The sequence below is a fragment of the Mesorhizobium sp. ESP6-5 genome, assembly GCF_020164695.1.
Classification (GTDB): Bacteria; Pseudomonadota; Alphaproteobacteria; order Rhizobiales; family Rhizobiaceae; genus Mesorhizobium; species Mesorhizobium australicum.
In genome coordinates, this window is record NZ_JAIUGR010000004.1 from 111,112 (window position 1) to 168,782 (window position 57,671).

Below are 57,671 nucleotides of genomic sequence, written 5' to 3' on the forward strand. Positions count from 1 at the left end.
CGGCATCCGTGTCTCGCTCGACGATTTCGGCACCGGCCAGTCCTCGCTCGGCCGCCTGCGCGAATTCCATTTCGACAAGCTCAAGATCGACCGCGCCTTCGTCTCCTCCATTCTCGACGACCGGCCGTCCGAACACATCATCCGCGCCATCCTCGCCATGTGCGAAGGGCTTGGCATGGACGTGGTCGCCGAAGGCATCGAAGAGGAGGCGCAGGCCGACCGGCTGGTCCAGTTCGGTTGCGCCGGCGGGCAGGGCTATCTGTTCGGCAAGCCGGCCGATGCCGACGCGACATTGGGCTACCTCCGTGATTCCTTCCGTGGCGCCTTGCGCGCCAAGGCGATCTGAGCGGCAGGTTTCGGCCCTGCCCGCGATGCGGCGATGCCGCCTGGCGGGGTCGCGCAGGGGCGCGATCGCCTTTTTGTCAGACATAAGCCCCGAAATCGGTCTTTTCGCCCTTGCCCGCCGGACGTGTCTGGCTAGGATGCGCGCCGGTTGACCCGGGAGACGAAAAATCATGATGCCATCGGCGCGTTTTGCCGACCTCGAAGGCGCTTCGGTGCTGATCACCGGCGGCGGCTCCGGCATCGGCGCGGCATTGACCGAAGGGTTCATGCGCCAGGGCGCCAAGGTCGCCTTCATCGACATCGCCGACAAACCCAGCATCGCACTCGCCGACCGTATCGAGGAAGAGCTCGGCCGTCGGCCGCTCTATCTCAGGACCGATCTGCGCGATATCGAAGCACTGCGGGCGTCCGCCGCGAAGGCGGCCGAAGCGCATGGCGACGTCACCGTGCTGGTCAACAACGCCGCCTGGGACGAACGCCACGCCGTCGAAGACGTGACGGTGGAGTTCTGGGACAACAACCAGGCGATCAACCTGCGGCCGCATTTCTTCACCGCGCAGGCGGTGGCGCCGGGCATGAAGCGCGCCGGCGGCGGCTCAATCATCAATTTCACCTCGACCTCCTATCTGATCAATCATCCCGACCTGCCGGCCTACACCGCCGCCAAGGCCGGCATCCTCGGCCTCACCAAGGGGCTGGCCGGCAAGCTCGGGCCCGACCGCATCCGCGTCAACGCCGTCGCGCCCGGCTGGGTGATCACCGAGCGGCAGCAGCAGCGCTGGGTCACCGAACAGGCGCTTGCCGCCCATGTCGCCAAGCAGTGCATCAGGGACGTCATGCGGCCGGACGACATGGTCGGCACGGTGCTGTTCCTGGCCTCGGATGCCTCGCGCATGCTGACCGCGCAGATGCTGATCGTCGATGGAGGCTTCCTGTGAGCCCCGGGTTTGCAAGCAGCGTGCCGGCAGTCGCGGCGCTCGATTGGGGCACGACCCGGCTTCGGGCCTGGCTGATCGACGGCGGCGGCAAGGTGCTTGCGGAGCGGCGCGGCGACGATGGCCTGATCACCGCGCGCGAAAAGGGCTTCGCCAACGTTCTGGAGGGCCATCTGGCAGCGATGGGCGCGCCGGAGGAATTGCCCGTCATCATCTGCGGCATGGCCGGCTCCCGCCAGGGCTGGCTGGAGGCGCCCTATGTCGGCGTGCCGTCGCCGCTCGGCGCCATTCTCGGCGGCGCCGCTAGGGTGCCCGGGCAGAAGCGCGACATCCGCATCATTCCCGGCCTTGCCCAGCGCCCGGCCGACGCGCCCGATGTCATGCGCGGCGAGGAAACGCAGCTTGCCGGCGCCGGCCTGCCCGCCAGGGGCCGCGAACTGGTCTGCATGCCCGGCACGCATTCGAAATGGGTGCTGGTCGAGGACGGCGCCGTCGCCGGCTTCGGCACCTGGCCGACGGGCGAGCTGTTTTCCGTGCTTGCCGCGCACTCGATCCTGCGCCATTCGCTGGGTGAACATCCGAGCCCGGTTGCTCCAGACAATCCGTTCTTCCGCCGCTGGTGCGAAACAGCGCTGGCCGATGGCGGCGATGTCACCTCTCGGCTGTTTGCCATCCGCGCCGCCGGCCTGCTCCAGGACCTCGAGGCCGATGATGCCGCCGCCTGCCTGTCCGGCCTGCTGATCGGCGGCGAGATCGCATCGGCCCGGCGCCGGCATGGCGCCGGCGCGACATCGGTCGTGCTGATTGCCTCGGGCGCGCTGGCCGGGCTCTACCAGGCCGCCCTCGGCCTTGCCGGGCTTGGTGTGCGGACAGTCGACGCGGACGAGGCTGTACGCGCCGGTCTCATCGAGGCCGCGCGGGAGAATGGCATGATTGCCAGAAGTGGAGCCGCCATATGACCGAGACCGCACCCTTTCCAAAACTCAAGCGCGGTCTAGTCGCCATCCTGCGTGGCCTCAAGGCAAGCGAGGCGATCGCCATCGGCCAGGCATTGTTCGATGCCGGCATCGAGGCTATCGAGGTGCCGCTCAATTCGCCCCAGCCGTTTTCGTCGATCGCCAGGCTTGTTCAAGTGCTGCCGAAGACAGCTTTGGTCGGCGCCGGCACGGTGCTGACCGCGGCCGACGTCGATAGTCTTCACGCGGCCGGCGGACGACTGCTGGTCAGCCCCAACATCGATGCCGAGGTGATGGGCCGCGCCGCGCACTACGGCATGGTCACCATGCCCGGCGTGTTCACCCCCACCGAGGCCTTCCAGGCGATCCGGCTCGGCGCCTCGGCGCTGAAATTCTTCCCCGCCAGCGTGCTCGGCGCATCGGGCATTTCCGCGATCCGGGCCGTGCTGCCGGCGCAGACTCTGGTCGGCGCGGTCGGTGGCGTTTCGGAAAAGGACTTTGCCGGCTACAAGGCGGTTGGCGTGACGGTCTTCGGGCTCGGCTCCAGCCTGTTCAAGCCAGGCATGAGCGTCGATGATGTGGCGGCGCGCGCCCACGCAGCCGTCACTGCCTGGGATGCGGTATTCGGAGAAGCATGATGAGTGAACCGATCGTTTCCGTCTTTTCCGATCATGTCTGCCAGCTCGGCGAAGGGCCAAGTTACGATCCCGGCACGGATGCGCTGTTCTGGTTCGACATCGTCAACAGCCAGCTCCTGGAAAAGCCCTTGGCCGGCGGCGCGCTGAAAATCCACGAGCTTGGCCAGATGGCAAGCGCGATCGCCATCATCGATGACAAGCGACAGCTGATCGCCACCGAAACCGGGCTTTTTGTCCGCGACGTCGCCACCGGCGGAATGACGCTGCACACCGCCATCGAGGCCGACAACCCGGTCACCCGTTCCAACGATTCCCGCGTCCATCCCTGCGGTGCCTTGTGGGTCGGTACCATGGGCAAGGGCGAGGAGAAGGGCGCGGGCTCGATCTACTGGTTTTTCAAAGGCGAACTGCGCCGCCTGTTTTCGGATATCACCGTCTCGAACTCGATCTGCTTTTCATCAGACGGCACGCTTGCTTACTACACCGACACCTCGACCGGATTGCTGATGCGCGTTGCCTGCGATCCGGCGACCGGCCTGCCCGTCGGCGAGCCGAAGATCTTCGTCGATCACCGCTCGGCCAAGGGCTATATCGACGGTTCGGTGCTCGACCGCGACGGCATCCTGTGGAACGCCGTCTGGGGTGGCAGCGTCATCGAGGCCTATGGGCCGGACGGCGAGCTCGTCCGCACGGTCGCCATGCCGGTGACGCAGCCATCCTGCCCGGCCTTCGTCGGCAGGAATGCCGATCGGCTGGCCGTGACCTCGGCCTGGTCGGGCAAGAATGAAAAGCAGCGTCTGCTCGACCTGCAGGGCGGCATGACCTTCCTGCTGGACATTCCTGTCAATGGCCGCCTGGAACCCCGAGTCCTGATCGCCTGACATTGCCGGACGCGAGCCCCGAGGCCTTGGTCTCAATCCTGGCGCTGTCACGCAGGCGTCCGGCGCGCGTCGATTTCGCGAAAGCCGATTGTGCGGGCCGTGCGATGGTAGGTCATCGCACCGTCGGGAACCGCCACATCATGCCAACGCACAAGCCGAAACTGGTCCTTGTCCACGAGCCTGAAAAGGCTTGTTTCGACCGCTTGCTCGCCGACGGTCATGCATCGCGGCGTGCCGCCGAAATCTCGTCCTATCTGGCGCAGTCGACCGATCTCGCTCTCGAATTCGATGCGCTGGCCGCCGCCTGCGAGGCGCGCGGCCTGTCCTTTGCGCCGGTGGTGCTCGACGATGCCGCCAAGGTGCTCAACGGTGAGGATCCGCGGACCACACTGGTCTGGACGCTGACCGACGGCGTCGCCTATTTCCGTGGCGGCGCGGCACCCGCTTTGGCAAGACTGAGCGGTTTCAACACCATCGGCGCCGACGATTCGCTGTTCGCGCTCTGCCAGGACAAGTTCCGCTCCGGCGCCGTGCTTGGCGCGCTCGGTCTTCCGGTGCCGCAGGCCGGTCTCGCGCGGGATGGCGAATGGCTGGTCGAGGCGCCGGCCTCCGCCGCCGGCTGGTTCGTCAAGCCCAACCGCCTCGGCGCCAAGATCGGCATCTGGCCGGATTCGCGCGTAACCGATCTCGCTCACGCGCTGGAGCTTAGCCGGCGTGTTTTCGCCTGTTATCGGGACGATGTCGTGGTCCAGCCCTATGTCTCCGGCCGCAACGTCCGCGCCAGCTTCCTTGGGCTGATGCCGGATACCGGGGTCGAAGCGCTCGGCGTCGCCTTTGTCGAGTCGGGAGGTGATTTCCAGACCATGGAAGACAGTTTGGCGCTCTATGGCGAGACCGGCGAGGCGGCGAAGGCTGCCGGGCAATACGCCGAACCCGAACTCGCTGCGGTCGCGGACAGCCAGCCGGTGGCCGATGCGAGGATCAGGGGGATCGCCGAACGGCTCATCACCGGGCTCGGCCTGCGCGACGTGTTTTCCATCGATCTCAGGGTGGAGGCCGACGACACGGCTCACCTCATCGAGTTCGAGGTCTGTCCTGGCCTGCCTTGCTTCGATTTTCGCGACTATTGCGGCCGGCAATGGGGGCTGAGCCTTGCCGACGCCATGGCCGAGACGGCAGCTAATCGGCTTTCCGCGCGGATCTAAATCCCTTCGACCAGCACGATCTCGCCGTCGGCGACCTTCTGGCGGATGGCCACCGCCCGCTGATATTCCGGCGAGTGGTAGCAGTCATGCGCAATCGCAAGCGATTCGAATTCGATGATCACGTTGCGGGCGCGGCCAGCCCCTTCGGCCAGTTCATGGGCTCCGCCGCGCGCCAGGAATTTCGCGCCAAAACGGTCGAAGGCGAGCTTCGAAGCGGCGATATACGCCTTGTAGCCTTCGGCATCGTGCACATCGACGCGGGCGATCCAGTATCCCTTCGGCATTGTTCTCTCCCTTATTTTACGCGGAGCGCATTTCGTCGAGGATCGCCTGCGCTGCCGCGCGGCGGTCGTTTGCCGCGACGATCGGGCGGCCCACCACAAGATGGCTGGCGCCGTTGCGGACCGCTTGCGCCGGCGTCACCACGCGTTTCTGGTCGCCATGGTCGCTTCCCGTCGGTCGGATGCCCGGCGTCACCACTGCCATGTCCGGGCCGACGATGCGGCGCACCGCTTCGGCTTCCGCGGCCGAGCAGACGATGCCGCCCATGCCGGCATGGAGCGCCTGTTCGGACCGCCGCAGCACCAGCGTGTGCGGGTCATATTCATAGCCAACGTCGATCATGTCCTGCTCGTCCATCGAGGTCAGCACGCTGACGGCGAGCAGGCAAAGCTCGCTGCCGCGCGCCGCCTCCACCGCCGCCTGCATCGCCTTGGGATAGGCGTGGATGGTCAGCATGGTCATGCCCATCCTGACGATGTTCTCGACGCCCTTGGCCACCGTGTGGTCGATGTCGAGCAGCTTCATGTCGAGGAAGATTTTCTTCCCACCGCTGGCCAGCTCCCTGGCAAAGTCGAGGCCGCCGGCAAAAGCCAGCTGATAGCCGATCTTGTAGAAGGAGACGATGCCGTCGAGCTCGCGCACCGCCTGCTCGGCCTCCTCCACGGTCGGCACGTCGAGGCCGACGATCAATCGCTCCTGCATGGAATGAGGCTGCAGGGTTGCGGCGGTCACGCCTCGACCCTGGTCGACAGCATGCGCGAGGTTTCGATCAGCGTGCGGCATAGGTGCTCCATCGATTTGTGCAGTCTTTCGTCACGGAAATGGCCATCCCCGTCGAAGGCGTCGCCACCCTCCGGCACCGAGCATTCCGGTGTCACCACTTCCATCTGGCAGCGCACCAGCACGGCACGCAAATGGTTGATGCAGCGGATGCCGGCGAAGTGCCCGTTGGAGGACGAGCAGAGGCCGGCGACCTTGCCGGCAAGCGGCCTGACCGACCGGCCGCCATCCCGTCGCACCCGGCTCACCCAGTCGATCGTGTTCTTGAGCAGCGGCGGGATCGAACCGTTATATTCAGGCGTCGCGATCAGCAGCCCGTCATGGGCTGATATCAGCCGCGCCAGCCTTTGGGCGTTTTCCGGAACGCCGTTTTCCTTCTCCAGGTCCTCGTCGAGGATCGGCAAGGGGTAATCGGCAAGCGAAATACGGGTCACCTCGGCACCTTGCACCGCAAGTTCCTTCTGCGCCACGTCGGCGGTCCTGCCGCTATAGGCGCCGCTGCGCACCGAGCCGGCGAAGACGAGGATTTTCGGGATCACTGCCATTGGCCACCCTTGTTCTGGGACAGGTACAGCCAAGGTTCGATCAAATCAACGGCTGGATGGGGGAAAGGCAGTAGGGCAGTAGGAACGTTTCCCTGGCCGATCTTTTCCCCCTACTCCCTTACTGCCCTACTGCCTTCTCTTCTAATGCGCCTCGCGCCGGTAGATCCACAGCTGCGTCGGCGGGATGTTGCGGAAGATGAAGTCGAAATGCTTCACCGTGTAGTCGCCGCGGCCGGCCGGGATCGGCGACATCGGACCATAGGTCAGCTGCACGATCGGCCGTCCGACCGGAATGCGGTCGAGCAGGCTCTCGATATAGGCGATGCGCTGGGCGACCGGGAAATTGAGCAGCGGCACGCCGGAAACGACGCTGTCGAAGATCATCCCGCTCCTCTCGCCAAGCGTGGCGTTGAGGTTGAAGGCATCGCCCTCGATGACGTTGACGCCGGGGTAGAGCTGGCGCAGGTGGCGCACGAAATCGGTGGAATATTCGACCGCGTAGAGGTTTTCGGGCCGCACGCCCTGGGCGAGGATGGCGCGGGTGATGACACCGGTGCCGGGGCCGACCTCGAGCACCGGCAGGCCGGACTTGGGATTGACGATCGAGGCCATCTTGCGCGCGGTGATCGAACTGGTCGGAACGATCGAGCCGACTGTCTTCGGCTTGTCGATCCAGCCCTTGAAGAATTTGAGTTCGTCGTCGAACTTCTCGGCAAACGCCTTCCGCAGTCCGTGACCACGTGCCATGCAAGCTCTCCTCAGCAGGCCCCTTGAAGCTACTTAACACCTGGATGACGCAAGGCAAGGCGCGGCCTTGCCTATGGCGTGGATAAGATAGTTTTCGTCGCGTCTCAACGCTCGCCGAAAGACTCGAAAAAGTCCTTCATGCGGGCGAAAAAGCCGCTCGATTGGGGCGAATTGTCCTGCGAGGAAAGCTGTTCGAACTCTTCCAGCAATTCGCGCTGGCGGCGCGACAGGTTCTGCGGCGTCTCCACCGCGGTCTGGATGTAGAGGTCGCCGACATTGGGCTGGCGCAGCACCGGCATGCCCTTGCCCTTGAGCCTGAACTGGCGTCCGTTCTGCGTACCTTCGGTCACCTTCACCTTGGTCTGCGTGCCGTCGAGCGTCGTCACCTCGAAGGAGCCGCCAAGTGCGGCGGTGGTCATCGAGATCGGCACCTTGCAATAAAGATCGGCGCCGTCGCGCTGGAAGAATTCGTGCGGCTTGACCGCCAGAAAGATATAGAGGTCGCCCGATGGCCCGCCGCGCAGCCCGGCCTCACCCTCATTGGCCAAGCGGATGCGGGTACCGTCCTCGATGCCGGCCGGGATGTTGACCGACAGCGAACGCTCCTCGGTGACACGGCCCTGGCCGGCGCATTTCGGGCAGGGATCCTTGATTGTCTGGCCACGGCCCTGGCATTGCGGGCAGGTCCGCTCGATCGAGAAAAACCCTTGCGTGGCGCGCACCTTGCCGTGGCCGTTGCACATCGAGCAGGTGACCGGCTGGGTGCCCGGCTTGGCGCCGCTGCCAGAGCATTCGGTGCAGGAGATCGAAGCCGGCACGCGGATTTGCGCGGTCTTTCCCGCGAAGGCTTCCTCCAGCGAGATTTCCATGTTGTAGCGCAGGTCTGCGCCGCGCTCGCGGCCACCGGAAGAGCGGCGCTGGCGGCCGCCCATCATGTCGCCGAAAATGTCCTCGAAGATGTCGGCGAAGCCGCCGGCGCCAAAGCCCTGCGCGCCATTCATCCCACCCTGCTCAAAGGCGGCATGGCCGAAACGGTCATAGGCCGCGCGCTTCTGCGGGTCCTTCAGCGTCTCGTAGGCTTCGTTGATTTCCTTGAACTTGTGCTCGCAGGAATGATCGCCGGGGTTGCGGTCGGGATGGAATTGCATGGCCAGCTTGCGAAAAGCGCTCTTGAGCTCCTTCTCGTCGGCGCCCTTCTGCACGCCCAGCGTTTCGTAGAAATCAGCTTTCATTTTTTCCCGCAGTCCGGATATTCAACGTCTTGATGCAATGTTGCGTCGGTTGCCGGCACGTTGTTTCGATTTAGGAGCGGTGCTGCCCGTATGCTAGGGCCGGCGCGAACTTGTCCGTGGTTTTCAGTGATTTTTTCGGCAGTGCTCGCACTTTTTCAGCGAGGGTTGCAAAAAAGCCCGGCCTTGCGCCGGGCTTTTCGCATTGTCTTGCCGTCAAGCCGCTCAGGCCGACTTCTTCTTGTCGTCGTCTTCGTCGATTTCTTCGAAATCGGCGTCGACCACGTCAGAGTCCTTGGCGGCATCCGCCTTGGCGTCGGCTTCCGCCGCTTCCTTCTGCGAGGCCTCGTACATGGCCTGGCCAAGCTTCATGGAAGCTTCGGCAAGCACCTGGCTCTTGGCCTCGATGTCGGCCGGATCGTCGCCCTCGGCAGCGGCCTTCAGCGCCGCGATCGCGTCCGAAATCGCCGTGCGCTCGGTCTCCGAGACCTTGTCGCCATATTCCTTCAGCGACTTCTCCGACGAATGCACCAGCGCTTCGGCCTGATTGCGGGCCTCGACGACGGCGCGACGCTTCTTGTCGGTATCGGCATTGGCCTCGGCATCCTTGACCATCTTCTCGATGTCGGCGTCGGAAAGTCCACCCGACGCCTGGATGCGGATCTGGTGCTCCTTGCCGGTGCCTTTGTCCTTGGCCGAGACGTTGACGATGCCGTTGGCGTCGATGTCGAACGTGACCTCGATCTGCGGCACGCCGCGCGGCGCCGGCGGAATGCCGACCAGGTCGAACTGGCCAAGCGCCTTGTTGTCGGCGGCCATTTCACGCTCGCCCTGGAAGACGCGGATGGTCACGGCGGACTGGCTGTCTTCGGCCGTCGAGAACACCTGGCTCTTCTTGGTCGGGATCGTCGTGTTGCGCTCGATCAGCCGGGTGAACACGCCGCCCAGCGTCTCGATGCCGAGCGAAAGCGGCGTCACGTCGAGCAACAGCACGTCCTTGACGTCGCCCTGCAGCACGCCGGCCTGGATGGCGGCACCGAGTGCGACGACCTCATCCGGGTTGACGCCCTTGTGCGGCTCCTTGCCGAAGAACTGCTTCACGATCTCCTGGATCTTGGGCATGCGGGTCATGCCGCCGACCAGGACCACTTCGTCGATCTCGCCAGCCTTCAGGCCGGCATCCTTGAGCGCCGCCTTGCAGGGCTCGATGGTGCGCTGGACGAGGTCTTCGACCAGGCTTTCGAACTTGGCGCGCGTCAGCTTCAGCGTCAGGTGCTTCGGTCCGGTCGCGTCGGCGGTGATGAAGGGCAGGTTGATTTCGGTCTGCGTCGTCGACGACAGCTCGATCTTGGCCTTTTCAGCCGCCTCCTTGAGGCGCTGCAGGGCGAGCTTGTCGTTCTTCAGGTCGATGCCCTGTTCCTTCTTGAACTCGGCCGCCAGATACTCGACCAGACGCATGTCGAAATCCTCGCCGCCGAGGAAGGTGTCGCCATTGGTCGACTTCACCTCGAACACGCCGTCGCCGATCTCGAGCACCGAAATGTCGAAGGTGCCGCCGCCAAGGTCATAGACGGCAATGGTCTTGCCTTCCTTCTTGTCGAGGCCATAGGCGAGCGCTGCCGCTGTCGGCTCGTTGATGATGCGCAGCACTTCCAGGCCGGCGATCTTGCCGGCGTCCTTGGTGGCCTGGCGCTGGGCGTCGTTGAAATAGGCCGGAACGGTGATGACCGCCTTCTCGACCTTCTCGCCGAGATAGGCCTCCGCCGTTTCCTTCATCTTCTGCAGGATCATGGCCGAGATCTGCGAGGGCGACTGCTTCTTGCCGCCGGCCTCGACCCAGGCATCGCCATTGTCGCCCTTGACGATCTTGTAGGGGACAAGCTTCTTGTCCTTCTCCGTCACCGGATCGTCATAGCGGCGGCCGATCAGGCGCTTGACCGCGAAGATGGTGTTTTCAGGATTGGTGACCGCCTGGCGCTTGGCCGGCTGGCCAACGAGACGTTCGCCGTCGCCCGAGATGGCGACGATGGAAGGCGTCGTGCGCGCGCCTTCCGCATTCTCGATTACCTTCGGCTCCTTGCCATCCATGATGGCGATGCACGAATTGGTGGTGCCGAGATCGATACCGATTACTTTTGCCATTTTTCTAGTCTCTCCGCTAAGCAGGCTCTCAGGACCCGGTAAGGCGTTCCGACGAAAGCCCCTGTTCACAAGAAATACCGTCCACCCACCGGTTCTCCGGCGCCGCACGGCTTGGCGCGTATATAAGAACAGGCGGCATCGCGCGCAAGCATTCTGCGCAACGCTTCCATGAACCTTTCCGCGCCGGCCCGCGACTGATGTCCAGGCGCCGCATGGTGCGGCCCCGGAAAGGAAGCCCCCCATGACCAGCAACCCAGAGACTCCATGGTCTCCGGGACCAACAGGAGCTCGGCGCGACCACCGCCTTCGGGACGGGGTCGATGCGCTGGGCTTCCCGCTGATTCCGTTGACCCTGCGCGGGAGCAGGCGTATCGTCACTATGAGGAAAGCAGACAATTCGATCAGGGAAGAACGAGCCGGACCACCGCGCCTTGCCCTGATTTGCGCGGCAAGTCCGGACGTCTCTCCCCTGGACTACGGGGGTAGTGTCATGTCTCGCATCCGCGGCGCGTTCGTGCCTTTTCTTGAGTTCGACAACCGCTTGCGCGGTGCATTGCAGGCCGCCGGCCTGCTGGCTCTGGCGCTTGCCGCCAGCCTGTGGCTGGGCGCGGCCGCCCAAGCGCAGGAAACCCAGATCATCTATCCAGGCTCGATGGCGGTCACCGGCTTTCCCGGCACTATCATCCCCAATGTCGACGAGGGGTTGCCGCCCGGCGTCGATCCGGTCGACGAGACCTTCATCGACATCTCGCGCGCCACCTTGCGCGTCTTCGACGTTTCACACCTGGGTGGTCCGGCCTCGGGCCAGCTCGTTTTCACGCCGCCGCCTTTCGAGGTGACAGCAGGCCAGATCGGCGAGGTGTTCGGCCTCACCTATGATGACGGCGTGCGCGACGGTGTGCCCTCTGGCGTTCCCAACCTCTATGCCGCCGCCACCTCGCTGCATGGCATTGAGATCGTCACGCCGGACGCAGACAAGGACGACAGGCCGGAGCGGCAGCGCCGCGGCACGGCGGGCGCCACCTTCATGGAGGGCCAGTTCGGCACCGAAAACGGCGGCGGACCGGGCACCATCTGGAAGATCGACGGCATCACCGGCCAGGTCGCCAAATTCGCCGACATCGACACCAACAGCGGACCTGGCATCGGCAATATCACCTTCGATCCCGCCCACCGCCAGTTCTTTGCCTCCGATCTCGACACCGGCCTGATCCATCGCATCGACGCCGACGGCAGACTGGTCGACACGTTCGACCATGGCGGCGCCGGCCGGCCGGCGCATGGGCTGGCCCCGGTCGCCGACGATGGCGCGGTGATGGACGTACAGGGCGCGGCCTTCGATACCGAGGACCCCGACAGCTGGGGCTACACCCAGGACGAGCGCCGCGTCTGGGCCGTCTCCTATCATGGTGGCCGGCTCTATTATTCGGTTGGCGAAAAGTCGGAAATCTGGTCGGTGGGCATTGCCCGCGACGGCACCTTCGCCGGCGATCCCCGCTGGGAACTGACTGTGAAGGCCGACAAGGACTACGCCGTCACCGACATCGCCTTCGACAACAGCGGCTTCATGTATCTCGCCCAGCGCGGCCCGATCGAAAACCGCTATGATTACAGCCGCTTCGCCGATTCCGGCAAAGGCGAGGTCATCCGCTACTTCAGGGAAAATCCCGACGATCCCTCGACGGAATCGGTCTGGGTGGAAGCGCCGCAGGAATATGCGGTCGGCTTCCCGCAAGGCAACAGGCAGTCGGCCGGCGGCGTCGACCTGCAATATGGCTACGATGCCGACGGCAATCTCGACACCTCGGTCTGCACCCAGACCTTGGTCAGCACAGGCGACAAATTGCGCGACAACCCCGAGTTCGCCGAAAAGCTCGCCGCGGGCGGGCCGCTTGCCGTGCACGGCGTGCAGATCACGCCCAAGGAGCTGGTCAAGCCGGCCAACGTGCCGCCCTTCGGCTCCTGGTTCGTCGATTTCGACGGCTATTTCGAGGATCCCGAAGTGGAAGGCCATGTCGGCGACGTCGCCGTCTGGCATCCCTGCGAGGGCCGGGCCGGCTATTATGAGGACATACCGGGCGGCTATGAGCCCCCCTTTTACCCGCCGGATTTTCCACCGCCGGGCAATCTGCCTCCGTGTCTCGATGTCGAGGACGTGCAGTATTACTGCACGCCGCGCGGTCTCGAGGCCAATCTCTATCTCCATGACCATGCCGGCTTCGGCGGCGATTCGATCAAGGCCCAATCCAGGACGCCAGGCGTCGCGGTGACCTCACCTATGTCGCATGCACCGGGCAAGCCTTACACGATCGACATCACCGGCCACTATCCGGGCGACAGAGTGGATGTTGGGCTTTGCTTCTACAGGAAGTCCGACAAGGACAAGGGTGGCTACTACCCTTGCTGCAAGATGACCTTGCTGCTCCGGACCCCAGCCGTCAGCTGCGAACGTTGAGGAGGCAAAGATGAACAGTCTTGCCCCATCCCCGCTCGCGGCCAAATCCCCAAAAACCGTCATGGAGACGATCATGAAACCCCTGTCACTCGCCAGGCGCGGCGCGCGCTGGCTGATGGCGGCCGGGATCGCGGTCGCCCTTGCGCCCGCACTGCCGGCATCCGCCGCCCAGACCGTCCAGGCTGTCACCAGCCAGGATGTGCAGCCGCTGCAACTCGACAATCCGCGCATCATCAACCCGGAACCCGGACGTGTCGTGCCGTTCTTCACCAAGACCGGTGGCCAGCGCAGTTGCGACTATGTCTTCTATACCTTGACCTTCGGACTGCGCGGCAATCCGCAAGGCTTTGCCAATCCTGCCCTCGAGGCGGCGCTGAAGAAAGCCAAGCTCGACTTCAAGGACCAGCTTCCGCACGGTCTTTCGATCGTCAATGTGACAGTCTCCGGCGACGGCACCGATGCATCGGGTGGGGCCTTGCCGGGTGCTGTCATCAGCAATTCGGCCGGCCCCAACGACACGGCAACGGTTTCCGATTTCCGGATTTCCGCCAGCGATCTCGATGGCTCGGGCGCACTGAACGAACGCGTCATCACCTTCCGCATCACCGCCAAGATCGACCACGCCGCGTTTCCAGCGCCGGTCAACGTCGACAACCAGGGCATGATCAAGGTCACCGGCGGCACCGGCACGGGCACCATCATCCCGTCGCAGGATCCGGGCAAGCCGGACGACGGCAACATCGCGACCGGGGAAAAGACCTCGATCCGGATCGACCTCACCAAATGCGACAAGCAACCTCCGCCTCCAACCGACCATGAGTGTTTCAAGGTCGAACGCGGCACGGTCGACTGCGTGCCCGGCGGTGGCGCCTTCATCTACCACATGCCTGTCGGCCCGGAGATGAGCGGCAAATGGGTGCAGGTGTCGACGACCTCACCCGGCATCAGCATCATCCCCGACACCCAGAAGGTGCCGGCGGGCGGCGGCGTGCTCAACTGGAAGATCGTCGGCGCGTCACCCGGCGACGTCATCCACCTTATCGTCACCGGCATCGAGACCTATGCCGGACCAAAGGAGGGCTGGGGCCTGTGCTGCACGCAAACCATCGACATCGTCATCCCGCGTAACCAGAGGTGCCCACCCAGGGATAAGGAACCGGACCTCAAGGTCGAAAAGCATGCCGACGTCACACGCTGCACGATGGGCGGCGGCTGCGACTTCACCATCCGGGTCACCAATGTCGGCACAGCGCCTTACAACGGTAAGATCGTGCTCGACGAGGTGACGCTGCCGGCCGGCTCGACGCTGAGTTCAGGGCCCAATCCGCCCTGGGTCTGCGCGCCGGGAACCACCCCGATGACGTGCACCTACCCGGTGACCACGCTCGCTCCGGGAGCCTTTGTCGACCTCAAGCTCGGCTTCAAGCCGGCCGGAGGCTGGCAAGGCAGCGTGCTGCGCAACTGCGCCACCTACAATTACGGCGCCAGCGGCAAGCCGCTGTTCGGCAGCCAGGCCAATGACCGGGGCTGCGCGTCGATCCCGATCTGCCGGCGCGGCGACCGCAATCCGGATTGCCAGCCGCCGGTCGAGAAGAAGGTCGACCTGATTCTCAAGAAGCGTGCCCGCACCGAAGTCTGCACCGCCGACGGCGTCTGCACCTTCATCATCGACATCATCAACAACGGCACATCGACCTACAATGGGCCGCTGACGGCGATCGACAACTACCCCGGCGGCGCGCCGGCGTCCTCCACCTTCGGCCCGAGCCCGCCCTGGACATGCGGCCCCAACGGCCCCGGCCAGTTCCGCTGCGACAATGCCGGCATCTCGCTGCCCGCGGGCGCCTCGACACCGATCTTCGTCAAGGCGGTCATGCCGGCCGGCTACCGGTCCGACACGGTCGAGAACTGCGCCGAGGTGAAGGCCATCCCCGGTGAGGTCGATCTCACCAACAACAAGGCCTGCGCCAAGGAACGCATCCGCCGTCCCAACAGCGGCCAGCCGGCCTTGCGCATCACCAAGGTGTGCAACGGTTCGCTGGCCGGCGCGGCGCTGGTTTCCTGCCGCATCACCGTCGCCAATGTCGGCACGGCTGCCCCCACCGGTCCGGTGCGGGTCAACGATGCCGCCACGCTGGTGTCGGGCGGAGCGCCTGTCCAGATCCAGACCGTAACCCCTGACGGCGCGGAATGGGCATGCGGACCGGTTCCGGCCAATGCGTTGTCGTGCCAGATACCAGGCGCCGTCATGACGCCCGGAACCTCCAGGTACTTCGACGTGACGGTTTCGGCCAATGGCGAATTCGAGAACTGCGCGCGCGGCTCCTATGGGCCGGCGCAGGGCGACGACGTCGTCTACCCGATCGGCCAGGCCTGCGCCAAGGGCGGCGGCTCCTCGACCATCCGTGTCGAGAAGACCGGCGACCGCGAATGCAGGCTGGGCCAGCCCTGCTCGTTCGACATTACCATCACCAATGACGGAACGAGCCCCTTCTCGGGCCCGGTCCGCATCGGCGACGCGATCGGCGTCGATGGGCTTGGCCGGCTGGAAGGCGTCGCGATCACTTCGATCGAGCCGCCCTTCGGCTGTTCGCCGGAACCGACGACCTTGCCGGCCTCCTGCATCGCCAACCTGACGCTCGGCGCCGGCGAAAGCCGCTCGCACCGTGTGACCGTGGTCATCCCCGACGATGGGCGTCTTGCCAACCTGCAGGGCAACGTCAACGGCCGGAACTGCGTTGGCGTGCTCTCTCCCGACACACGGGTGCAGGGCGGCGGCGACGTGCTGTCCAACGACGCGACCAACGTGCAGGGCGATCGCGGCAGGGCCTATGCGTGCCATCCCTTCATCATCACGCATGAGGTGAAGAACCAGTGCTCGCCGGGCTTCGTCATGAACGATGCCGGCCGCTGCGTCTGCCCGGAAGGCACCACCTTCCGCAACGGGCAATGCACCAACCTTCTGCCGCTGCCACCTCCGCCGCGCTGCGTGCTGCTCGAAGGCCAGATCCGCACCGAGGACGGACGTTGCGTCTGCCCGCGCGGCACGGAGCTGGAGAACGGAAAATGCGTCGGGACCGACAAGCCCGAGCAGTGCACCATCCGTGGTCAGATCCACAATGCGGACGGGGACTGTGTCTGCCCGCAAGGCACCGAGGTGCGAGACCGGGCCTGCCGCCAGATCCGGCCAAAGCCGCAGCAGTGCCGCATTCCTGGCCAGGTCCGCAATGCCGATGGCGATTGCGTCTGCCCGCAAGGCACCGAGATGCGCAATGGCGCCTGCCGTCCGGTCCGGCCGAAGCCCGAGCAGTGCACCATCCGTGGCCAGGTCCACAATGCGGACGGGGACTGCGTCTGCCCGCAAGGCACAGAGATGCGAGACCGGGCCTGCCGGCCGATCAGGCCGAAGCCTGACCAGTGCACCATCCGTGGCCAGGTCCATGACTCCGACGGCAATTGCGTTTGCCCGAGGGGTACCGAGGTGCAAGGCAATGCCTGTCGGCGCAAGCAGCCGCAGTTGGAGCAGTGCGACATACGCGGCCAGGTCCACAACAAGCGCGGCGAATGCGTCTGCCCGGAAGGCACCACCTTCCGCAACGGGCAATGCACCAACCTTCTGCCGCTGCCACCTCCGCCGCGCTGCGTGCTGCTCGAAGGCCAGATCCGCACCGAGGACGGACGTTGCGTCTGCCCGCGCGGCACGGAGCTGGAGAACGGAAAATGCGTCGGGACCGACAAGCCCGAGCAGTGCACCATCCGTGGTCAGATCCACAATGCGGACGGGGACTGTGTCTGCCCGCAAGGCACCGAGGTGCGAGACCGGGCCTGCCGCCAGATCCGGCCAAAGCCGCAGCAGTGCCGCATTCCTGGCCAGGTCCGCAATGCCGATGGCGATTGCGTCTGCCCGCAAGGCACCGAGATGCGCAATGGCGCCTGCCGTCCGGTCCGGCCGAAGCCCGAGCAGTGCACCATCCGTGGCCAGGTCCACAATGCGGACGGGGACTGCGTCTGCCCGCAAGGCACAGAGATGCGAGACCGGGCCTGCCGGCCGATCAGGCCGAAGCCTGACCAGTGCACCATCCGTGGCCAGGTCCATGACTCCGACGGCAATTGCGTTTGCCCGAGGGGTACCGAGGTGCAAGGCAATGCCTGTCGGCGCAAGCAGCCGCAGTTGGAGCAGTGCGACATACGCGGCCAGGTCCACAACAAGCGCGGCGAATGCGTCTGCCCGCGTGGGACCGAGGTGATCGACGGCGCATGCCGCAAGCCCAGGCAAGAGAGCGAATGCGCGCCGGGCTCGCAGATGGTCAACGGCCAGTGCCAGCCGATCTTCACGCGGCACTGTCCGGAAGGCATGGTCGGGCGGTATCCGAACTGCCGGCCGATGCGCGGGCAGCCATCGCTGGAAATCGATCCGGGCCAGTTGCTGCAATTGCTGCCGCGGCGCAGGCAGCCGATCGACCAGCAGCAGGACCCGGTGCCAAACAGGGTGCTGAAGCTCCAGCAGCAATAGGCACCCGCGCGACGCCAAACGAAAACCCGCTGGAGCAATCCGGCGGGTTTTTCTTCATGATCCAGGCAGCGAAGGTTCGCGGCGACAGGATCGGGAACGCCGCGACGTTACCCCTGCCTGTGGAACCGCTGTACTGGCGCCCTCGACAAGTCTCCGGGAGCGCTTTAGGCAGTCGGTACGCAGCGATCGTATCAAAAGGGCGCCCGGAAAGGCCGCGAGATGAGCAAAAAAACCTTGATCGCACCGTCGGTGCTGGCATCGGATTTCTCGAAGCTCGGTGACGAGGTCGAGGCGGTGGCGGCGGCCGGTGCCGACTGGATCCATCTCGACGTGATGGATGGGCATTTCGTGCCAAACATCACCTTCGGCCCGCCTGTCATCAAGGCGATCCGCAATCGCACCAAGGCCTTTTTCGACTGCCACCTGATGATCGCGCCAGCCGATCCCTACCTCGCCGCCTTTGCCGAAGCCGGCTGCGACGGCATGACGGTGCATGCCGAGGCCGGGCCGCATCTCGACCGCTCGTTGCAGACAATCAGGAACCTCGGCAAGAAGGCGGGCGTGTCGCTCAATCCGGCGACGCCGGAAACGGCGATCGAATATGTGCTCGACCGGCTCGACCTGATCCTGATCATGACCGTCAATCCGGGTTTCGGCGGGCAGGCCTTCATCCCGGCGATGGTCGACAAGGTGAGAAGGATCAAGGCGCTGATCGGTGACCGGCCGATCCGCATCGAGATCGACGGAGGCGTCTCGCCGGAAACCGCCCCCTTGGTCACCGCTGCCGGCGCCGACGTGCTGGTGGCCGGTGCTGCCATCTTCAGGGGTGGCAGTGTCGAGGCTTACCGCGCCAACATCGAAGCGATCAGGGCGGCGGCCGACAAGGCCGCCGGCTGACACAGCGCGGTCATCCGGCGCCAATTGCTACGGATCGGCGTCGTTGGAGGGCATGGTCTGCCGCACATCCGAATCAGGTTGCGCGACGATCTGATTCGGGCAGTCGTCCGCTGTCTTTGCGCGCGACAGAAAAGATGCTCGCATGGGAGCACAAGAAACAGATGATCCTGCGTGCATACAAAACACGTTAAACTTCTGCTGGTTGTAGAAATATTCGAATTCTCGCGATCGGCCCCGCGGATTGGGTATATTCCATTGTCCTAAAGTACAATAGCGCGATCTTCTGCTTGAGTGCCGGAAGCGTCACGCTATATGGTACGCGTACGGAGAGAGAATTTCGGACTCGAATTGCCCAGGACGACAGTAAGGGGACAAGGAGTCGCTTTTGACATACGGAGCTGCCAATCTGAACGACGACGGCACAGGAGCCAAGAGCACGCTTGCCAGCACGGTCTATCACCAATTGCGTGATGATCTTCTCAGCGGCGCTCTTGAAACCGAAAGCAAGCTGCGCGTCGAGTGGGTCGTTTCCAAGTATGGCGCCGGTGCCTCTCCGGTTCGTGAAGCCCTCAATCGCCTTGCCTCCGAAGGTCTCCTTGGCCGCCATGACCAGCGTGGCTTTTTCATCATGCCGGTCAGCGCGACGGAACTCGAGGAACTGACGCGCACGCGCTGCTGGCTCGAGGAGCGGGCGCTGCGCGAATCCATTGCCCACCGCACCGCCGAATGGGAAGAACAATTGGTGCTGGCGCTGCATCGCCTGGGGCGGGCCTCACGGCTTTCGCCGCAAAGTAGCTCGTCGCTCAATCCGGAGTGGGAGAAAGTGCATCGCACTTTCCATCGGGTGCTGATCTCGGCGTGCCGGTCGCACTGGCTGGTTGGTTTCTGCGACCAGCTTTCCGATCACGCCTACCGCTACAGGCAAATGGCCAATGACGGGGAGAGCATCCAGCGCGACGATTTCGCCGAACACCGGCTGATTGCTGAAAATGCGCTGGACGGCAATGCGGATGGTGCCGTCCAGGCCCTGATCGATCACTACCAGCTGACCGCCGCCATGTGCATGGAACGCTTCAGGCAAGGCGAGGCACCCGCCGGTCCGGGTAAGCGCGCCCAGCGTTGACGGCTGTTTGGTCGGCGCCCTCTGCCGTCCCATCCCTCGGACCTTTTCGGTGGACGCCGGGCAGCCGGCTGCGGCCTTGACGGCAGGGCTGGGAAACGCGAACTCTTCGTCGCGTGCCGCCCAAGATCGCGGCCGGCGTCACCTGGGAAGATTTCATGAGCAATCATCTGTTCGATGCGTTCCGGTCCCGGATGCCGGCGCTTGGGCGTCTGTTGATGGAAACCGATGATGGACGCTCGCTCACCTATGGCGACATGCTGGCACGGTCGGCGCAGCTTGCGCATGCGCTCCTGCAAATGGATGTCGCGCCCGGCGACCGGGTTGCCGTGCAGGTCGAGAAGAGCCCGGAGATGGTTTTGCTTTATCTCGCCTGCTTGCGCGCCGGCGCCGTCTTCCTGCCGCTCAACACCGCCTATACGCTGGCCGAGCTCGGCTATTTCTTTGGGGATGCCGCACCTCGGGTGATCGTCTGCGATCCGGCACGGTCGGCGGACATCCGTGGGATGGTCGAGCCGTCCGGTGCCGTCGTGGTCACACTGGACCGCGGTGGCCAGGGATCCCTCGCGGACCAGGCATCGCGTCAGTCTTCCGAGTTCCACGATGTGGAGCGCGGCGCCGACGACCTTGCGGCGATCCTCTACACGTCGGGAACGACCGGCCGTTCGAAAGGCGCCATGCTCAGCCATGAGAATCTCGCCTCGAACGCGCGGGTGCTGGTCGAGCAATGGCGTTTCAGCAGGGATGACGTGCTGATCCACGCACTGCCGATTTTCCACACGCACGGCCTGTTCGTCGCCACCAACGTCACCCTGATGGCCGGCGCCTCGATGCTGTTCGAGCAGAAATTCGACGCGAGCCGCATCGTCTCGCTGCTGCCGCGCGCCACCGCGCTGATGGGCGTGCCGACCTTCTATACCAGGCTGCTGCAGCAGGACGGGCTGGATCGCGAGGCGGCGAAAAACATCCGGCTGTTCGTGTCTGGTTCGGCGCCGCTGCTGGCCGAAACGCACAACGCCTGGCGCGAGCGCACCGGCCACGCCATCCTCGAGCGCTATGGCATGACCGAGACCAACATGAACACCTCCAACCCCTATGAGGGCGAGCGGCGCGCCGGCACGGTTGGCTTCCCCTTGCCCGGCGTGTCGCTGCGCATCGCCGATCCCGATTCCGGCAAGCCGCTCGCCCAGGGCGAGGTCGGCATGATCGAGGTCAAGGGTCCGAACGTGTTCGGCGGCTACTGGCGCATGCCGGAAAAGACCAAGGCGGAATTCCGCGCCGACGGCTTCTTCATCACCGGCGACCTCGGCATGATCGACGCCGACGGCTATGTCCACATTGTCGGTCGCGGCAAGGACCTGATCATCTCAGGCGGCTACAACGTCTATCCGAAGGAACTCGAAAGCGAGATCGATGCGCTCGACGGCGTCCTGGAAAGCGCCGTCATCGGCCTTGCCCATCCGGACTTCGGCGAAGGCGTCACCGCGGTCGTCGTGCGCTCGCCCGCGTCGCGGATCAGCGCGGCCGAGATTCTCGACGCCGTCACCGGCCGCATGGCGAAGTACAAGCATCCCAAACGGGTGATCTTCGTCGACGACCTGCCGCGCAACACGATGGGCAAGGTACAGAAGAACCTTTTGCGCGACAGCTACAAGGATCTCTACGTCTCAAATAAAGCCGGCTAAGCAGATGTCGCGCTCCGGCGCGCGCGAACGCTGGCTCAGGTCGGGTACAACAGTTCGGCGACATGGTCGGCGATGGCCAGGCTCGCCGTCAGGCCGGGGCTCTCGATGCCGAACAGATTGACGATCCGGCCCACGCCGTGATCGGCCGGTCCCTGAATCACGAAGTCCGCCGCTGGCTGTCCGGGGCCCGAGAGCTTCGGCCGGATGCCGGCATAGGCCGGCTGCAGGGCGCCATTCGCGAGATCGGGCCAATAGCGGCGGATCGCCTCGTAGAAGACGGCGCTTCGGCCGGGGTCGACCGTGAAATCCACGCTGTCGATCCATTCGACATCGGGGCCAAAGCGCGCATTGCCGGCGAGGTCGAGCGTCAGGTGGACGCCGAGGCCCCCTTCGACCGGAACCGGATAGATCAGCCGCGAAAACGGCGACCGCCCGGGAAGCGCGAAATAATTGCCACGCGCCAGCCACTGCCGGGGGATGAGATCCCTTGGGAAACCCTCGATCCGACTGGCCACGGCCTGCGCATCCAGGCCGGCTGCATTGACGAAAGCGCCGGCCTCCACGGCAAAGGTCTCGCCATTGGCGTCGAGCGTGTCGATCCGGATCCCATCGGCTTCGATCGCCGCCCCGGCAACGCAGGTGAGGAAAGCGAAGGACGCGCCTGCGGCTTCAGCGTCACCGCGCAGCGACAGCATCAGCGCGTGGCTGTCGACAATGCCCGTCGATGGCGACAGCAGCGCGCCGGCGCATCTCAGCGCCGGCTCCAGGCTTTCGGCCTCGGCGCGTGTCAAAAGCTGGAGATTGTCGACCCCGCAGCGTTTCGCATTGACCTCGATCGCCCGCAGCCCGTCCGTCTGGGCGGGTTCGCTGGCGACGATCAGCTTGCCGGCGCGGCGATGGCCGACAGTGTGTTCGGCGCAGTATGCATAGAGCTGCCGGCGCCCTTCGACGCACAGCCGGGCCTTCAGGCTGCCGGGCGCATAATAGAGCCCGGCATGGATGACTTCGGAATTGCGCGAGCTGGTGACGGTGCCGATCGCGTCGGCCTTTTCGATCACCACCACCTCGCGGCCCGACAAGGCAAGCGCCCTGGCGACGGCAAGCCCGACGACGCCTGCTCCGGCGACGACACAATCGATTGTCTGCATGGCCTCGCTCTCAGCGCGGAGCGACAGCCTCGAACACCTTGTCGCCGTCGATCCAGACGCTTCCTATGTCAAGATCGTCCGACAGCGCAACGATGTCCGCCGCCGTGCCATTGGCGAAGCGGCCAAGCCGGTGCGACTGGCCGATCGCCTGGGCCGGGTAGAGCGAGGCCATGCGCAAGACTTCGGACAGCTCGAGCCCGACAGTGCGGTGCATGAACCGGATGGCCGAGATCATGTCGAGGTCGGCACCGGCCAGCGTCCCGTCGGCAAGCCTGAGGCTGCCATCCCTGCGGTAGATGGTGCGGCCGTTGAGCGTGAACGAACTCATCTCGGTGCCGATCGTCGCCATCGCGTCGGTGACCAGCACGATCCTGCCCGGTCCCTGTTTGGCGTCGAGCGCGATCCTGATCGTGGCGGGGTGGACATGGATGCCGTCGGCGATCAGCCCCGCCGACAAGGCGCCGATGTCGATGGCGGCGCCCGCCAGCCCGGGCTCGCGGTTGCCGATCTGGCTCATCGCGTTGAACAGGTGCGTGACGACGCTGGCGCCGGCCTCGGCAAAGGCTTTAGCCGTGGCATGGCCAGTGTCGGAATGGCCGAGGCTGACGATGACCCCGGCCTTGGCCAAGGCCTTGACGCGGGCAGGATCGACGGATTCCGGCGCGATCGTGGTGAGCAGCACCGGCAGCTTCTGGCGCGCCGCGATCAGCATGGCCTGGTCGGCGTCCGTCATCGGCCGGATCAGCGCCGGATCATGCGCACCCTTGCGGGCAATCGACAGATGCGGACCTTCCAGGTGCAGGCCGAGGAAACCCGGCACTTTTTGCAGCGCTGCCGCTTCGCCGGCGGCGATCGCGGCGGCGGTGATTGCGGGCGTGTCGGTGATCAGCGTCGGCAGCAGCGCCGTCGTGCCGAATGGCGCGTGCGCGCGGCAGATGGTTTCGATCGAGGCGACATCGGGATGATCGTTCAGCATCACGCCGCCGCCGCCATTGACCTGGATGTCGACGAAGCCCGGCACCAGCATGCCGCCGCCGGTGTCGACGGCACGGATATCCCCGGGCAGCGCGCCTTGCGGCAGCATGGCTTCGACGAGGCCGTCGCGCACGACGAGGGCCGCGCCTTCGTGCCAGTCGTCGCCGTCGAAGATGCGGGCGCCGGTCAGGGCAAAACGGTCGCTCATACGGTCTCCGTCACCTTGCGAAGGTTGCGCGGCGCATCCGGATCGAGGCCGCGATGGCGGGCAAAGGCCTCGACGAACATGTAGAAGGAGACGATCAGCGTCAGCGGATCGGTCAGCGGGTGACCGGTAGCGACATGCGGCAGGCGCGTGGCGCGATTGGCGAGCGCCGAGGTGACGAAAACCGGCGCGCCCTTGGCCGCCAGACTGTCGGCGGCGTCGGCGACCGAGGGCTCGGACGCGTCGCGAGCGGCCAGCGCCAGCACCGGAAAGTCGGGGCCGATCAGCGCCAGCGGGCCATGCATGACTTCGGCCGCGCTATAGGCCTCGGCATGCATGCCGCAGGTCTCCTTGAACTTCAGCGCCGCCTCGTTTGCCATCGCCGCCGACGGACCGCGGCCGAGAATGAAAAGGGACTTCTGCTTCTCGATCGTCTCGGCCAGCACGCTCATCCAGTCGCAGGCGATCGCCTTGCCGAAATGCTCGGGCAGGCGGGCCAGGGCCGCGAGAAGCGCGTCGTCGCCGGTCGAATGCGCCATCAGGGCAAGACCGGCAACGGCGGAATTGATGAAGGTCTTGGTTGCCGCGACGCTGCGCTCCGGCCCGGCGAGTATGTCTATCGCATAGTCCGAGGCGCGCGCGAGCGGCGAATCGGCGGTGTTGGTGACGGCAATGGTCAGCGCGCCGCCGGCCCGTGCGGTTTCGGCCATCGCGACGATGTCGGGGCTCTTGCCCGACTGCGAGATCGCCAGGCAGGCCGAGCCGTCAAGCCGGAGCTTGCGACCATAGATCGAGGCGATCGACGGTCCGACCGAGGCGACGGCAAGGCCCGCGGTCAATTCGACGGCATATTTCATGAAGGTGGCGGCATGATCGGACGAGCCTCGCGCCACGGTGACGACGAAATGCGGGTCGCGCTCCTTGATGCCGCGCCCTGCTTCGGCCAGCACGGCACCGGAGCCGTCGAGCAGGCGGGCGACGGCTTGCGGGATCTCCTCGATCTCGCGCTGCATATGCGTGGTGTTGGCAATCATGATCGGCCCTCTTCACTCGGCCCTGTCAGCCGCAGTTCGGCGACGAAATCATAGGCGTCGCCCCGGTAGATGGAGCGGGTGAACTCGATCACCTTGCCGCTCGCCAGGTAGGAAATACGCTCGATATGCAGGCCGGCAATGCCCGGCGGCACTTCGAGCAGGCGCGCATCGCCCTCGCCGAGATTGGCGGCGGAGATGCGCTGCACCGCGCGCACCGGCCTGTTGCCGGTCAATTCCAGCGCCGCGTAGAGCGAGGAGCCAATTCCAGCCGGGTCCGGCAGCACGCTGGCCGACAGCGAAGCGCGTTCGATCGCCAGCGGCGTGTCGTTGGCGATGCGCAGGCGCGCCACGCGCGCCACCAGTTCGCTCGACGACAGGCCAAGCACCATCATCTCGTCGGGCGAGGGCGCGTAGAGGCCGCGGTCGAGCCAGGCCGAGCGCACCGCCATGCCGCGCCGCGCAATGTCTTCGGTGAAGGAGGTCAGCCGCGACAGCGACTGCTCGACGCGCTCCATGCGCGGCGCCACGAAGGTGCCCGAGCCATGGCGCTGCACCAATATGCCGCCCTTGACCAGGTCTTGCACCGCCTTGCGCACGGTGACGCGCGAAATGTCGGCCTTGGTGGCGATGTCGCGCTCGGAAGGCAGCGCGTCGCCCGGGCCGATCAGGCCGCGATTGACGGCGTCCTCGATGCTTTTCCTGAGCTGCAGGTAAAGCGGCGCGCCGCTTTGCGAGGATTGTTTGAGCGTGGCGAAGATCTGGTCGGCGGCATCGCTCATCGCGCAGCCTCCGCGCGCCCAGCGAAAAGGCGTGCCGCCATCTGCACGGCACCGCCTAGCGCATCGTCGAGCGGTTCCTTCAGCAGGGCGCGGTAGCGCGCCGACAGGCGCGGCGCATAGAGCGGCGCCAGCCCGCCGAGCAGGCAGAGCGGTGCTCCGGCGGCGAGGTCGAGCGCGCCAAGCGAGGCCTCGACATCGGCGACCGCCTTGTCGAGGATCCAGTTGGCGACAATGTCGCCTTTTTGCGCGTGCTCGAACACTTTCGGCGCGAAGCCGCCAAAATCGCCGGGCTTGGCGTTGGTGGTGAACTCGACGACGTCCTCGGGATTGTTGCGGAAAACGGCCATCATGCTGTCGGTCAGCGGCGAGGCCTGGCGCACGCCATCATGCGCGAGCAGGGTCTGCTCCAGCAGGTCGCGGCCGATGCGGGCGCCGCTGCCCTGGTCGCCGACCTGGAATCCCCAGCCGCCGATGGCGCGCGATTTGCCATCCCTGCGCGCCATATAGGCGGTGCCGGTGCCCAGGATCGCCATCGCGCCGTCACCGGAACCGACCGCGCCTTCGAGCGCGATCTCCGCATCGGTCTCCACGCGGCTGGTGCTGAACGGCAGGATCGCCTCGAGCTGCTGCCGGTAAGTGCCGACATTGGCGCCGGCAAGGCCGAGGATGGCGGGTGTTTGCGGGATCAGGTCCGGATCTTGCCCGGCGGCGATGAAAGCCTGCCGCGCCGCATCGACGATGTTCGAGCGGGCGCCGGTGAGATCGGTGCGGATGTTGGCGGCGCCGCTTTTGGCGCGGCCGACAACAGCGCCGTCCGCCGTTGCCAGTGCGGCCCTGCAGCTGGTGCCGCCGCCATCGATACCGAGCACGAATTTCACGCGATTTCTCCTCCGGCAGGATAATACCAATAAAATACCAATAGCCAAGAGTTAATTTCCGTTTCAAAAAGATTAAGCCGTATTTTATTGAAAAGCTTCCGCAATTCGTCGGCTTAGCGATTTCCTGACCGCGAATTCGTTAATGCATGTGGACAAGTGGTATTTTTTTGGTATTGTTTTGTGGATAGGAGGAACTGGGATGGCCGAAACGCGCACCGAAGCGCTGCATGGGAATGCCGAGGGGCTGGATATCCAGGCTCCCGAAGTCATCCTTGCTTCGCTGGCCGATGCGCAGGTCGAGGCCGCCAAAGCGGTCCGCAATGCCATTCCCTCCATCGCCAGGGCAGCCGAGATCATTGCCGGCCGCCTGAGCGGCGGCGGCAGGCTTGCCTATGCCGCGGCCGGCAGCTCCGGCCTGATGGCGCTGGCCGATGCGCTGGAATTGCCGGGCACGTTCGGCATCCAGCGCGACCGCATCGCCATCCTGATCGCCGGCGGCGACGACGCCTTGAGGACACTGGCCGGCGGACCCGAGGACGACACCGAGGAGGCCACGACGGCGGTTGCCAATGCGGGTGTCGGCGTGGGCGATTGCCTGATCGCCCTCTCCGCCAGCGGCACGACGCCCTATGCGGTGGGCGCCATCGAGGAGGCGCGGCGCCGGGGAGCCGCCACCATCGGCATCGCCAACAACAGGGGTTCGGCTCTGCTCCAGCAGGCCGACACCGCCATCCTGCTCGAGACACCCCCGGAAGTCATCGCCGGCTCGACCCGCATGGGCGCCGGAACGGCGCAGAAGATCGCGCTCAACATGCTGTCGACGCTGACCGCCGTTCATCTTGGCCATGTCCATGACGGCTACATGGTCAACCTCATGGCCGATAACATGAAGCTGCGCGACCGGGCGGCGCGCATCGTCGCCGCCGTCAGCGGCCGCGGCCAGGAAGAGGCCGCCAGCCTGCTCGAAAAGAGCGGCGGCGCGGTCAAGACAGCCATTCTGCTCGCCGCCGGCGCCGACAGCGCCGATGCGGCGCGCAAGATACTGGAACGGACAGGCCAGAAGCTGCGGCCAGCCCTTTCCGTGCTGGGGCATGATCCCGAGAAGTGAAAACCGCTTTTCGGAAAAGATCATGCTCGAACAAAGAAATAGGCCAGTTTCATTCCCGATTCCCATCGGGGTGAAACGGGCTTGCGAGGGGAACAAGGGCTCCAAAGCCCAGGTTCTCATCAAAACCGAACCTGAAAAAGGTCAACAGGGAGACTGAGCATGACAACGAAACTACTGACGGCACTGCTTCTGGGCACCAGCATTCTCGGCTCGGCCGGATTGGCTCACGCCGAGGACGTAACGCTCAACATCGAAAGCTGGCGCGGCGACGACCTTGCCATCTGGAAGGACAAGCTGATCCCGGCCTTCGAAGCCAAGAACCCCGGCATCAAGGTGGTGTTCGCCCCCTCGGCCCCGACCGAATATGACGCCGCCCTTGGCGCCAAGCTCGCCGCCGGTTCGGCGGGCGACCTGATCACCTGCCGCCCGTTCGACAAGTCGCTCGAACTGTTCAAGAAGGGCAACCTTGCCGACCTGTCGGCGCTGCCCGGCATGGAAAACTTCTCGCCGGTCGCAAAGTCCGCCTGGCAGACCGATGACGGCAAGGCGAGCTTCTGCGTGCCGATGGCATCCGTCATCCATGGCTTCATCTACAACAAGGACGCCTTCGACAAGCTTGGCATCAAGGTGCCTCAGACCCGAGACGAATTCTTCGCCGCGCTCGACAAGATCAAGGCCGACGGCACCTATATCCCGATGGCGATGGGCACCAAGGACCTCTGGGAAGCCGCGACCATGGGCTACCAGAACATCGGCCCCAACTACTGGAAGGGCGAGGACGGCCGCAAGGCGCTGATCAAGGGCGATCAGAAGCTGACCGACAAGGACTGGGTCGCGCCGTATGAGGAACTGGCCAAGTGGAAGCCTTACCTGGGCGACGGCTTCGAGGCCCAGACCTATCCGGACAGCCAGAACCTGTTCACGCTCGGCCGCGCCGCCATTTACCCGGCCGGCTCGTGGGAAATCGGCCTGTTCAACACCCAGGCACAGTTCAAGATGGGCGCCTTCCCGCCGCCGGTCGAGAAGGCCGGCGACACCTGCTACATCTCCGACCATACCGATATCGGCATGGGCCTGAACGCAGCCTCCCAGCACGCGGACGCGGCCAAGACCTTCCTGTCCTGGGTGGCCTCGCCTGATTTCGCCACCATCTACGCCAACGCGCTGCCGGGCTTCTTCAGCCTGAACTCCTCGCCGGTGAAGATGGAAGACCCGCTGGCGCAGGAATTCGTCTCCTGGCGCGGCAAGTGCAAGTCGACGATCCGCTCGACCTACCAGATCCTGTCGCGCGGCACGCCGAACCTCGAAAACGAGACCTGGGTTGAATCGGCCAACGTCATCAACGGCACCGATACGCCCGAAGCCGCGGCCAAGAAGCTGCAGACCGGTCTCGACAGCTGGTATAAGCCGGCCAAGTAAGAGCTCAGGCAACGGAGCCGGCTGGGCGCATGCCCGGCCGGTTCCGGATTACCCTGTCTTCATATTGCGATTGTCGGCTCTGCCTCACGGCCTTACCCTTGCTGTTGTTGGGGAAGGCTGGCTGATCAGTCGCAGGCCTTTGTCTTGCCGCACCGGGCATGGTTGGGCCATGCATCGAGGCATCATCTAGCATCACATCGTCTGGAACCGAGAGACGGCGGGGACCGAACTCATGGCCGCACAAACACGACCCAAAAGACCATTCCGCTGGCATATCGCCGTCTTCCTGGCGCCGGCGGTGCTCGTCTATACGGCGATCATGATCCTGCCGCTCGCCGGCACGCTGCAGCTCTCGCTGTTCCGCAATGTCGACCAGTCCCAGATCTTCGTCGGCCTGGACAATTTCCGCACCCTGTTCGGCGATCCCAACTGGTCGGTCAATTTCTGGAATGCGTTGCGCAACAATGTCTGGTTCTTCATCATCCACATGCTGGTGCAGAACCCGGTCGGCGTGCTGTTGGCGGCAATTCTCTCCAGCCCCAGGCTGCGGTTCGCCGCCTTCTACCGCACCGCGATCTTCGTGCCGACCATCCTGTCCTTCGTCATCGTCGGCTTTGCCTGGAAGCTGATCCTGTCGCCGCTATGGGGCGTGGCGCCGCATCTGCTCGACTTCGTCGGCCTGAAAAGCCTGTTCACGCCCTGGCTCGGCAAGGAGCAGTACGCGCTGACCGCGCTCAGCCTGATCTCGGTGTGGCAATTCATCGGCATTCCGATGATGCTGATCTATGCCGCGCTGCTGTCGATCCCCGAAGAGGTGATCGAGGCGGCCGAATGCGATGGCATCACCGGCCTGTCGCAGTTCTGGAAGATCAAGCTGCCGCTGATCCTGCCGTCGATCGGCATCATCTCGATCCTCACCTTCGTCGGCAATTTCAACGCCTTCGACCTGATCTACACCGCGCAAGGCGCGCTCGCCGGGCCGAACTATTCGACCGATATTCTCGGCACCTTCCTCTATCGCGCCTTCTTCGGCTTCCAGCTGCAGGTCGGCGATCCCAACATGGGCGCGACCATCGCCACGATCATGTTCCTGATCATCCTGGGCGGTGTCTGCGTCTACCTCTTCCTCATCCAGACGCGCCTGCGTCGCTACCAGTTCTGAGAGGCGAGAGATGTCGAGCTTGAGCACCCCCCTCTGGCCTGCCGGCCATCTCCCCCGCAAGGGGGGAGATCAGATGTCGCTACTGCTTTCGCCAGTCGCCATCGTTGCAAGGTGGACGGCAAGGCCGACGCTGCCAATCTCCCCCCTTGCGGGGGAGATGTCCGGTAGGACAGAGGGGGGTGTCTTGGCGCCAACCTCTCTGCGCAGGAAGGGTTTCCAATGAGCATCGCCACCCGTTCAATGCCCCGCACCATCGGCGCCCACGCGATCCTGTTGACCTACACGGCGATCGCACTGTTTCCGGTGATCCTGGTCATCATGAATTCGTTCAAGTCCCGCGCTGGCATCTTCGGCGCGCCGCTGACGCCGCCGACGCCAAAGACCTTCGACCTGATCGGCTACACCACGGTGATCGGCCAGGGCGACTTCATCCACTATTTCCAGAACAGTCTCGTCGTCACCGTCGGCTCGCTGTTCTTCGTGCTTCTGTTCGGCGCCATGGCCGCGTTCGCGCTGTCGGAATATCGCTTCCGCGGCAACACGATGATGGGGCTTTATTTGGCGCTCGGCATCATGATCCCGATCCGCCTCGCCACCGTCGCCATCCTGCAATTGATGGTGGCGAGCGGGCTGGTCAACACGCTGACGGCGCTGATCCTGGTCTACACCGCGCAAGGCCTGCCGCTCGCCGTCTTCATCCTGTCCGAATTCATGAAGCAGGTGTCCGACGATCTGAAGAACGCCGGCCGCATCGACGGGCTGTCGGAATACACCATCTTCTTCCGGCTGGTCGTGCCGCTGGTGCGGCCGTCGATGGCAACCGTCGCCGTCTTCACCATGATCCCGATCTGGAACGATCTGTGGTTCCCGCTGATCCTGGCGCCGTCGGAAGAGACCAAGACGGTGACGCTCGGCGCCCAGCTTTTCCTCGGCCAGTTCGTCACCAACTGGAACGCCATCCTGGCGGCACTGTCGCTGGCGATCCTGCCGGTGCTGGTCCTCTATGTCATCTTCTCGCGGCAGCTGATCCGCGGCATCACGTCGGGAGCCGTCAAGTGAGTTCGCAAAAACCCCTTCGCGTTGTCGTCGCCGGCCTAGGCAATATGGGCCGCAGCCATGCGCTGGCCTATCACACCAATCCAGGTTTTCAGATCGCCGCGCTGGTCAACCGCTCCGACGTGCCTTTGCCTGGGGGGCTGTCCGGCTATGGCATCAGGCGTTCGTTCGATGACGCCCTGCGCGACGAAAAGCCCGACGTCGCCTGCGTCGCCACCTATTCCGACAGCCATGCCGACTATGCGGTGAAAGCGTTCGAGGCCGGCTGCCATGTCTTCGTCGAAAAGCCGCTGGCAACGACGGTGGCCGATGCCAGGCGCGTCGTCGCGGCAGCCAAGGCCAACGGCCGAAAGCTGGTGATCGGCTATATCCTGCGCCACCACCCGTCCTGGATCCGGTTGATCGCCGAAGCGCGCGAGCTCGGCGGTCCCTACGTGTTCCGCATGAACCTCAACCAGCAATCCTCGGGCCATACCTGGGAGACGCACAAGCAGCTGATGCAGACGACATCGCCGATCGTCGATTGCGGCGTGCATTATCTCGACGTCATGCTGCAGATCACCGATGCCAGGCCGGTCGAGGTGCGCGGGATGGGCGTGCGACTGACCGAGGAGGTCGCACCGTCCATGTACAATTACGGCCATCTGCAGGTGCTGTTCGATGACGGTTCGGTCGGCTGGTACGAGGCCGGCTGGGGCCCGATGATTTCGGAAACCGCCTTCTTCGTGAAGGACGTGATTTCGCCCAAGGGCTGTGTGTCGATCGTTATGAAGGAGGGCGTTAAGTCCGACGACATCGACACCCACACCAAGACCTCGACCATCCGCCTGCACAGCGCCGCGACCGGCACGGACGGCAAGTTCCTAAAGGCGGACGAGATGCTGTCGATGGAAGGCGAACCCGGCCATCAGGATCTCTGCGATCTCGAACAGGCTTTTGTCCTCAAGGCGATCCGCGAGGATATCGATCTCACCAGACATATGGACGACGCGGTGCGGTCGCTTGCCGTCTGCCTTGCCGCCGACGAGAGCGTGCGCGGCGGAAAGGCGGTGCGACTGTGATCAGGCTGTCGTCGTCCGCGCCGTACAGGGGCCTGGCGCCCACTCATCAATTTGGAGGACTGCCGTGGGCTCGCTGAAAATCGAGAACGTGAAAAAGGCCTTTGGGCCGGTCGAGGTGCTGAAGGGCATCGACCTCGAAGTGACGGATGGCGAGTTCGTCGTCTTTGTCGGCCCTTCGGGTTGCGGCAAGTCGACATTGCTCCGGGTCATCGCCGGTCTGGAGGATTCGACCTCGGGCCGGGTGCTGATCGATGGCGAGGATGTCTCGGTCACCCCGCCGGCGAAACGCGGCATTGCCATGGTGTTCCAGACCTATGCGCTCTATCCGCATCTGACGGTGAAGAACAATATGGGGCTCGGGCTCAAGCAGGCGAACACGCCGGCAGCGGAAATCGACCGCCGCATCGGCATCGCCTCGTCTATGCTGTCGCTCGAGCCCTATCTCGAAAGACGACCTGCGGAACTTTCCGGCGGCCAGCGCCAGCGCGTCGCCATCGGCCGCGCCGTGGTGCGCGAGCCGAAACTGTTCCTGTTCGACGAACCGCTGTCGAACCTCGACGCGGCGCTGCGTGTCAACACGCGGCTGGAGATCGCGCAGCTACATCGCCGGCTGAAGGCGACGATGATCTACGTCACCCACGACCAGGTCGAGGCGATGACGCTGGCCGACAAGATCGTGGTGCTCAATGCCGGAAAAATCGAGCAGATCGGCGGCCCGATGGAACTCTACAATTCGCCGGCAAACGAGTTCGTCGCCGGCTTCATCGGCTCGCCCAAGATGAATTTCGTCGACGGCGCCCGGCTCGGCGAGACAGCCAGGACCATCGGCGTGCGGCCGGAGCACCTGACCGTCGATCCGAAATCCGGCGCCTGGAAGGGCACGGTCGTCCACGCCGAACATCTCGGTGCCGACACCAATCTCTATCTGGATTGCGAGAAGGCCGGCCTGATCACCGTGCGGATTTTCGGGGTTTACGACGCGGAGCCGGGCGCCACGCTCTATGCGACGCCCGATGCGGCGAAGACCTATAGGTTTGGCGCTGATGGGAAGACGATAAAGTAATAGCTGAAGAGGGGCCGGCGCTGCCCCTCATTCGCCTGCCGGCACCTTCTCCCCGTATGGTGACGGGGAGAAGGAATGGCCGCAACGCTGGCGCTCCCTCTCCCCGTTCTGCACGGGGAGAGGGTAGGGGTGAGGGGCGGCGCTAACCTATCGATCTACACGTCCGCCCTGAACGTCTGCTTCTGCTGGCCGAGCCCTTCGATCCCCAGCTCCACGACATCGCCGGCCTTCAAGAACACCGGCGGCTTCATGCCGAGGCCGACGCCGGGCGGGGTGCCGGTCGAAATAATGTCGCCGGGGTGCAGCGACATGAACTGGCTGAGGTAGGAAACGAGATAGGCAACGCCATAGACCATGGTCTTGGTCGAGCCGTTCTGCATCGTCTTGCCGTTGACCGTCAGCCACATCTTCAGGTTTTGCGGGTCCGATACTTCGTCCTTGGTCACCAGCCACGGTCCGGTCGGGCCGAACGTGTCGCAGCTCTTGCCCTTGGTCCACTGGCCCTGGCGCTCGGCCTGGAAGGCGCGTTCGGACACGTCATGGGAGACGCAATAGCCGGCGACATGGTCGAGCGCGTCGGCTTCGCTGACATATTTGGCGGTTTTTCCGATAACCACGCCGAGCTCGACTTCCCAGTCGGTCTTCTCGGAGCCGCGCGGGATCAGCACGTCGTCGTCCGGGCCGACGATGGCCGAGCTTGCCTTCATGAAGATGATCGGCTCCGGCGGCACGGTGGCCCCGGTCTCGGCGGCATGGTCGGAATAGTTGAGGCCGATGCAAATGAACTTGCCGGTGCCGGCGACGCAGGCGCCGAGGCGCGGCTTGCCGGAAACCGCCGGCAGCGACTTCGCATCGAGCTTCGAAAGCATGTCCAGCGAGGCCGGATGAAGTGTCGTGCCGGCAATATCGGCAACATGGGCGGAGAGATCGCGGATCGTTCCATCCGCATCGAGCAGGCCGGGCCGTTCGCTTCCCACCTCGCCATAGCGCAGCAGTTTCATGCATCTTCTCCTGATTGCGGCCTCGTGGCCGTTCTACAAACTCTCCGCCGGGGCGGCCGTCTCTGGAACCGGGCGGACCCTAGCCATCAGCCCGCTTCACGACAAGCGCGAACAGCCTGTATTGGCGGCCGGCGACCCGATGTCCGGTTGTCTCAAGGCAGCGCTCAGATCGACCAGCCGCCGTCGATATTATAGGCCTGCCCGGACGTGTAGGTGGCGCCGGCAAGGTAGACGGCGAGATCTGCGATCTCCTCCGGCGTGCCGAGCCGGCCCATCGGCTGGCGGGCGATGAAGGCGGCGCGGGCGGCGTCATAATCGCCCTGGGCGTGCATGCGGTCCTGCAGCGACGGGCTCTCGACCGTGCCGGGGCAGATGGCGTTGCAGCGTATGCCCTTGCCGACATAGTCGGCCGCGACCGCCTTGGTCAGCCCGATGACGGCGGCCTTGGTTACGCTATAGGCGAAGCGGTTCGGCACGCCCTTGGTCGAACTGGCCAGCGAAGCCATGTTGATGATCGACCCGTCGCCACGCTCCAGCATGCCGGGCAGCACCGCCCGGATGGTTCGGATCATGGCGCGCACGTTGAGATTGAAAGCGAAATCGAGATCACTGTCCTTCATCTCCAGGATCGAGCCCGAATGGACGAAACCGGCGCAATTGAACAGCACGTCGACGGCGCCGATCTCTGCAAAGGCGGCATTGACCGCCTCGTCGTTGAGAACGTCGACCTTGCGGGTCTTGATCCCTGATGTCTTGGCGAGTTCCGCCAGCAGCGTCTCGTTGATGTCGGTGGCATGGACGATAGCGCCTGCCTTGGCGAAGGCCAGCGCGCTCGCCTTGCCGATGCCTTGCGCCGCTGCCGTTATGACAACGACCTTGCCCGCCAGTTCCGCCATGCTTTGTTCCTCGCCTGCTTGGGTCAAAAAGCTTTTATCGGCGGCTGGCGAAAGCGTCATGTGCCAGTCAGGCGCGATTGTGCGGCCTGTGCCAGTTCACAGATAAAGATGTTTTTTCTGGTTAAAGAACATATGGCCAGGCGTCAAGCCCGATCGCGATCCCTGTGGTGACATGCCCTAGAGCCGGACGATTTCAGGTCAAGTCGACCTGAAATCTGAATCCGTCTCTAAATCAAAGAGATAGAGCATGATGTCGTCCGAAAACCGCTTCACACTTTTCGGAATCATGCTCTAGTCGCCGTAAGGCACCCAGACATTCTTCACCTCGATGGCACGGCGCAGAAAAACGTCGCCGGCGGCTTCTTCCGAGGCCCAGTCGAGGCTGCGGCCGTTGCCGCTCCAGACGCGTTTGAGGTTGCCGATGGACTCGGCTTCCGCCTTGGCGCAGGTATCCGCGTCGGCGAACAGCCAGAGCCCGTCGACGTCGTCGTGCTTGGCCAGCACGCCGGCAAGCTCCGCGGTGCGTCCGGTGACGATGTTGATGGCGCCGGCCGGCACATCGGAATATTCGATGACCTGATAGAGATCGGTGGCCAGCAACGGATACCGTTCCGACGGCACGGCGACCACCGTGTTGCCCATGGCCAGCGCCGGCGCGACCAGCGAGATGAAGCCGAGCAGGGGCTGATTGTCCGGCGCGACGATGCCGACGACGCCGACCGGCTCATGCAGCGCCAGCGTCACGGCACGCGCCGGCGGCTGGTGCACGCGTCCCTCGAACTTGTCGGCGAGGCCGGCATAGAAAAACAGCCGTTCGACCGAGAGCTCCACCTCGTCCCGCGCGGCCTTGGTGTTGGCTCCGGTCAGTTCGGTGAGCCGGGCGGCAAATTCTTCCGCGCGCCCGGAAAGGTTCTCGGCCAGGTAATAAAGCACCTGCGACCTATTATAAGCGGTCGCCTCCGGCCAGCTTTTGCAGGCGCGGGCAGCCGAAACCGCATCGCGGATATCCTTGCGGCTGCCGAGCCCGACTTCGCCGGCGAGCTTGCCCTTGGCGGTGGCGACGGCAAGCGAGTAATTGCCGTCCGGCCGCACCTGCTTGCCGCCGATGAACAGCTTCGCGGTGCGGTCGATAGCGACGCCGTCCGCCTGTTCCACGGGCTGCACCGACGATGTCGCCTGCTTGATGACCGGGCCGAGCGGCAGTTTCGCCGCCAGATATTCGAACATGCCCTCGCGCCCGCCCTCGCGCCCGAAACCGCTCTCGCGATAGCCGCCGAAGCCGCAGGCGGCGTCGAACATGTTGGTGCCGTTGACCCAGACCACGCCAGCCTTCAGTTGCGGCGCGACATGGAGCGCCAGGTTGACGTTCTCGCTCCACACCGAGGCTGCGAGGCCATAGCGCGTGTTGTTGGCGAGTTCGATCGCTTCCTCGGTGTTGCGGAAGGTCATGGTGGCGAGCACTGGCCCGAACACCTCTTCCTGCGCCAGAATATTAGCCGGCGAAACACCGGTGGCGAGCGTCGGCAGGTGATAGTAGCCGGAAGACGGCAGCGTTGCATCCGGCTGCCAGCAGACGGCGCCCTGCCGGGCACCTTCGGCGATCAGTCCCTTGACCCGGTCGAGCTGGGTCAGGTCGACCAGCGGGCCGATATCGGTGTTCTTGTCGAGCGGGCTGCCGACACGCAGCCGGCTCATCCGTGTCTTGACCTTGGCGATCAAGGCATCGGCGATGCCTTCCTGCACCAGCAGGCGCGAACCGGCGCAGCAGACCTGGCCCTGGTTGAACCAGATGCCGTCGACCAGGCCCTCGACAGCGCTGTCGAGATCGGCGTCCTCGAAGACGATGAAGGCCGACTTGCCGCCAAGTTCCAGCGACAGCTTTTTCCCTGAGCCCGCCGTGGCCTTGCGGATGATCTTGCCGACTTCCGAGGAGCCGGTGAAGGCGATTTTCTGGATGCCGGGGTGGTTGACGATCGCCGCGCCCGCTTCCGGACCGCCCTGCACGATGTTGACGACGCCTTTCGGCACGCCGGCGCGCTCGCAGATCTCGGCGAACAGAATGGCGGTGAGCGGCGTGAACTCGGCCGGCTTCAGCACCACGGTACAGCCCGCCGCAAGCGCCGGCGCGATTTTCCAGGCCAGCATCAACAAGGGAAAATTCCACGGGATGATCTGGCCGACGACGCCGACACCCTTTTGGCCGGGAAAATCCCTGTCCAGCGCCTGCGCCCAGCCGGCATGGTGAATGAAATGGCGGATCGCCAGCGGCACGTCGATGTCGCGGCTTTCGCGGATCGGCTTGCCGTTGTCGATCGTCTCAAGCACCGCGAACAGCCGCTGGTGGCGCTGCATGGCGCGGCCGATGGCGTAGAGCACTTTCGCGCGCTGGTATCCGGAACTGGCGCTCCATTTCGGCAGCGCCTTTGCGGCGGCCGCAACCGCCGCGTCGATGTCGGCGGCATTGGCATCGGACACCTTGGCCAGCAGCTTGCCGGAAGACGGCTCGCTGGTGTCGAAGGTCTTGCCGCCGCCGGCCGCTTTCCAGTCGCCACCGATGAACAGCGCTTTGGAGAAATCGCGCCCGGCCAGCCATGCATCGGCCTGGTTGCGAGCCTCCGGCGCCGGGCCGTATTCCATGGCGTGATAGCGTTCAAGGACGTTCATCAGGTTCCTCCTTCACCCTCCCCCTTGTGGGGAGGGTCGATCGGCAAAGCCGATCGGGGTGGGGGTGCTCAAGCCATCGCGTGGCGGTGATTGGCCGAATAATGCCCGGTCAGATGATGCTCGAGCTGACGTTCGATATCGGTCAGCAGGCTCGATGCGCCAAAGCGGAACAGCTCCGGCTCCAGCCATGGACGGCCGAGCTCTTCCTTCATCAGCACCAGCCAGTCGAGCGAGACTTTCGCGGTCGAAATGCCGCCGGCCGGCTTGAAGCCGATGAGATAGCCTGTCTCCTCGAAATAGGCCCTGATGGCGCGCACCATGGCGAGGCCGACAGGCAGTGTGGCATTGACGCTTTCCTTGCCGGTCGACGTCTTGATGAAATCGGCGCCCGCCATCATCGCCACCATCGAGGCCAGCATGACGTTGCGCAGCGTGGCGAGGTCGCCGGTGCCCAAGATGACCTTGAGATGCGCGTCGCCGCAGGCGGCCCGCATCGAGACGATTTCATTATAAAGCTCGCGCCACTTGGCGCCGAACACCAGGCCGCGCGGGATGACGACATCGATCTCGTCGGCGCCGTCCTTCACCGAGGCCTCGATCTCCTGCAACCGGGTCGACAGCGGCGCCAGCCCATGCGGAAAGGCGGTGGAGACCGCGGCGACATGGATGCCGGTGCCGCGCACCGCGTCCACGGCCGTGGCGACGAAGGGATGGTAGACGCAGACGGCGGCGGGCCGGATGGTCTCGCCCGCAATGCCGAGGCCTTCCATGATGTCGCGGCGCAGCGGGTTGATCGCCTTGGCGCAGAGCCGGCGCACGCGCTCCTCGGTGTCGTTGGAGTTGAGCGTCGTCAGGTCCATGCAGGCGATCGCCCGCAGCAGCCAGGCGGCCTGGTTGTCGGCCTTGATCGAGCGCCGCTTGGTCAGACTGGCGACGCGGCGTTCCAGCGCGGAGCGGTTGACGCTGCGTACCGATTCGAGAAAACCGAGGTCGAGTTTCAGGCCGGGATTGCGCGCGAAATGATGGTCCAGCGGCACCGGCGTGTTGGCGGCGGCGCGCGCCGGCAGCGGCGTCACCTTGGTGCCAAGATCGGCTTCGCGGATTGTGCTGCTCATCTCCTGCCCTTTCATTCAGCGGCGTGCGCTTGATATCTCACGCGCGCATCCTTCTCCCAAAGCCGTCGACAGTTTTGGGCGACACGCACGAAGATAGCCCGCGAAGTCGCGCTTCACGAGTCCTCAAGCGAGGGATAGCTGAAAAAGGCCGCGAAAGCAGCTGTCAAAAATCAGCTTCCTGGGAGACGCGCTGGCCTCAGCCGACGAAGGCGCGTTCGACGACGAAGCTCGAGGGGTGGCTGAGCGAACCTTCCTGGAAGCCGAGGCTTTCGGCCAGCTCCTTGACGTCCTTCAGCATGTGCATCGAGCCGCAGATCATGATGCGGTCGGTTTCGGGATTGAGCTTTTCGATGCCGAGGTCGCTGTAGAACTTGCCGGAGCCGATCAGCGCGGTGATGCGGCCCATTCGCGCCGACTCTTCGCGGGTCGTCGAATTGTACAGCGTAACGCGCCCAGTGGTCAGCTCGCCGATCAGCGGGTCGCTTTCGAGCGCCGCCACCAGTTCCTGGCCGTAGATCAGCTCGGCATTGTCGCGGCAGGTGTGGGTCAGGATCAGCTGGTCGAACTTCTCGTAAGTGTCGGGATCGCGCAGCAGGCTGGCAAAGGGCGCGATGCCGGTCCCGGTCGAGATCATGAACAGGCGCTTGGCGGGGGTCAGCGCGTCGACGACCAGCGTGCCGGTCGATTTCTGGCGCATGATGACGGTGTCGCCGACCTGGATCTTCTGCAGTTCCGAGGTCAGTGGGCCATCCGGCACCTTGATCGAGAAGAATTCCAGCTCTTCGTCCCAGGCCGGGCTGGCGACGGAGTAGGCGCGATACACCGGCTTCTCGGCATTGGGCAGGCCGATCATGACGAATTCGCCCGAGCGGAAGCGCAGCGACTGCGGCCGGGTGATGCGGAACGAGAACAGCCGGTCGGTATAGTGTTTCACCGAGACGACGGTCTCGGCATAGACGTTGGCCGGAATCGGAAACTGCAGCGGACGGGCTTCAGCGGTGTTGAACGCGGGCGTGGTGTTCATCGATTCCAACCTTCTCGCCCAATGAGAGACGCGGGCGCCAAACCTTCCCGTGCGCGCCCGAACCATTCAGGTTCCGGCATGCCATGCACGCTACCGAAGCGGTAAGCTCTTGTGTCCGGAATTTATTAGTATACAAACGATATTTGCGTCAAGATGCCGCCGTAAAACACCTTTCCAAACTGCGGCATATCCGTAGTCTCAGCATTTCGGGTTTCGACAATGAAAGAGAATTTTTCGGTGCAGCCGCCGGATTCCCTGGGCAGCGTCGTCGCCGGCATCGATGTCGGCGGAACCTTCACCGACCTGCTCCTGATCGACGGCAAGGACGGTGGCAAGGTGTATCTGGCCAAGACCCCGACCACTGTCGACAACCAGGCCTTTGGCGTGGTTTCGGCGCTTGGCGTCACCGGCTTTCCGATCGAGGGAATCGACCTCATCGTGCATGGCACGACCACCACCACCAATGCGGTGCTGGAGCGCCGGCTGGCCAAGACCGGCATGATCACCACGCGCGGTTTTCGCGACGTGATCGAACTCGGCCGGCGGACGCGGCCGCAACCCTATGGCATGACCGGAACCTTCGTCCCAATCATTCCGCGCAACCTGCGCCTCGAAGTGTCGGAGCGCGTCGAGGCGTCGGGTGCGGTGCGCACGCCGCTCGATGAAGCCGAGATGCGCGAGGCGGTACAGACGCTCATCGCGGCCGGCTGCGAATCCCTCGTCATCCATTTCCTCCACTCCTATGCCAACCCTGCGCATGAGCGGCGCGCCGCCGAGATCGCCGCCGAATCCTGGCCGAACGGCTACATCACGTCAGGCCATGCGCTGCTGTCGGAGGCGCGCGAATTCGAGCGCGGGGTGACGGCCTCGGTCAACGCCTCGGTGCAGCCGATCCTGGAGCGCTACGTCGAGCGGCTGCGCAAGGAATTGGCCGACAAGGGCTATGCCCGCGACTTCCTGATCATGAACGGCAATGGCGGCATGATCTCGGCCCGCTTCGTCACACGTGAATCGGCCAAGACGGTCATGTCGGGCCCCGCCTCCGGCGTTATCGCCGCCGCCTATACGGGCAAGCGCGCAGGCTTCGAAAACCTCGTCACCTACGACATGGGCGGCACCTCGACCGATGTGGCGCTGATCCGCAACGCCGAACCGGCGGTCTCGAACGAGATCGAGATCGAATATGCCATGCCCATCCATGTGCCGATGGTGGCGGTGCATACGGTGGGCGCCGGCGGCGGTTCGATCGCCCGCGTCGATGCGGCCGGCCTGATCCAGATCGGCCCGGAAAGTGCCGGCGCCAATCCCGGCCCGATATGCTATGGGCGCGGCGGGACTGAGCCGACGATCACCGACGCCAACCTGGTGCTCGGCCGGCTGGCGCCGAAGAAGTTGCTGGCCGTCGAAAACCCGGTCACATCGGAGCGCGTCACCGGCATTTTCGAGGACAGGATCGGCAAGGCAACCGGCCTGTCGGGTGTCGAGGCGGCGGGCGCGGTGCTCAGGCTCGGCAACATGAAGATGGCCGGCGCCATCCGCATGGTGTCGGTGTCGCGCGGCCATGATCCGCGCGATTTCGCGCTGTTCGCCTTCGGCGGCGCCGGGCCGCTGCATGCGACGGCGCTCGCGCGCGAACTCGGCTTGCCCAAAGTGCTGGTGCCGGCGCGGCCCGGCATCACCAACGCGCTCGGCTGCGTCGTCGCCGATCTGCGCCATGACTTCGTCAACACCATCAACCAGCCCGTGGCCGTGCTGGACGAAAGCCAGCTCCACCAAGTACTGGAACGGCACCGGAACGAAGGCGAGGAGCTGATCGCCAAGGAAGCGGTGAAGCCGGAAACGATCCGCGTCACCCACTCCGCCGACATGCAGTTCGTCGGCCAGACCCACATCATCAACGTGCCGCTGCCGTCCGCGTCGGTGACCCGGAGCCAATTGCAGGCGTTGTTCGAGAAAGCCTATTTCGCCCGCTTCAAGGTGGAGCTGCCGGAAATCCGCGCCAACCTCGTCAACCTCAACACCTCGGTCACCGGCGTGCGACCGGCGATCGACCTGTCGCGGCTGATCGACCCGGCCGGGCGGGCAAGGACGCTCGACGGGGCGCGGCGCGAGATCCGACCGGTCTGGTACGCCGGGCGTTGGCACGACACGCCGGTTTACAGCAGGGAAAAGCTGCCGCTCGATGCAGTCATCGAAGGGCCGGCGATCCTCGAACAGATGGATGCGACCACCGTGCTCGAACCCGGCGACCGCGCGCGCTCGGATGCAGACGGCAACATCATCATCGACATTGGCGAGGCCTGACATGTCAGTGGATAACGCAAAGCTCGACGCCATCACGCTTTCGGTGCTCCAGGCCGCTTTGCAGCAGGTCTGCGACGAGATGGACCTGACCTTTTCCCGCGCCGCCTTCTCGCCCGTGATCGCCGAGGCCAATGACCGCTCGGACGGCATCTATTCCGCCGTCGACGGCTCGCTGATCGCGCAGGGCAGTCAGGGCCTGCCGGTGTTTGTCGGCGTCATGCAATATTCGACCAGGACGGTGATCGAGATGATCGCCGACGGCCGCTGCCTGGCCCCGGAGCCGGGCGACATCTACATCGTCAACGATCCCTATCTCGGCGGCACGCATCTGATGGATGTGCGCTTCGCCATGCCGGTCTATCGCGGCGGAAAGATCTTCTGCTGGTTGTCGAACACCGGCCATTGGCCCGATATTGGCGGCTCCGTGCCCGGCGGCTTCTCCGCATCCGCGACCGCTGTCGAGCAGGAGGGTCTGCGGCTGCCGCCGGTAAAACTGTTCAAGAAGGGCGTGCTCGACCCTGAAATCTACGCCATCATCTGCTCCAACATCAGGGTCGCCGACCAGCGCATCGGCGACATCCGGGCGCAGGCCGCCGCGCTGCTGATCGGCCAGGACAGGCTCAATGGAATCCTGGATCGTTACGGAGACGAAACCGTCGTCGAGGCGATCGCCGAGCTACGCCGCCGCGCCGCCGAGCAGTTGCGCGCCAATATAGCGGCCATTCCCGATGGCACCTACCGCTCCAAGGCTTTTGTCGATTCCGACGGGGTGGTCAACGAACCGCTGACCATAGCGCTCGCAGTCGACAAGAAGGGCGACACGCTGACGTTCGATTTTTCAGGTTCGTCAAAGCCTTGTGCGGGACCAATGAACAGCGTGCTGGCGACGACCCTGTCCTCGGTCTATCTCGCCATGCGCCACATCTTTCCGGACGTGCCGATCAGCGCCGGCGCCTTCGAGCCGCTAGAGATCAAGCGGCCAGAGGGCACGTTCCTCGACGCAAAGTATCCGCGCCCCGTGTCTGGCTGTGCGGCGGAAGTGTCGCAGCGCATCGCCGAGGCGGTGTTCGCGGCGATGGTGCAGGCGCTGCCCGACAAGGTGACGGCGGCCCCAGCCGGCTCTAGCGGCAATTTCGCGCTCGGCGGCAATGATCCGGCGCGCGGCCGCGACTACGTCATGTACCAGATATCCGGTGGCGGCTATGGCGGCAATTCGGGGCATGACGGGCTGACCAATGGCTGCTCGACCATCGGCATTTCGAAGTCGCCCCCGGTCGAGATCATGGAGCAGGCCTTTCCGGTGCTCTATCGCCACTATGCCTTGCGCGAAGGCTCGGGCGGCGCCGGCAAGCATCGTGGTGGTTTTGGCCTCGCCTATGAGGTCGAGATCCTGCGCGGCGAGGCGCGCGCCTCCTTTGTCATGGACCATGGCCGTTTCGGTCCGCAGGGCGCCCTTGGCGGTCGGGATGGCGAGCCCAACAGCGTGACCGTGTTCCGCAACGGCGAGGAGCATGTGCCGCCGCACCTCTCCAAGGAGCAGGACATCCCGCTGAAGGCCGGCGACCGCGTGCGCGTCGGCACGCCGGGTGGCGGCGGCTATGGCGATCCGCGTGAGCGCGATCCGGAACTGGTCACACGGGACGTCCAGCTTGGTTACTATACGATGGAGCAAGCCAGGGATCTGTTCGGGGCCGAGGCACCAGGAACCTGACCGGACGCGAAGCAACTGCCTCGCGCCGTGATCGCCGCGGCACATGTCGTTTCCGTCTCCGCCGGGAGCATGAAAGCCCGTAGACTTCGCCGGTCAACGGAGATCTGGACCATGCGTCTTTTCGGTCGTTTCGTGCTTGCCGCTTCCGTAGCTTTTGCGCTCGCAACCGGTGCTGCTTCCGCCCAGGAGAAAAAGCTGAGGCTCGGTACCGAGGGTGCCTACCCGCCCTTCAACCACGCCAATGCCGACGGCACGCTGGGCGGTTTCGACATCGATCTCGGCCAGGCGCTGTGCGCGCAGATGAAGGTCGAATGCGAGTTCACCGTACAGGATTTCGACGGCTCTATTCCGGCGCTGCAGGCCGGCAAGTTCGATGCCATCATCAACATCACCATCACGCCCGAGCGGGCTGAAAAGGTCGAGTTCACCCACAAATACTACCAGACGCCGCCGGCCATCGCGGTGCCGAAGGACTCGACCATCGCGGGCACCTCGCCGGACGATCTGAAAGGCAAGGTGCTGGGCGTGCAGAGCGCCACCATCCACCAGAATTTCGCCGAGCAGAAATATTCGGGCTCGACCGTCAAGGTCTACCCGACCGGCGACGACGCCCGCACCGACATGGCCAATGGCCGCCTCGACGCGATGATGGACGGCTCGATCATCCTGACCGAATGGCTGAAGAAGCCCGACGGCGCCTGCTGCAAGCTGCTCGGCACGCTGACCGCCGATCCGGCCATTCACGGCCCCGGGGTCGGCATTGCGCTGCAGAAGGGCAACAAGGAACTGGCCGACAAGTTCAACGCGGCAATCGACGCGCTGCGCGCCAACGGAAAGTACAAGGAAATCAACGACAAGTATTTTTCGTTCGACGTCTACGGGAGTTGATCCCGGTACCAATCGAGCTCGGCGGCGCCACCCGGCGCTGCCGATATTTTATGAATGATGGAGATTTTCTTGGCTGAGCGGCGCTCCCCTTTCTACAGCAGCATCGTTGGGCTGGGTGCGGCCATGGGTCGGGTCGGCGGCGATTTCATCTCGGCCAAATATTACTCCGGCATCGCCGACGAACATTTGAATACGCGTAAAAATGTCGGCGTGCAGGATCTCAGCACCATGGGCAAGATGGACATCAAGGGTGCCGACGCCGAGGCGCTGGTCAACCATGTCATTGTCAATGACGCCGCGGCGATGAAGCCGGGCCAAGTACGCTATTCCACCGTCTGTCGTGAGGACGGCGGCATCATGGACGACCTCACCGTGTTCCGGCTGGGCGCGGAGCATTTCATGCTGGTCACCGGTTCGGTCAACCGCCTCAAGATGCTGCCCTGGCTCCAGCATCATGCGCAAGGGCGCAGGGCCTATGTCACCGACATCACGGCCGCCGTCGCCTTCGCCACCATCCAGGGCCCACGCTCGCGCGATCTCTTGAAGGCGATGATTTCGGACGCTGATCTCGACGGATTGAAGCGCTGGGCCTTCACATCAGGCCATATCAACGGAACGCGGGTCTTGATCTCCCGTACAGGCGTGACCGGCGAACTCGGCTTCGAGCTGTTCGTGCCGGCCGACGAGGCGACCTCGGTTTGGGACGCGCTGATGCGCACTGGCCAAGCTTTCGGCTTGAAACCCTATGGCGTGCTGGCCATGTTCACGCTCGGCCTGGAAAAGGCCTATCCCGCGCACGGCATCGACATGGACGAGACGCGCACGCCGTTCCATGTCGGCCTCGACCGCTGGATCAAGTTCGATAAGAGCGATTTCATCGGCCGGGACGCGCTGCTCAAGGTGCGCGACAAGGGCCTCGACGAGCGCTGGACCGGGCTGGTCCTCGACGGCGACAAGCCGGCCGCGACGGATACACGGGTGATGGCCGACGGTGAGGACGCCGGCGTGGTCACCTACAGCGACCACGGCTATTCCTTGGGCAAGGTGCTGGCGACAGCGCATTTGCGGTTGCCGTTCACGGGCGTTGGAACAAAGCTCAGCATCGCTATCGACGGCAAACCGACCCGCGCGGTGGTGGTGCCGATGCCGTTCTTCGACCCGGAAGGGGCGAGGCTGAGGGGCTAGCGCGGCTTGGCTGGAAATCGTTGTGGTTCTCAAATTACTTATGGTGACCATCGCCGACGCTCCATGAGAAGCTCATGGTCGGCCCTGAATACCAGCCGGCTCACTATCCCCGCCGATCCAGCCTCGCCACCAGCCGGTCACCCACCCACTGGATGCCGCAGACCAGGATGATCAGCACGATCACCACGGCGACCATCACCGACGTCTCGAAGCGCTGGTAGCCGTAACGGATGGCAAGGTCGCCGAGGCCGCCGGCACCGATGGCGCCTGCCATCGCCGAGGCGCCGACCAGCGTCACCAGTGTCACGGTGAAGCCGGCAACGATGCCGGGGAGCGCCTCGGGCACCAGCACTTCGCGGATGATCGTCCAGCGATTGCCGCCCATGGCGCGCGCCGCCTCGATCAGTCCGTGGTCGACCTCGCGCAATGACACTTCGGCGATCCGCGCATAGTAGGGCGTGGCGGCGATCGACAGCGGCACGATGGCCGCCCATGTGCCGATCGACGTGCCGACGATCAGCCGCGTCAGGGGGATCAGCGCCACCAGAAGGATGATGAACGGCACCGAGCGGAAGCCGTTGATCACGGCGCCGAGCACGCGGTTCACCCCCGGGCTTTCGGCGATGCCGCCGCGTTCGGTGGCAATCAAGGCCAGCCCGAGCGGCAGGCCGAACACCAGCGAGATCAGGCCGGAGGCGGCCGTCATCAGCACCGTCTCCCAGATCGATCGCAACAGAAGCTCAAACAGGATCGGCGACATGGCCAAGCACCTCCACCCGCGCTTGGCGGGATTTCAGGAATGTGATGATTTCTGCGAGATGGCTCGCATCGCTGCCGGGGACGGAAAGGAACAGCGTTCCGACCGGCTGCCGCTGGATGTGGTCGATGCCGCCATGGACGAGGCGGAAGGGACCGGGCACGGCGGCCGCAAGGTCGGACAGCAGCGGCTCGCGCGCCGCCTCGCCCGCCACGTCGACGCGCAGGACCGTTTCGGTGCCAGCTCCCGGCAGCAGCCGCGCCGCCAGCTCCGGCGGAAGTTGCGGCCGGATGGTCCCGAGCAGGCGTCTTGTGATGTCCGATTGCGGATCGGCAAACACCGACCAGACCGGCCCTTCCTCGACGATGCGCCCGGCGTCGATCACCGCCACGCGGTCGGCGATCGAGCGGATCACCTCCATCTCGTGGGTGATCAAAAGGATGGTCAGGCCAAGCTGGCGGTTGATATCCTTCAGCAGGGCGAGAATGGAGCGCGTCGTCTCCGGGTCGAGTGCCGAGGTCGCCTCGTCCGACAGAAGCAGCGCTGGCCGCGCGGCAAGCGCTCGGGCGATGCCAACGCGCTGTTTCTGGCCGCCGGACAGCGAAGCCGGATAGGCTTTTGCCTTCTCCGACAGGCCGACGAGATCGAGCAGCCCCGCCGCCCGCTTCAGCCGCTCCGCCTTCGGCCGGCCCTCGATCTTGAGCGGCAGCGCCACATTGTCCTCGACGGTCTTGGCCGACAGCAGGTTGAAATGCTGGAAGATCATGCCGATGCGCCGTCGCAGCGGCTGCAACTCGCGCTCGCCAAGTCGGCTGATCTCGCGACCTTCGATGAACACCTCGCCGGTGTCAGGCCGCTCCAATCCGTTCAGGCAGCGGATCAGGGTGGACTTGCCGGCACCGCTGCGGCCGATGATGCCGAGAACCTCGCCCTTGCGCACCGTCAAGGAAATGCCGTCGAGCGCCGCCGTCTGGCCGAAGCGGCGCTTCAGGTCGACAAGGCGCACCACGTCCTGCGTGGCGGCCTGATCCGCGGCCTCGGTGGTTGCGATAAAATGCTGGTTCATCGGCAGGTCCCGAAATGCGATCGCGGCCCGCGCATCGCGCGGGCCGCTTAAGCTGTCAAAGGCACGTCAGTGCCCGCATAACTCAATAGGCACTGAGGCCGGTGCCCTTATAGACCTTGTCGAACTCGGCCTTCACAGCCTCGTTCTGGTAGGACGCGACCAGCGTCTTCACCCAGGCCTCGTTTTCATTGCCGACCTTGACCGCGATGAAGTTGCGGTACGGATTGTCCGCGATCGGCTCCTGAGCGATGCGGTTCTCCGGCGTCAGGCCGCTCTTCAGCGCCCAGTCGGTGTTGACCACGGCGGCGTCGAGATCCTCGACCGAGCGGCCGACGATGCCGGCATCCAACTCCTTGATCTCGACCTTTTTCGCATTTTCGGCGATGTCGGCGGTGGTGGCGAGAATGCCGGTGCCATCCCTGAGCTTGATCACGCCCTCATTCTGCAGCACGCGCAGCGCCCGGCCTTCGTTGGACGGGTCGTTCGGCACGCCGATCACCGCGCCCTCCGGCAGATCGGCAACCTTGGTGTACTTCTTGGAGTAGAGGCCGATCGGCCACACGCCGGTATAGCCGACACGCACGATGTGGTAGCCCTGCGTCTTGATCTGGTTGTCGAGATAGGGCTGGTGCTGAAAGGCGTTGGCGTCGATCTCGCCGCGCTCCAGCGCCTCGTTGGGCTGGGTGTAGTCGTTGAACACCACGGTCTCGATGCTGAGGCCCTTTTCGGCTGCTTGCGCGACGACGACACGCCAGACATCCTCGTCCTCGCCGCTGATGATGCCGACCTTGATCGCCTTCTTGTCCTCAGCCAAGGACGCATGCGGCGCCATCAGGCTGCCGATCGCGACGGCCGACGCGAACAGCAGAGCAAGGCCGCTGCGGCGGGTGAGGGGTGACCATGGGGAAGAGGGCAAAGTGTTGTTGGGATCGGACATGATTGATCTCTGCGGTTGTGAAGTCATGGCAGCAAGGCGGATTGCCGAGGCTTGTTCACATCGTCAGAAATTCTACTGATTTTATCAAAGAACGTGTTTCGCCGTTCTCGGCAAAGCCGGGAATATTCTCTCAAAAAACTCAGGGATGTGAGCACAGGACGCCGCCGGGTCGACCATGACGGCGCCGCGCCATCCGGGGATGTCGGGAAGGCAGTCAAGTTTTCAACGAGCCCGCCTCTGCCGGCCGGCTGCGCAAATATCTCATGCGGTTCGATTTGAGCTTCGAGGATATCGCCCGGAAATGATGGACGGCCCTCGTTGGCTGCCGGCGGGTTCATCCATGGAAGTCAAAAAGCTTTACGGCTTGCACAGCCACTTTTTCGTGAAGCTGTGCGGGTTGATCCGACCGCCGGCTTGCCTAGGTAGAGAGGGCGGCCGGGCGCCACGCGATCTCAATAATCGGTATGACATTTTCCTGCATTCGAAAGCTTGCCCTTTCCGGCCTCATCGTCGTCATCCAGTCCTCCTGCGTCGTTCCCGACGACACGTCGCGCATCGCCAAGGTCGATCCAACGGCGGCCGCGGCACGCAAGGAGATGGTCGGCCTCAGCGAAGCCGATGTTCGAATGTGCGCGGGATTTCCGACCGCCACCGCGGATGTCGGCCAGTCCGGGCAGATCTGGACCTATAAGCGCGTCGTCCAGCGCGGCAATCTCAGCGTCGTCGTTCCTGCCTTGGCCGTGGGGGCGATCCCGACGGTCGGCGGTTCCGTCAATGTCGCTCCCGGCGGTTACTGCGACACGCAGGTCCGCATGGTCGGCGGCCGTGTCGCCGAAGTTGCCTACGCCGGCGACAACAACCTGCCGAACCAGCGCGACGCGCTTTGTGTCAGCACCGTGGATGCCTGCGTGGCCTATGCCCGCCAACACAGGCCGGCGGCCAAATAGAGGCAGCGGATTTCGCGGGAACCAGCGATGGCCGGACACTCGGTGTTTGACGCGATGGCGTTGAGGGCTTGACTGACCCGCCGGACCGAATACGCTAGGGCAAAATACCGGCTCTGATCGCCGGGCGGCAAATATGCCTCGTATGCCTCGCCCTTGCGGCGCTGGCTGCGGGGCATTGTCATTTTGGGGATCGGTTTGAAACGGCGCATCGAGATCGGCATCCTCTATTCCCGCTCGGGAAGCTATCAGCTCGTCTCCGACGCGTGCCGGATGGGCGCCATGCGCGCGATCGCCGACATCAACGCCGACAGGAGCTCAGGCATCGAACTGGTGCCGGTCGAGCGCGACCCGCAAAGCAATGCCGACGGTTACGCGACGCTGTGCGAAGACATCTTCAGGACCAGCGGTGCACGCCATGTCGTCGGCTGCGTCACTTCCTGGAGCCGCAAGGAGACCATCCCTGTGCTGGAGAAGGCGGGCGGCATGCTCTGGTATGCCTGCCCCTATGAGGGCTTCGAGGCCAATGAGCATGTCGTCTACATGCATGCTTGCCCCAACCAGCATCTGGTGCCGCTTATGGCCCATGTCGTGCCGCGCTTCGGCGCCAACGGTTTCCTGCTCGGGTCGAACTACATCTGGGGCTGGGAGATGAACCGCGTTGCGCGCGACCTGATCGCCGATGCCGGCGGCAAGGTGCTGGGCGAGCGCTATCTGCGCATCGGCGAGACCGACGTGTCGCGGCTGATCGCCGAGATCCGCGCGACGCGGCCGAACTTCATCCTCAACAACCTGATCGGCACCTCGTCCTATGCCTTCCTGGCGGCCTATCGCGATCTGGCGGGCGAGGATGCGGCTTTCAGTCCTGAATCTTGCCCAGTGATCTCCTGCAACCTGACCGAGGGCGAACTGCCGGCGATCGGCGAAACGGGCAAGGGTCATCTGTCGGTCGGACCGTATTTCGCGCCGCGGCCGGCCGCCTTCGCGTCGTCCTTCGAAGCCTCCGCTTATGCCTCGGTGCAGGTAATGGCCGACGTGCTGTCGCGCGATCCCGACGCCGGCCCGGCGGAATTTTCCAAGGCCTTCGCCGAGCGGCGCTTCTCCACGCGGCTCGGCCCGATCGCCATCGACGCCCATTCCCAGCACGCCACGCTGCCTGTCATCATCGGCCGGATCGCGGACGGCTATTTCGAAGTCGTCAGCCGGCAGCACGAGGTCGCGCCGGACCCATACCTGTCGCGCTACGACCCCGCAAAGACATTCGGCCGGCCACGCTTGCGGGTGGTGTCGTGACCAGAACCCCGCGCATCCCCAATCTCGGCGGCGCCAGGGCCTTTGTCCTGCATCGCCCGCACCCGACGATGCAGGCGATCACCAGGCAGTTGTCGGCCATCGGCCTTGTCACCGTGGATTGCTGGCCGGAACTGGCACCGGAGGCGCTGGCCGCCGACTTCGTCTTCTTCGACGCCGATCTCGGCTTCGACGAGCAATTCCCCTGGAAGCCGGGCGAGGCGCCAATGCCGCTGGTGGCGCTGATCGGCTCCGAGGCGCCGGGCCGCATCGAATGGGCGCTGTCGCACAAGGCCGACGCCCAGCTCCTGAAGCCGGTCGGCAATGCCGGCGTCTACAGCGCGCTGCTGATCGCGCGCCAGAGTTTCGAGGCGAGAAAACATTTAGCCGGCGAAATTGCCGCATTGCGCCAGCGGGTCGCCGAACGCCAGACCGTCGTGCGGGCTGTCTCGGCTTTGTCGAAAGGCGGCGACGACGACCGCGCCTATGCACAGCTGCGCTCGCTGGCGATGAGCTGGCAGATCAGCGTCGAGGACGCCGCGCGCCGGATCGTGGCGATGATGGAGGAAGCCAAGACCGGGGAAGCCAGGACCGGGGAAGCCCACATCGGAGATAAGAGCGGCGATGACCAGCCCCATCGCGCCTGATCTCATGGCAGGGCGCATGCCGGCCAGACCGCGCGCCGGTGTCTGGCGCCGGCTGGTCAAGCGCCGCCTGGCGCTGCTCGGCCTGGTTATCGTCGCCATTGTCGTTGCCGGTGCGATCCTGGCGCCATGGCTGACCGGCTACGATCCCAACGAACAGATGTTCGACGGTCTCACCATCGAGGGCTCGCCTCTGCCGCCGAGCGCGAAATTCTGGCTGGGCACCGACCTGCTCGGGCGTGACCTGTTGACCCGCATCCTCTACGGCGCGCGCACCTCGCTGATCATCGGCATCGTCGCCAACGGCGTCGCGCTTTTGATCGGCACGCTGGTCGGCGTCACCGCCGGCTATTTCCGCGGCTGGATCGGCGGCGCGCTGATGCGCTTCACCGATTTGATGATGGCGTTTCCGGCGCTGCTGCTCGCCATCTGCCTGGCGGCGGTGTTCCAGCCGAGCCTGTGGATCGTCGCCATGGTCATCGCGCTGGTCAACTGGGTGCAGACCGCCCGCGTCGTCTACACCGAGACCTCGTCACTCGCCGAACGCGAGTTCATCGATGCCGAACGCACCATCGGGGCCGGCGCGCCGCGCATCCTGTTTCGCCACATCCTGCCGCATCTCCTGCCGACCATCATCGTCTGGGGCACGCTCGGCATCTCGACCACGGTGCTGCTCGAGGCCACGCTCTCCTTCCTCGGCATCGGCGTGCAGCCGCCGACGGCGTCATGGGGCAATATCATCTTCGAGAACCAGACCTATTTCCAGGCGGCACCCTGGCTGGTGTTCTTCCCCGGCGCCGCGATCCTGGCCCTGGCGCTGGCCTTCAACCTGATCGGCGACGCGCTGCGCGACATTCTCGATCCGACGCAAAGGGGCCGGGCATGATCGCCTATCTCGGACGCCGGCTGATCCAGTCGCTGCTCATCCTGCTCGGCGTCTCGCTGATCACCTTCGCGCTGCTCTATCTCCTGCCCGCCGATCCGGTGCGCCAGATCGCCGGCCGCAGCGCCACGCCGCAGACGGTCGAGAACATCCGCCAGCAGCTCGGCCTCGACCAGCCCTTCGTCGTCCAGTACTGGCACTATCTGACGAAGCTCGTCAGCGGCGATCTTGGCCGCTCCTACATCCAGCGCTCGGAAGTCACCGAACTCATCGTCTCGCGGCTGCCGGCGAGCCTGCTTCTGATGGTCGGCGCCATCCTGTGCGAGCTGCTGATCGGCCTCTCCATGGGCCTGATCGCCGCCGTCAAGCGCGGCACCGCCACCGACCAGGCCCTGATGGTCGCCTCCTTCATCGGCGTCTCGGCGCCGCAATTCGTCGTCGGCCTGCTGCTGCTCTATGTCTTCGCGGTCAGGCTGAGCTGGTTCCCGATCGGCGGCTATGGCACATGGCGCCATCTCGTGCTGCCGTCGCTCACCATGGGCATCCTCGGCGCCGGCTGGTATGCGCGCATGATGCGCTCGTCGATGATCGACGTGCTGCGCCAGGACTACGTCCGCACCGCGCGTGCCAAGGGCCTGGCTCGGGGCGCCATCATTTTCCGCCATGCGCTGCCCAACGCCATCCTGCCGGTCGTCGCCATGATCGGCATCGACATCGGCATCTTCATGGGCGGCATCGTCGTGGTCGAAAGCGTGTTTGGCTGGCCCGGCATCGGCCAGCTCGCCTGGCAAGCCATCCAGCGTGTCGACATCCCGATCATCATGGGCGTCACGCTGGTCTCGGCCTTCGCCATCGTGCTCGGCAATCTCCTGGCCGACATCATCGCGCCCTTCATCGACCCCCGTATCAAACTGAGATGAACCAGAAAACAAACAGAGAAAGGGAACAGGACAATGAAGAAGTTTCTCGCATCGACCGTCGCGGCATCGGCGCTGGCGCTGATGCTCGGCATGACAAGCGCCCGCGCCGAGGACACCGTCGACCCGAACGCCAAGCAGGGCGGCGCCATCACCATCACCTACAAGGACGACGTCGCGACCCTCGACCCGGCCATCGGCTATGACTGGCAGAACTGGTCGATGATCAAGAGCCTGTTCGACGGCTTGATGGACTACGAGCCCGGCACCACCAACCTCAAGCCCGACCTCGCCGAAAGCTACGAGATTTCGCCCGACGGCAAGACCTTCACCTTCAAGCTGCGCCATGGCGTGAAGTTCCACAATGGCCGCGAGATGACCGCCGAAGACGTGAAATATTCGCTCGACCGCGTCACCAATCCGAAGACGCAGAGCCCCGGCGCCGGCTTCTTCGGCTCGATCAAGGGCTATGACGATGTCGCCGCCGGCAAGGCCGAGACGCTTTCCGGCGTCACCGTCGTCGACCCCTACACTGTCAAGTTCGAGCTGACCCGCCCGGACGCCACCTTCCTGCATGTCATGGCAATCAACTTTTCCCATGTCGTGCCGAAGGAAGAGGTCGAGAAATACGGCGCCGATTTCGGCAAGCATCCGGTCGGCACCGGCGCCTTCAAGCTGGCGGAATGGACCCTTGGCCAGCGCATCGTCTTCGAACGCAACGCGGACTATTGGCACAAGGGCCTGCCGCATCTCGACAAGATCACCTTCGAGATCGGCCAGGAGCCGATCGTGGCGCTGCTGCGCCTGCAGAAGGGCGAGATCGACGTGCCCGGCGACGGCATTCCGCCGGCCAAATTCCAGGAGGTGATGGCCGATCCCGAGCAGAAGGCGCGTGTCGTCGAAGGAGGCCAGCTGCACACCGGCTATGTCACCATGAACACCACCATGGCGCCGTTCGACAATGTGAAGGTGCGACAGGCTGTCAACATGGCGCTCAACAAGGCGCGCATCATTCAGATCATCAACGGCCGCGCCGTGCCGGCCAACCAGCCGCTGCCGCCGTCGATGCCCGGCTACGACAAGGCGTACAAGGGCTACCCCTATGACGTTGCCAAGGCCAAGGCGCTGCTGGCCGAGGCCGGTCATCCCGACGGCTTCGACACGCAATTGTTCGCCATGAACACCGACCCCAACCCGCGCATCGCCCAGGCGATCCAGCAGGACCTGGCGGCGATCGGCATCAAGGCCAGCATCCAGTCGCTGGCCCAGGCCAACGTCATCGCCGCCGGCGGCGACAAGGCCGGCGCGCCGATGATCTGGTCGGGCGGCATGGCCTGGATCGCCGACTTCCCGGATCCGTCCAACTTCTACGGCCCGATCCTCGGCTGCGCCGGTGCCGTACCGGGCGGCTGGAACTGGTCGTGGTATTGCAACAAGGATCTCGACGCCAAGGCGGCCGAGGCCGATTCGGTGGTCGACCCGGCCAAGGCCCCCGAGCGCGACAAGATGTGGAGCGCTATCTACGACAAGGTGATGGAGGACGCCCCTTGGGCGCCGGTCTTCAACGAACAGCGCTTCACCATGAAATCGGCGCGCATGGGCGGCGCCGACAACCTCTATGTCGACCCGGTCCATATCCCGATCAACTATGACAATGTGTACGTAAAAGATGTGCAATAACTGCGACTACACCATCCACGGGCGCCATCACCATTTCGGCTGGGACAATTCGTTTGTCCCGGCCGAGCGGGTGGCGCCCGGCTCGACCATCGAGTTCCAGTGCCTGGATTCCTCGGGCGGCCAGTTGCAGCCCGGCAGCACCGTCGCCGACATCGCCAAGCTCGATTTCGACCGGATCAATCCGGTCACCGGACCGATCTTCGTCGAGGGCGCCGAGCCGGGTGACGCGCTGAAGGTGACGATCGAGATGTTCAAACCGTCCGGCTTCGGCTGGACGGCGAACATTCCCGGTTTCGGCCTGCTCGCCGACGAATTCCAGGAGCCGGCGCTCAACATCTGGAAATACGATGCCGCCTCGCTGGAGCCGGCATTGTTCGGCAAAAACGCTCGCGTGCCGCTAAAACCGTTCGCCGGCACCATCGGCAACGCGCCGGCCGAAATGGGTCACCACTCGGTGGTGCCGCCGCGCCGCGTCGGCGGCAATCTCGACATCCGCGATCTCGCCGCCGGCACCACGCTCTATCTGCCGGTGGAGGTGGCGGGCGCGCTGTTCTCGGTCGGCGACACGCATGCCGCGCAAGGCGACGGCGAGGTCTGCGGCACGGCGATCGAAAGCCCGATGAACGTCGTGCTGAAACTCGACCTGGTGAAAGATGCGCGGCTGAAAACGCCGCGCTTCACCACGCCGGGTCCGGTGACACGGCATCTCGACGCCAAGGGCTATGAGGTGACGACGGGGATCGGGCCGGATTTGATGAGTGGTGCAAAAGAGGCCGTGGCGCAGATGGTCGACCTGCTCGCCGGCCGCTACCAGATCGACCCGGTCGAAGCCTACATGCTGGCCTCGGTCTGCGGCGACCTGCGCATCAGCGAGATCGTCGACATGCCCAACTGGGTGGTGTCGTTCTACTTCCCGCGCTGCGTGTTTGAATGACAGGTCAGCGTCTAGGCACCCCCCTCTGGCCTGCCGGCCATCTCCCCCGCAAGGGGGGAGATCGGATCGCGCTTGGGCTTTCGCCAATCGTCACCGCTGGAAGAGAGGCGGGGCGTGGGAACTGCCAATCTCCCCCCTTGCGGGGGAGATGCCCGGCAGGGCAGAGGGGGGTGTGCCGGAGTAAATCCCTTTCCGGGCTGCCTTCCCAATGACCTCAACTCCCGAAACCATCCTCACCATCGCCAACCTCTGCGTCTCGGTACGCGGCGAGGAGGGCTCCCGCGAGGTCGTCTCCAACCTGTCCCTGACGCTCAAGCGTGGCGAGACGCTCTGCATCGCCGGCGAATCCGGCTCCGGCAAATCGATGACCGCGCTGGCCATCATGCAGCTTCTGCCGCAGCCCGCCGCGCGCATCTCCGCCGGCACGATCCACCTTGGCGCCACCGAGCTGACCGCCCTCGACGAACGCCGCATGCGCCATATCCGCGGCAACCGCATCGCCATGATCTTCCAGGAACCGATGACCTCGCTCAACCCGGTGCTGTCGATCGGCCGGCAATTGACCGAATCCATCGAGGCGCACACCAGCCTGTCGCGGGACGAGGCCCGCCAGCGCGCCATCGAGGCGTTGAAGGCGGTGCGTATTTCGGAGGCCGAAAGCCGGCTAAGGCAATTTCCGCACGAGCTCTCCGGCGGCATGCGCCAGCGGGTGATGATCGCCATGGCGCTGGCGCTGGAACCGGACGTGCTGATCGCCGACGAGCCGACCACCGCGCTCGACGTCACCGTGCAGGGCGAGGTGCTGGAGCTGCTGCGCGACCTGCAGCAGAAGCACGGCACCAGCGTCATCCTGATCACCCACGACATGGGCGTTGTCGCCGAAATGGCCGATCGCGTCATCATCATGCGGCATGGGCGAATGGTCGAGGAAGGCAAGACGTCGGACATTTTCGCCCACCCGCAAGCCGAATACACGCGCGAGCTGCTGGCCGCCGTGCCGCGCATCGGCAGCGGCGCCGGCCGTCAGAAATCTAGGGAAACCGAAGCCGCAACGCCGGCGAAGGTCGCCGAGGTCACCGATCTCCACGTCCGCTTCGACTTGCGCGGCGGCGTCTTCGGCCGGGTCACCCGCCGCGTTCACGCCGTCGAGGGCGTCAGCTTTTCGATCGCGCCCAACGAAACGCTGGCGCTGGTCGGTGAATCCGGCTGCGGCAAGTCGACCACCGCCAAGGCGCTGGCCGGGCTGGTGCCGTATAGCGGCGACATCGTCGTCGGCGGTCGCAATTTGTCCAGCCTCGGCCGCGACGAGCGCAAGGCGGTGCGCCGCGACGTGCAGATGATCTTCCAGGACCCCTACGCCTCGCTCGACCCGCGCATGCGCGTCGGCGACCTTGTCGCCGAGCCGCTGCTGATCCACGGCATCGCCTCGAAGGAAGAGCGCCGCGAGCGGGTCGCCGCGCTGTTCGACCGCGTCGGCCTGTCATCGGACCAGATGGAGCTCTATCCGCACGAATTCTCCGGCGGCCAGCGCCAGCGCGTCTGCATCGCGCGTGCGCTGGCGCTGAGGCCGAAGCTGATCATCGCCGAC

At 64.8% G+C, this 57,671-nt stretch carries 48 protein-coding genes (2 of these 48 only partly in view); 29 read left to right on the forward strand and 19 right to left on the reverse strand.

The window, feature by feature from the left end:
* The 6 genes from LB524_RS07480 to LB524_RS07505 all read left to right on the forward strand — a co-directional run.
* Positions 1–346 carry the 3' portion of a putative bifunctional diguanylate cyclase/phosphodiesterase gene (locus LB524_RS07480; protein ID WP_140619804.1) on the forward strand. Its footprint begins 1,004 nt before the window's first position, so 346 of the gene's 1,350 nt are visible here — the last part of the coding sequence; the start codon falls outside the window, past its left edge; it ends in the stop codon at positions 344–346.
* A 169-nt stretch (positions 347–515) separates the two neighbouring features.
* Positions 516–1,283 carry an SDR family NAD(P)-dependent oxidoreductase gene (locus LB524_RS07485; RefSeq protein WP_224524853.1) on the forward strand — a complete coding sequence of 256 codons (768 nt, stop codon included), beginning with the start codon at positions 516–518 and terminating at the stop codon, positions 1,281–1,283.
* A complete protein-coding gene (locus LB524_RS07490) occupies positions 1,280–2,239 on the forward strand; it encodes a 2-dehydro-3-deoxygalactonokinase (protein WP_224524856.1) in 960 nt (319 codons plus the stop codon). Before LB524_RS07485 ends, LB524_RS07490 begins: the two co-directional genes overlap by 4 nt.
* Positions 2,236–2,874, forward strand: a complete 639-nt coding sequence (locus LB524_RS07495) for a 2-dehydro-3-deoxy-6-phosphogalactonate aldolase (protein WP_140711951.1) — start codon at positions 2,236–2,238, stop codon at positions 2,872–2,874. The genes LB524_RS07490 and LB524_RS07495 overlap by 4 nt, the downstream gene beginning before the upstream one ends.
* Positions 2,874–3,755: an SMP-30/gluconolactonase/LRE family protein gene (locus tag LB524_RS07500; protein WP_140619798.1), complete on the forward strand. Its 882-nt coding sequence runs from the start codon at positions 2,874–2,876 to the stop codon at positions 3,753–3,755. The genes LB524_RS07495 and LB524_RS07500 overlap by 1 nt, the downstream gene beginning before the upstream one ends.
* A 140-nt stretch (positions 3,756–3,895) precedes the next feature.
* Positions 3,896–4,960 (forward strand): D-alanine:D-lactate ligase-like protein, encoded by a 1,065-nt coding sequence (locus LB524_RS07505; protein ID WP_224524859.1) that lies wholly within the window; start codon positions 3,896–3,898, stop codon positions 4,958–4,960.
* On the opposite strand, the gene LB524_RS07510 is transcribed toward LB524_RS07505, so the two are convergent.
* From LB524_RS07510 to dnaK, 6 genes are all read right to left on the reverse strand, one after another.
* The gene (locus LB524_RS07510) at positions 4,957–5,244 is read right to left on the reverse strand and encodes a DUF1330 domain-containing protein (protein ID WP_140711947.1); all 288 of its coding nucleotides are present in this window, start codon (positions 5,242–5,244) and stop codon (positions 4,957–4,959) included. The two genes, LB524_RS07505 and LB524_RS07510, sit on opposite strands and share 4 nt — an antisense overlap.
* Before the next feature lie 16 nt (positions 5,245–5,260).
* Entirely contained in the window at positions 5,261–5,944 is a 684-nt protein-coding gene (pyrF, locus tag LB524_RS07515; protein ID WP_263486541.1) for an orotidine-5'-phosphate decarboxylase, read from the reverse strand.
* A gap of 26 nt (positions 5,945–5,970) precedes the next feature.
* Positions 5,971–6,567, reverse strand: coding sequence for an NADPH-dependent FMN reductase (locus tag LB524_RS07520; protein WP_140711945.1), 597 nt, complete (start codon positions 6,565–6,567; stop codon positions 5,971–5,973).
* A gap of 141 nt (positions 6,568–6,708) precedes the next feature.
* On the reverse strand, positions 6,709–7,314 hold the full coding sequence (pmtA, locus tag LB524_RS07525; RefSeq protein WP_224524865.1) for a phospholipid N-methyltransferase PmtA: 606 nt from the start codon (positions 7,312–7,314) through the stop codon (positions 6,709–6,711).
* Positions 7,315–7,418: 104 nt separating this feature from the next.
* Complete coding sequence (gene dnaJ, locus LB524_RS07530) at positions 7,419–8,546, reverse strand: molecular chaperone DnaJ (RefSeq protein ID WP_015314665.1); 1,128 nt, start codon at positions 8,544–8,546, stop codon at positions 7,419–7,421.
* Positions 8,547–8,768: 222 nt separating this feature from the next.
* Positions 8,769–10,685 (reverse strand): molecular chaperone DnaK, encoded by a 1,917-nt coding sequence (gene dnaK / locus LB524_RS07535; RefSeq protein WP_140619792.1) that lies wholly within the window; start codon positions 10,683–10,685, stop codon positions 8,769–8,771.
* A 241-nt stretch (positions 10,686–10,926) separates the two neighbouring features.
* On the opposite strand from dnaK, the gene LB524_RS07540 reads away from it, so the two are divergent.
* From LB524_RS07540 to LB524_RS07560, 5 genes are all read left to right on the forward strand, one after another.
* Positions 10,927–13,140, forward strand: a complete 2,214-nt coding sequence (locus LB524_RS07540; protein WP_224524868.1) for a hypothetical protein — start codon at positions 10,927–10,929, stop codon at positions 13,138–13,140.
* Between the two features lie 10 nt (positions 13,141–13,150).
* A complete protein-coding gene (locus LB524_RS07545; protein WP_411909900.1) occupies positions 13,151–17,653 on the forward strand; it encodes a hypothetical protein in 4,503 nt (1,500 codons plus the stop codon).
* Positions 17,654–17,872: 219 nt separating this feature from the next.
* Positions 17,873–18,550: a ribulose-phosphate 3-epimerase gene (rpe, locus tag LB524_RS07550; RefSeq protein WP_015314661.1), complete on the forward strand. Its 678-nt coding sequence runs from the start codon at positions 17,873–17,875 to the stop codon at positions 18,548–18,550.
* 385 nt (positions 18,551–18,935) lie between these two features.
* Entirely contained in the window at positions 18,936–19,673 is a 738-nt protein-coding gene (locus LB524_RS07555; protein WP_015314660.1) for a GntR family transcriptional regulator, read from the forward strand.
* A 155-nt stretch (positions 19,674–19,828) separates the two neighbouring features.
* On the forward strand, positions 19,829–21,355 hold the full coding sequence (locus tag LB524_RS07560) for a malonate--CoA ligase (protein ID WP_224524870.1): 1,527 nt from the start codon (positions 19,829–19,831) through the stop codon (positions 21,353–21,355).
* A 35-nt stretch (positions 21,356–21,390) separates the two neighbouring features.
* Here the strand turns inward: LB524_RS07560 and LB524_RS07565 are convergent, their stop codons facing one another.
* From LB524_RS07565 to LB524_RS07585, 5 genes are read right to left on the reverse strand one after another with little or no spacing between them, the layout of a single operon-like run.
* A complete protein-coding gene (locus LB524_RS07565; RefSeq protein WP_224524872.1) occupies positions 21,391–22,503 on the reverse strand; it encodes an NAD(P)/FAD-dependent oxidoreductase in 1,113 nt (370 codons plus the stop codon).
* Positions 22,504–22,513: 10 nt separating this feature from the next.
* Complete coding sequence (nagA, locus tag LB524_RS07570; protein WP_224524882.1) at positions 22,514–23,686, reverse strand: N-acetylglucosamine-6-phosphate deacetylase; 1,173 nt, start codon at positions 23,684–23,686, stop codon at positions 22,514–22,516.
* On the reverse strand, positions 23,683–24,717 hold the full coding sequence (locus tag LB524_RS07575; RefSeq protein WP_140660278.1) for an SIS domain-containing protein: 1,035 nt from the start codon (positions 24,715–24,717) through the stop codon (positions 23,683–23,685). The genes nagA and LB524_RS07575 overlap by 4 nt, the downstream gene beginning before the upstream one ends.
* Entirely contained in the window at positions 24,714–25,496 is a 783-nt protein-coding gene (locus tag LB524_RS07580; protein WP_224524885.1) for a GntR family transcriptional regulator, read from the reverse strand. Before LB524_RS07580 ends, LB524_RS07575 begins: the two co-directional genes overlap by 4 nt.
* Positions 25,493–26,374 (reverse strand): N-acetylglucosamine kinase, encoded by an 882-nt coding sequence (locus LB524_RS07585; RefSeq protein WP_140711933.1) that lies wholly within the window; start codon positions 26,372–26,374, stop codon positions 25,493–25,495. The genes LB524_RS07580 and LB524_RS07585 overlap by 4 nt, the downstream gene beginning before the upstream one ends.
* Before the next feature lie 199 nt (positions 26,375–26,573).
* Between LB524_RS07585 and LB524_RS07590 the strand changes: the two genes are divergently transcribed.
* The 6 genes from LB524_RS07590 to LB524_RS07615 all read left to right on the forward strand — a co-directional run bounded on the left by LB524_RS07590 (position 26,574) and on the right by LB524_RS07615 (position 33,243).
* Positions 26,574–27,482, forward strand: coding sequence for an N-acetylmuramic acid 6-phosphate etherase (locus tag LB524_RS07590; RefSeq protein WP_140711931.1), 909 nt, complete (start codon positions 26,574–26,576; stop codon positions 27,480–27,482).
* Between the two features lie 159 nt (positions 27,483–27,641).
* Positions 27,642–28,901, forward strand: coding sequence for an ABC transporter substrate-binding protein (locus LB524_RS07595; RefSeq protein ID WP_140711929.1), 1,260 nt, complete (start codon positions 27,642–27,644; stop codon positions 28,899–28,901).
* 232 nt (positions 28,902–29,133) lie between these two features.
* The gene (locus LB524_RS07600; RefSeq protein WP_015314651.1) at positions 29,134–30,063 is read left to right on the forward strand and encodes a carbohydrate ABC transporter permease; all 930 of its coding nucleotides are present in this window, start codon (positions 29,134–29,136) and stop codon (positions 30,061–30,063) included.
* 219 nt (positions 30,064–30,282) lie between these two features.
* Positions 30,283–31,122: a carbohydrate ABC transporter permease gene (locus LB524_RS07605; RefSeq protein WP_015314650.1), complete on the forward strand. Its 840-nt coding sequence runs from the start codon at positions 30,283–30,285 to the stop codon at positions 31,120–31,122.
* Positions 31,119–32,180 (forward strand): Gfo/Idh/MocA family protein, encoded by a 1,062-nt coding sequence (locus tag LB524_RS07610; protein ID WP_224524888.1) that lies wholly within the window; start codon positions 31,119–31,121, stop codon positions 32,178–32,180. The genes LB524_RS07605 and LB524_RS07610 overlap by 4 nt, the downstream gene beginning before the upstream one ends.
* Before the next feature lie 64 nt (positions 32,181–32,244).
* On the forward strand, positions 32,245–33,243 hold the full coding sequence (locus LB524_RS07615) for an ABC transporter ATP-binding protein (protein ID WP_015314648.1): 999 nt from the start codon (positions 32,245–32,247) through the stop codon (positions 33,241–33,243).
* 155 nt (positions 33,244–33,398) lie between these two features.
* Here LB524_RS07615 and LB524_RS07620 read toward each other — a convergent pair whose 3' ends face one another.
* The 5 genes from LB524_RS07620 to LB524_RS07640 form a co-directional block, all read right to left on the reverse strand.
* Complete coding sequence (locus LB524_RS07620) at positions 33,399–34,244, reverse strand: fumarylacetoacetate hydrolase family protein (RefSeq protein ID WP_015314647.1); 846 nt, start codon at positions 34,242–34,244, stop codon at positions 33,399–33,401.
* Positions 34,245–34,408: 164 nt separating this feature from the next.
* Complete coding sequence (locus LB524_RS07625; protein WP_224524892.1) at positions 34,409–35,140, reverse strand: SDR family oxidoreductase; 732 nt, start codon at positions 35,138–35,140, stop codon at positions 34,409–34,411.
* 291 nt (positions 35,141–35,431) lie between these two features.
* Positions 35,432–37,804: an aldehyde dehydrogenase family protein gene (locus tag LB524_RS07630; protein ID WP_224524895.1), complete on the reverse strand. Its 2,373-nt coding sequence runs from the start codon at positions 37,802–37,804 to the stop codon at positions 35,432–35,434.
* A 68-nt stretch (positions 37,805–37,872) separates the two neighbouring features.
* On the reverse strand, positions 37,873–38,919 hold the full coding sequence (gene deoC, locus LB524_RS07635) for a deoxyribose-phosphate aldolase (protein ID WP_224524898.1): 1,047 nt from the start codon (positions 38,917–38,919) through the stop codon (positions 37,873–37,875).
* Between the two features lie 196 nt (positions 38,920–39,115).
* Positions 39,116–39,943, reverse strand: coding sequence for a ferredoxin--NADP reductase (locus LB524_RS07640; RefSeq protein ID WP_140660268.1), 828 nt, complete (start codon positions 39,941–39,943; stop codon positions 39,116–39,118).
* Between the two features lie 219 nt (positions 39,944–40,162).
* On the opposite strand from LB524_RS07640, the gene LB524_RS07645 reads away from it, so the two are divergent.
* The 4 genes from LB524_RS07645 to LB524_RS07660 all read left to right on the forward strand — a co-directional run bounded on the left by LB524_RS07645 (position 40,163) and on the right by LB524_RS07660 (position 46,031).
* The gene (locus LB524_RS07645) at positions 40,163–42,247 is read left to right on the forward strand and encodes a hydantoinase/oxoprolinase family protein (RefSeq protein ID WP_224524901.1); all 2,085 of its coding nucleotides are present in this window, start codon (positions 40,163–40,165) and stop codon (positions 42,245–42,247) included.
* Position 42,248: 1 nt separating this feature from the next.
* Positions 42,249–43,958, forward strand: a complete 1,710-nt coding sequence (locus tag LB524_RS07650) for a hydantoinase B/oxoprolinase family protein (protein WP_224524903.1) — start codon at positions 42,249–42,251, stop codon at positions 43,956–43,958.
* Between the two features lie 111 nt (positions 43,959–44,069).
* Positions 44,070–44,846 carry an ABC transporter substrate-binding protein gene (locus LB524_RS07655; protein WP_224524907.1) on the forward strand — a complete coding sequence of 259 codons (777 nt, stop codon included), beginning with the start codon at positions 44,070–44,072 and terminating at the stop codon, positions 44,844–44,846.
* 54 nt (positions 44,847–44,900) lie between these two features.
* A complete protein-coding gene (locus LB524_RS07660; protein WP_318012218.1) occupies positions 44,901–46,031 on the forward strand; it encodes an aminomethyltransferase family protein in 1,131 nt (376 codons plus the stop codon).
* Between the two features lie 103 nt (positions 46,032–46,134).
* On the opposite strand, the gene LB524_RS07665 is transcribed toward LB524_RS07660, so the two are convergent.
* From LB524_RS07665 to LB524_RS07675, 3 genes are all read right to left on the reverse strand, one after another.
* Positions 46,135–46,791: a methionine ABC transporter permease gene (locus LB524_RS07665; RefSeq protein ID WP_015314635.1), complete on the reverse strand. Its 657-nt coding sequence runs from the start codon at positions 46,789–46,791 to the stop codon at positions 46,135–46,137.
* A complete protein-coding gene (locus tag LB524_RS07670; protein WP_224524913.1) occupies positions 46,772–47,854 on the reverse strand; it encodes a methionine ABC transporter ATP-binding protein in 1,083 nt (360 codons plus the stop codon). The genes LB524_RS07665 and LB524_RS07670 overlap by 20 nt, the downstream gene beginning before the upstream one ends.
* An 82-nt stretch (positions 47,855–47,936) precedes the next feature.
* Positions 47,937–48,791 (reverse strand): MetQ/NlpA family lipoprotein, encoded by an 855-nt coding sequence (locus tag LB524_RS07675; RefSeq protein ID WP_140792325.1) that lies wholly within the window; start codon positions 48,789–48,791, stop codon positions 47,937–47,939.
* 464 nt (positions 48,792–49,255) lie between these two features.
* Here LB524_RS07675 and LB524_RS07680 point away from each other — a divergent pair, with 464 nt between their 5' ends.
* The 8 genes from LB524_RS07680 to LB524_RS07715 all read left to right on the forward strand — a co-directional run.
* Entirely contained in the window at positions 49,256–49,738 is a 483-nt protein-coding gene (locus LB524_RS07680) for a hypothetical protein (protein ID WP_224524917.1), read from the forward strand.
* A gap of 195 nt (positions 49,739–49,933) precedes the next feature.
* A complete protein-coding gene (locus LB524_RS07685; RefSeq protein WP_224524919.1) occupies positions 49,934–51,028 on the forward strand; it encodes a transporter substrate-binding protein in 1,095 nt (364 codons plus the stop codon).
* Positions 51,025–51,672 (forward strand): ANTAR domain-containing response regulator, encoded by a 648-nt coding sequence (locus LB524_RS07690; RefSeq protein WP_224524931.1) that lies wholly within the window; start codon positions 51,025–51,027, stop codon positions 51,670–51,672. The genes LB524_RS07685 and LB524_RS07690 overlap by 4 nt, the downstream gene beginning before the upstream one ends.
* Positions 51,650–52,555 (forward strand): ABC transporter permease, encoded by a 906-nt coding sequence (locus tag LB524_RS07695; protein WP_140619737.1) that lies wholly within the window; start codon positions 51,650–51,652, stop codon positions 52,553–52,555. The genes LB524_RS07690 and LB524_RS07695 overlap by 23 nt, the downstream gene beginning before the upstream one ends.
* Positions 52,552–53,472 (forward strand): ABC transporter permease, encoded by a 921-nt coding sequence (locus tag LB524_RS07700; RefSeq protein ID WP_224524934.1) that lies wholly within the window; start codon positions 52,552–52,554, stop codon positions 53,470–53,472. The genes LB524_RS07695 and LB524_RS07700 overlap by 4 nt, the downstream gene beginning before the upstream one ends.
* 33 nt (positions 53,473–53,505) lie before the next feature.
* The gene (locus tag LB524_RS07705) at positions 53,506–55,149 is read left to right on the forward strand and encodes an ABC transporter substrate-binding protein (protein WP_140824644.1); all 1,644 of its coding nucleotides are present in this window, start codon (positions 53,506–53,508) and stop codon (positions 55,147–55,149) included.
* Positions 55,139–56,083 carry an acetamidase/formamidase family protein gene (locus LB524_RS07710; RefSeq protein WP_140660255.1) on the forward strand — a complete coding sequence of 315 codons (945 nt, stop codon included), beginning with the start codon at positions 55,139–55,141 and terminating at the stop codon, positions 56,081–56,083. The genes LB524_RS07705 and LB524_RS07710 overlap by 11 nt, the downstream gene beginning before the upstream one ends.
* A gap of 208 nt (positions 56,084–56,291) precedes the next feature.
* On the forward strand, positions 56,292–57,671 hold the 5' portion of the coding sequence (locus LB524_RS07715) for an ABC transporter ATP-binding protein (RefSeq protein WP_224524935.1). Its footprint extends 384 nt past the window's final position; only the first 1,380 of its 1,764 coding nucleotides appear in the window; its start codon is at positions 56,292–56,294; its stop codon lies off the right edge, out of view.

What these genes read in the sequence shown, in the direction of transcription:
- LB524_RS07505 (WP_224524859.1), top strand. Translation starts at nt 3,896, where the DNA reads ATGCCAACGCACAAGCCGAAACTGGTCCTTGTCCACGAGCCTGAAAAG.
- LB524_RS07665 (WP_015314635.1), bottom strand. Translation starts at nt 46,791, where the DNA reads ATGTCGCCGATCCTGTTTGAGCTTCTGTTGCGATCGATCTGGGAGACG.
- dnaK (WP_140619792.1), bottom strand. Translation starts at nt 10,685, where the DNA reads ATGGCAAAAGTAATCGGTATCGATCTCGGCACCACCAATTCGTGCATC.
- LB524_RS07510 (WP_140711947.1), bottom strand. Translation starts at nt 5,244, where the DNA reads ATGCCGAAGGGATACTGGATCGCCCGCGTCGATGTGCACGATGCCGAA.
- LB524_RS07670 (WP_224524913.1), bottom strand. Translation starts at nt 47,854, where the DNA reads ATGAACCAGCATTTTATCGCAACCACCGAGGCCGCGGATCAGGCCGCC.
- LB524_RS07595 (WP_140711929.1), top strand. Translation starts at nt 27,642, where the DNA reads ATGACAACGAAACTACTGACGGCACTGCTTCTGGGCACCAGCATTCTC.
- LB524_RS07560 (WP_224524870.1), top strand. Translation starts at nt 19,829, where the DNA reads ATGAGCAATCATCTGTTCGATGCGTTCCGGTCCCGGATGCCGGCGCTT.
- LB524_RS07700 (WP_224524934.1), top strand. Translation starts at nt 52,552, where the DNA reads ATGATCGCCTATCTCGGACGCCGGCTGATCCAGTCGCTGCTCATCCTG.
- LB524_RS07620 (WP_015314647.1), bottom strand. Translation starts at nt 34,244, where the DNA reads ATGAAACTGCTGCGCTATGGCGAGGTGGGAAGCGAACGGCCCGGCCTG.
- LB524_RS07645 (WP_224524901.1), top strand. Translation starts at nt 40,163, where the DNA reads ATGAAAGAGAATTTTTCGGTGCAGCCGCCGGATTCCCTGGGCAGCGTC.
- deoC (WP_224524898.1), bottom strand. Translation starts at nt 38,919, where the DNA reads ATGAGCAGCACAATCCGCGAAGCCGATCTTGGCACCAAGGTGACGCCG.
- nagA (WP_224524882.1), bottom strand. Translation starts at nt 23,686, where the DNA reads ATGAGCGACCGTTTTGCCCTGACCGGCGCCCGCATCTTCGACGGCGAC.
- LB524_RS07520 (WP_140711945.1), bottom strand. Translation starts at nt 6,567, where the DNA reads ATGGCAGTGATCCCGAAAATCCTCGTCTTCGCCGGCTCGGTGCGCAGC.
- LB524_RS07660 (WP_318012218.1), top strand. Translation starts at nt 44,901, where the DNA reads ATGATGGAGATTTTCTTGGCTGAGCGGCGCTCCCCTTTCTACAGCAGC.
- pyrF (WP_263486541.1), bottom strand. Translation starts at nt 5,944, where the DNA reads ATGCAGGAGCGATTGATCGTCGGCCTCGACGTGCCGACCGTGGAGGAG.
- LB524_RS07590 (WP_140711931.1), top strand. Translation starts at nt 26,574, where the DNA reads ATGGCCGAAACGCGCACCGAAGCGCTGCATGGGAATGCCGAGGGGCTG.
- LB524_RS07710 (WP_140660255.1), top strand. Translation starts at nt 55,139, where the DNA reads ATGTGCAATAACTGCGACTACACCATCCACGGGCGCCATCACCATTTC.
- LB524_RS07630 (WP_224524895.1), bottom strand. Translation starts at nt 37,804, where the DNA reads ATGAACGTCCTTGAACGCTATCACGCCATGGAATACGGCCCGGCGCCG.
- LB524_RS07540 (WP_224524868.1), top strand. Translation starts at nt 10,927, where the DNA reads ATGACCAGCAACCCAGAGACTCCATGGTCTCCGGGACCAACAGGAGCT.
- LB524_RS07655 (WP_224524907.1), top strand. Translation starts at nt 44,070, where the DNA reads ATGCGTCTTTTCGGTCGTTTCGTGCTTGCCGCTTCCGTAGCTTTTGCG.
- pmtA (WP_224524865.1), bottom strand. Translation starts at nt 7,314, where the DNA reads ATGGCACGTGGTCACGGACTGCGGAAGGCGTTTGCCGAGAAGTTCGAC.
- LB524_RS07565 (WP_224524872.1), bottom strand. Translation starts at nt 22,503, where the DNA reads ATGCAGACAATCGATTGTGTCGTCGCCGGAGCAGGCGTCGTCGGGCTT.
- LB524_RS07545 (WP_411909900.1), top strand. Translation starts at nt 13,151, where the DNA reads ATGAACAGTCTTGCCCCATCCCCGCTCGCGGCCAAATCCCCAAAAACC.
- LB524_RS07650 (WP_224524903.1), top strand. Translation starts at nt 42,249, where the DNA reads ATGTCAGTGGATAACGCAAAGCTCGACGCCATCACGCTTTCGGTGCTC.
- LB524_RS07580 (WP_224524885.1), bottom strand. Translation starts at nt 25,496, where the DNA reads ATGAGCGATGCCGCCGACCAGATCTTCGCCACGCTCAAACAATCCTCG.
- LB524_RS07625 (WP_224524892.1), bottom strand. Translation starts at nt 35,140, where the DNA reads ATGGCGGAACTGGCGGGCAAGGTCGTTGTCATAACGGCAGCGGCGCAA.
- LB524_RS07605 (WP_015314650.1), top strand. Translation starts at nt 30,283, where the DNA reads ATGAGCATCGCCACCCGTTCAATGCCCCGCACCATCGGCGCCCACGCG.
- LB524_RS07675 (WP_140792325.1), bottom strand. Translation starts at nt 48,791, where the DNA reads ATGTCCGATCCCAACAACACTTTGCCCTCTTCCCCATGGTCACCCCTC.
- LB524_RS07495 (WP_140711951.1), top strand. Translation starts at nt 2,236, where the DNA reads ATGACCGAGACCGCACCCTTTCCAAAACTCAAGCGCGGTCTAGTCGCC.
- LB524_RS07705 (WP_140824644.1), top strand. Translation starts at nt 53,506, where the DNA reads ATGAAGAAGTTTCTCGCATCGACCGTCGCGGCATCGGCGCTGGCGCTG.
- LB524_RS07485 (WP_224524853.1), top strand. Translation starts at nt 516, where the DNA reads ATGATGCCATCGGCGCGTTTTGCCGACCTCGAAGGCGCTTCGGTGCTG.
- LB524_RS07500 (WP_140619798.1), top strand. Translation starts at nt 2,874, where the DNA reads ATGAGTGAACCGATCGTTTCCGTCTTTTCCGATCATGTCTGCCAGCTC.
- LB524_RS07695 (WP_140619737.1), top strand. Translation starts at nt 51,650, where the DNA reads ATGACCAGCCCCATCGCGCCTGATCTCATGGCAGGGCGCATGCCGGCC.
- dnaJ (WP_015314665.1), bottom strand. Translation starts at nt 8,546, where the DNA reads ATGAAAGCTGATTTCTACGAAACGCTGGGCGTGCAGAAGGGCGCCGAC.
- rpe (WP_015314661.1), top strand. Translation starts at nt 17,873, where the DNA reads ATGAGCAAAAAAACCTTGATCGCACCGTCGGTGCTGGCATCGGATTTC.
- LB524_RS07680 (WP_224524917.1), top strand. Translation starts at nt 49,256, where the DNA reads ATGACATTTTCCTGCATTCGAAAGCTTGCCCTTTCCGGCCTCATCGTC.
- LB524_RS07600 (WP_015314651.1), top strand. Translation starts at nt 29,134, where the DNA reads ATGGCCGCACAAACACGACCCAAAAGACCATTCCGCTGGCATATCGCC.
- LB524_RS07640 (WP_140660268.1), bottom strand. Translation starts at nt 39,943, where the DNA reads ATGAACACCACGCCCGCGTTCAACACCGCTGAAGCCCGTCCGCTGCAG.
- LB524_RS07575 (WP_140660278.1), bottom strand. Translation starts at nt 24,717, where the DNA reads ATGATTGCCAACACCACGCATATGCAGCGCGAGATCGAGGAGATCCCG.